This is a genomic window from Rhodoferax sp. LS1R11 (assembly GCF_056521395.1).
The window spans coordinates 115343-172827 of record NZ_JBWMAW010000006.1; the positions used below are offsets into that span (position 1 = coordinate 115343).

At 57.4% G+C, this 57485-nt stretch carries 54 protein-coding genes and 1 pseudogene (2 of these 55 running past the window's edge); 15 read left to right on the forward strand and 40 right to left on the reverse strand.

Going from position 1 to position 57485, the window contains the following annotated elements:
* The 4 genes in view from dapE to AC097N_RS09630 are tightly spaced (at most 10 nt apart) and all read left to right on the forward strand, a layout consistent with a single transcriptional unit that may run on beyond the window.
* Window positions 1–1132, forward strand: partial view of a succinyl-diaminopimelate desuccinylase gene (gene dapE, locus AC097N_RS09615; protein ID WP_479580734.1) — the 3' portion only. 44 nt of this gene lie to the left of the window's left edge; the window shows 1132 of its 1176 coding nt (coding positions 45–1176); the start codon falls outside the window, past its left edge; the stop codon is at window positions 1130–1132.
* Window positions 1129–2037: a 50S ribosomal protein L3 N(5)-glutamine methyltransferase gene (gene prmB / locus AC097N_RS09620; RefSeq protein ID WP_479580735.1), complete on the forward strand. Its 909-nt coding sequence runs from the start codon at window positions 1129–1131 to the stop codon at window positions 2035–2037. Before dapE ends, prmB begins: the two co-directional genes overlap by 4 nt.
* A 10-nt stretch (window positions 2038–2047) precedes the next feature.
* A complete protein-coding gene (locus AC097N_RS09625) occupies window positions 2048–2560 on the forward strand; it encodes a GNAT family N-acetyltransferase (protein ID WP_479580736.1) in 513 nt (170 codons plus the stop codon).
* Window positions 2557–4509: an ABC-F family ATP-binding cassette domain-containing protein gene (locus AC097N_RS09630; protein WP_479580737.1), complete on the forward strand. Its 1953-nt coding sequence runs from the start codon at window positions 2557–2559 to the stop codon at window positions 4507–4509. The genes AC097N_RS09625 and AC097N_RS09630 overlap by 4 nt, the downstream gene beginning before the upstream one ends.
* Window positions 4510–4544: 35 nt before the next feature.
* Here AC097N_RS09630 and AC097N_RS09635 read toward each other — a convergent pair whose 3' ends face one another.
* The 3 genes from AC097N_RS09635 to AC097N_RS09645 form a co-directional block, all read right to left on the reverse strand.
* Window positions 4545–5909 carry a right-handed parallel beta-helix repeat-containing protein gene (locus AC097N_RS09635; protein WP_479580738.1) on the reverse strand — a complete coding sequence of 455 codons (1365 nt, stop codon included), beginning with the start codon at window positions 5907–5909 and terminating at the stop codon, window positions 4545–4547.
* Window positions 5910–6084: 175 nt separating this feature from the next.
* Window positions 6085–6852 carry a 23S rRNA (guanosine(2251)-2'-O)-methyltransferase RlmB gene (rlmB, locus tag AC097N_RS09640; RefSeq protein ID WP_479580739.1) on the reverse strand — a complete coding sequence of 256 codons (768 nt, stop codon included), beginning with the start codon at window positions 6850–6852 and terminating at the stop codon, window positions 6085–6087.
* A gap of 74 nt (window positions 6853–6926) precedes the next feature.
* Window positions 6927–7622: an ABC transporter ATP-binding protein gene (locus AC097N_RS09645; protein WP_479580740.1), complete on the reverse strand. Its 696-nt coding sequence runs from the start codon at window positions 7620–7622 to the stop codon at window positions 6927–6929.
* Between AC097N_RS09645 and AC097N_RS09650 the strand changes: the two genes are divergently transcribed.
* Together AC097N_RS09650 and mnmH are read left to right on the forward strand one after the other, a co-directional pair.
* A complete protein-coding gene (locus AC097N_RS09650) occupies window positions 7621–8304 on the forward strand; it encodes an arylesterase (protein WP_479580741.1) in 684 nt (227 codons plus the stop codon). The two genes, AC097N_RS09645 and AC097N_RS09650, sit on opposite strands and share 2 nt — an antisense overlap.
* Window positions 8301–9389, forward strand: a complete 1089-nt coding sequence (gene mnmH, locus AC097N_RS09655) for a tRNA 2-selenouridine(34) synthase MnmH (protein ID WP_479580742.1) — start codon at window positions 8301–8303, stop codon at window positions 9387–9389. The genes AC097N_RS09650 and mnmH overlap by 4 nt, the downstream gene beginning before the upstream one ends.
* 3 nt (window positions 9390–9392) lie before the next feature.
* On the opposite strand, the gene AC097N_RS09660 is transcribed toward mnmH, so the two are convergent.
* From AC097N_RS09660 to AC097N_RS09770, 23 genes are all read right to left on the reverse strand, one after another.
* Window positions 9393–9569, reverse strand: coding sequence for a hypothetical protein (locus AC097N_RS09660; protein ID WP_479580743.1), 177 nt, complete (start codon window positions 9567–9569; stop codon window positions 9393–9395).
* 78 nt (window positions 9570–9647) lie between these two features.
* Window positions 9648–10505, reverse strand: coding sequence for a DUF2189 domain-containing protein (locus AC097N_RS09665; protein ID WP_479580744.1), 858 nt, complete (start codon window positions 10503–10505; stop codon window positions 9648–9650).
* Between the two features lie 53 nt (window positions 10506–10558).
* Window positions 10559–11767 (reverse strand): PLP-dependent transferase, encoded by a 1209-nt coding sequence (locus AC097N_RS09670; RefSeq protein ID WP_479580745.1) that lies wholly within the window; start codon window positions 11765–11767, stop codon window positions 10559–10561.
* A gap of 14 nt (window positions 11768–11781) precedes the next feature.
* Window positions 11782–12306, reverse strand: a complete 525-nt coding sequence (locus tag AC097N_RS09675; RefSeq protein ID WP_479580746.1) for a phosphoribosyltransferase — start codon at window positions 12304–12306, stop codon at window positions 11782–11784.
* An 86-nt stretch (window positions 12307–12392) separates the two neighbouring features.
* Window positions 12393–13769 (reverse strand): adenylosuccinate synthase, encoded by a 1377-nt coding sequence (locus tag AC097N_RS09680; protein WP_479580747.1) that lies wholly within the window; start codon window positions 13767–13769, stop codon window positions 12393–12395.
* 21 nt (window positions 13770–13790) lie between these two features.
* Entirely contained in the window at window positions 13791–14939 is a 1149-nt protein-coding gene (locus tag AC097N_RS09685; protein ID WP_479580748.1) for an ATP phosphoribosyltransferase regulatory subunit, read from the reverse strand.
* Window positions 14940–14998: 59 nt separating this feature from the next.
* Window positions 14999–15187 carry a DUF2065 domain-containing protein gene (locus AC097N_RS09690; protein ID WP_479580749.1) on the reverse strand — a complete coding sequence of 63 codons (189 nt, stop codon included), beginning with the start codon at window positions 15185–15187 and terminating at the stop codon, window positions 14999–15001.
* Window positions 15188–15189: 2 nt separating this feature from the next.
* Window positions 15190–16089: a protease modulator HflC gene (hflC, locus tag AC097N_RS09695; RefSeq protein WP_479580750.1), complete on the reverse strand. Its 900-nt coding sequence runs from the start codon at window positions 16087–16089 to the stop codon at window positions 15190–15192.
* Between the two features lie 9 nt (window positions 16090–16098).
* Entirely contained in the window at window positions 16099–17472 is a 1374-nt protein-coding gene (gene hflK, locus AC097N_RS09700) for an FtsH protease activity modulator HflK (protein WP_479580751.1), read from the reverse strand.
* Between the two features lie 39 nt (window positions 17473–17511).
* The gene (hflX, locus tag AC097N_RS09705) at window positions 17512–18690 is read right to left on the reverse strand and encodes a GTPase HflX (RefSeq protein WP_479580752.1); all 1179 of its coding nucleotides are present in this window, start codon (window positions 18688–18690) and stop codon (window positions 17512–17514) included.
* A complete protein-coding gene (gene hfq, locus AC097N_RS09710; protein WP_479580753.1) occupies window positions 18668–18916 on the reverse strand; it encodes an RNA chaperone Hfq in 249 nt (82 codons plus the stop codon). The genes hflX and hfq overlap by 23 nt, the downstream gene beginning before the upstream one ends.
* Before the next feature lie 117 nt (window positions 18917–19033).
* Window positions 19034–20380, reverse strand: coding sequence for a ribosome biogenesis GTPase Der (der, locus tag AC097N_RS09715; protein WP_479580754.1), 1347 nt, complete (start codon window positions 20378–20380; stop codon window positions 19034–19036).
* Between the two features lie 17 nt (window positions 20381–20397).
* Window positions 20398–21528 (reverse strand): outer membrane protein assembly factor BamB, encoded by a 1131-nt coding sequence (gene bamB, locus AC097N_RS09720; RefSeq protein ID WP_479580832.1) that lies wholly within the window; start codon window positions 21526–21528, stop codon window positions 20398–20400.
* 8 nt (window positions 21529–21536) lie between these two features.
* Window positions 21537–22265 (reverse strand): YfgM family protein, encoded by a 729-nt coding sequence (locus AC097N_RS09725; RefSeq protein ID WP_479580755.1) that lies wholly within the window; start codon window positions 22263–22265, stop codon window positions 21537–21539.
* 12 nt (window positions 22266–22277) lie between these two features.
* A complete protein-coding gene (gene hisS / locus AC097N_RS09730) occupies window positions 22278–23591 on the reverse strand; it encodes a histidine--tRNA ligase (protein WP_479580756.1) in 1314 nt (437 codons plus the stop codon).
* An 8-nt stretch (window positions 23592–23599) separates the two neighbouring features.
* The gene (ispG, locus tag AC097N_RS09735) at window positions 23600–24874 is read right to left on the reverse strand and encodes a flavodoxin-dependent (E)-4-hydroxy-3-methylbut-2-enyl-diphosphate synthase (RefSeq protein ID WP_479580757.1); all 1275 of its coding nucleotides are present in this window, start codon (window positions 24872–24874) and stop codon (window positions 23600–23602) included.
* Window positions 24874–25830, reverse strand: a complete 957-nt coding sequence (locus tag AC097N_RS09740; protein WP_479580758.1) for a helix-turn-helix domain-containing protein — start codon at window positions 25828–25830, stop codon at window positions 24874–24876. Before AC097N_RS09740 ends, ispG begins: the two co-directional genes overlap by 1 nt.
* A complete protein-coding gene (gene pilW, locus AC097N_RS09745; protein ID WP_479580759.1) occupies window positions 25790–26626 on the reverse strand; it encodes a type IV pilus biogenesis/stability protein PilW in 837 nt (278 codons plus the stop codon). Before pilW ends, AC097N_RS09740 begins: the two co-directional genes overlap by 41 nt.
* The gene (rlmN, locus tag AC097N_RS09750) at window positions 26623–27771 is read right to left on the reverse strand and encodes a dual-specificity RNA methyltransferase RlmN (protein ID WP_479580760.1); all 1149 of its coding nucleotides are present in this window, start codon (window positions 27769–27771) and stop codon (window positions 26623–26625) included. Before rlmN ends, pilW begins: the two co-directional genes overlap by 4 nt.
* An 8-nt stretch (window positions 27772–27779) precedes the next feature.
* Window positions 27780–28205 (reverse strand): nucleoside-diphosphate kinase, encoded by a 426-nt coding sequence (gene ndk, locus AC097N_RS09755; RefSeq protein WP_479580761.1) that lies wholly within the window; start codon window positions 28203–28205, stop codon window positions 27780–27782.
* A 139-nt stretch (window positions 28206–28344) separates the two neighbouring features.
* Window positions 28345–29742, reverse strand: a complete 1398-nt coding sequence (locus tag AC097N_RS09760) for a pseudouridine synthase (RefSeq protein WP_479580762.1) — start codon at window positions 29740–29742, stop codon at window positions 28345–28347.
* On the reverse strand, window positions 29739–30431 hold the full coding sequence (gene scpB, locus AC097N_RS09765; RefSeq protein WP_479580763.1) for an SMC-Scp complex subunit ScpB: 693 nt from the start codon (window positions 30429–30431) through the stop codon (window positions 29739–29741). Before scpB ends, AC097N_RS09760 begins: the two co-directional genes overlap by 4 nt.
* A 129-nt stretch (window positions 30432–30560) precedes the next feature.
* Window positions 30561–31571, reverse strand: coding sequence for an RluA family pseudouridine synthase (locus AC097N_RS09770; protein WP_479580764.1), 1011 nt, complete (start codon window positions 31569–31571; stop codon window positions 30561–30563).
* Between the two features lie 14 nt (window positions 31572–31585).
* Between AC097N_RS09770 and AC097N_RS09775 the strand changes: the two genes are divergently transcribed.
* A complete protein-coding gene (locus tag AC097N_RS09775; protein ID WP_479580765.1) occupies window positions 31586–32392 on the forward strand; it encodes an outer membrane protein assembly factor BamD in 807 nt (268 codons plus the stop codon).
* Here AC097N_RS09775 and AC097N_RS09780 read toward each other — a convergent pair.
* A complete protein-coding gene (locus AC097N_RS09780) occupies window positions 32355–34367 on the reverse strand; it encodes an ATP-dependent DNA helicase (RefSeq protein WP_479580766.1) in 2013 nt (670 codons plus the stop codon). The genes AC097N_RS09775 and AC097N_RS09780 overlap by 38 nt on opposite strands.
* A 3-nt stretch (window positions 34368–34370) precedes the next feature.
* Window positions 34371–34574, reverse strand: a complete 204-nt coding sequence (locus AC097N_RS09785; protein ID WP_479580767.1) for a YdcH family protein — start codon at window positions 34572–34574, stop codon at window positions 34371–34373.
* A gap of 112 nt (window positions 34575–34686) precedes the next feature.
* On the opposite strand from AC097N_RS09785, the gene AC097N_RS09790 reads away from it, so the two are divergent.
* A complete protein-coding gene (locus AC097N_RS09790) occupies window positions 34687–35448 on the forward strand; it encodes a PP2C family protein-serine/threonine phosphatase (protein WP_479580768.1) in 762 nt (253 codons plus the stop codon).
* A gap of 27 nt (window positions 35449–35475) precedes the next feature.
* Here the strand turns inward: AC097N_RS09790 and AC097N_RS09795 are convergent, their stop codons facing one another.
* From AC097N_RS09795 to acuI, 8 genes are all read right to left on the reverse strand, one after another.
* Window positions 35476–35823 (reverse strand): hypothetical protein, encoded by a 348-nt coding sequence (locus AC097N_RS09795; protein WP_479580769.1) that lies wholly within the window; start codon window positions 35821–35823, stop codon window positions 35476–35478.
* Window positions 35820–36917 (reverse strand): cell division protein ZapE, encoded by a 1098-nt coding sequence (zapE, locus tag AC097N_RS09800; RefSeq protein WP_479580770.1) that lies wholly within the window; start codon window positions 36915–36917, stop codon window positions 35820–35822. The genes AC097N_RS09795 and zapE overlap by 4 nt, the downstream gene beginning before the upstream one ends.
* A gap of 85 nt (window positions 36918–37002) precedes the next feature.
* Complete coding sequence (gene lpdA, locus AC097N_RS09805; RefSeq protein ID WP_479580771.1) at window positions 37003–38430, reverse strand: dihydrolipoyl dehydrogenase; 1428 nt, start codon at window positions 38428–38430, stop codon at window positions 37003–37005.
* A gap of 87 nt (window positions 38431–38517) precedes the next feature.
* The gene (gene odhB / locus AC097N_RS09810; protein WP_479580772.1) at window positions 38518–39765 is read right to left on the reverse strand and encodes a 2-oxoglutarate dehydrogenase complex dihydrolipoyllysine-residue succinyltransferase; all 1248 of its coding nucleotides are present in this window, start codon (window positions 39763–39765) and stop codon (window positions 38518–38520) included.
* Between the two features lie 84 nt (window positions 39766–39849).
* A complete protein-coding gene (locus AC097N_RS09815; RefSeq protein ID WP_479580773.1) occupies window positions 39850–42717 on the reverse strand; it encodes a 2-oxoglutarate dehydrogenase E1 component in 2868 nt (955 codons plus the stop codon).
* Between the two features lie 182 nt (window positions 42718–42899).
* The gene (locus AC097N_RS09820) at window positions 42900–44795 is read right to left on the reverse strand and encodes a propionate--CoA ligase (RefSeq protein ID WP_479580774.1); all 1896 of its coding nucleotides are present in this window, start codon (window positions 44793–44795) and stop codon (window positions 42900–42902) included.
* Window positions 44796–44893: 98 nt separating this feature from the next.
* Complete coding sequence (locus AC097N_RS09825; RefSeq protein WP_479580775.1) at window positions 44894–45493, reverse strand: isochorismatase family protein; 600 nt, start codon at window positions 45491–45493, stop codon at window positions 44894–44896.
* Window positions 45494–45537: 44 nt separating this feature from the next.
* Window positions 45538–46533: an acrylyl-CoA reductase (NADPH) gene (gene acuI / locus AC097N_RS09830; protein ID WP_479580776.1), complete on the reverse strand. Its 996-nt coding sequence runs from the start codon at window positions 46531–46533 to the stop codon at window positions 45538–45540.
* Between the two features lie 100 nt (window positions 46534–46633).
* Between acuI and AC097N_RS09835 the strand changes: the two genes are divergently transcribed.
* The 4 genes from AC097N_RS09835 to AC097N_RS09850 all read left to right on the forward strand — a co-directional run bounded on the left by AC097N_RS09835 (window position 46634) and on the right by AC097N_RS09850 (window position 49292).
* Window positions 46634–47212 (forward strand): C40 family peptidase, encoded by a 579-nt coding sequence (locus AC097N_RS09835; protein WP_479580777.1) that lies wholly within the window; start codon window positions 46634–46636, stop codon window positions 47210–47212.
* Between the two features lie 130 nt (window positions 47213–47342).
* Entirely contained in the window at window positions 47343–47930 is a 588-nt protein-coding gene (locus AC097N_RS09840; protein WP_479580778.1) for a hypothetical protein, read from the forward strand.
* A 2-nt stretch (window positions 47931–47932) separates the two neighbouring features.
* Window positions 47933–48532: a 3'-5' exonuclease gene (locus tag AC097N_RS09845; RefSeq protein WP_479580779.1), complete on the forward strand. Its 600-nt coding sequence runs from the start codon at window positions 47933–47935 to the stop codon at window positions 48530–48532.
* Between the two features lie 52 nt (window positions 48533–48584).
* Window positions 48585–49292 carry a VOC family protein gene (locus AC097N_RS09850; protein ID WP_479580780.1) on the forward strand — a complete coding sequence of 236 codons (708 nt, stop codon included), beginning with the start codon at window positions 48585–48587 and terminating at the stop codon, window positions 49290–49292.
* 44 nt (window positions 49293–49336) lie between these two features.
* Here AC097N_RS09850 and AC097N_RS09855 read toward each other — a convergent pair whose 3' ends face one another.
* Complete coding sequence (locus AC097N_RS09855) at window positions 49337–50965, reverse strand: outer membrane protein assembly factor BamB family protein (protein WP_479580781.1); 1629 nt, start codon at window positions 50963–50965, stop codon at window positions 49337–49339.
* Window positions 50966–51316: 351 nt separating this feature from the next.
* On the opposite strand from AC097N_RS09855, the gene AC097N_RS09860 reads away from it, so the two are divergent.
* Window positions 51317–52342: an adenosine kinase gene (locus AC097N_RS09860; protein WP_479580782.1), complete on the forward strand. Its 1026-nt coding sequence runs from the start codon at window positions 51317–51319 to the stop codon at window positions 52340–52342.
* Between the two features lies 1 nt (window position 52343).
* Here the strand turns inward: AC097N_RS09860 and AC097N_RS09865 are convergent, their stop codons facing one another.
* On the reverse strand, window positions 52344–54866 hold the full coding sequence (locus tag AC097N_RS09865; protein ID WP_479580783.1) for a N,N-dimethylformamidase beta subunit family domain-containing protein: 2523 nt from the start codon (window positions 54864–54866) through the stop codon (window positions 52344–52346).
* Window positions 54867–55155: 289 nt separating this feature from the next.
* A pseudogene (locus AC097N_RS09870) lies at window positions 55156–55731 on the reverse strand (FAD-dependent oxidoreductase); the annotation flags it as partial.
* Window positions 55732–55739: 8 nt separating this feature from the next.
* Here AC097N_RS09870 and AC097N_RS09875 point away from each other — a divergent pair.
* Window positions 55740–56243 carry a putative toxin-antitoxin system toxin component, PIN family gene (locus tag AC097N_RS09875; RefSeq protein ID WP_479580784.1) on the forward strand — a complete coding sequence of 168 codons (504 nt, stop codon included), beginning with the start codon at window positions 55740–55742 and terminating at the stop codon, window positions 56241–56243.
* A complete protein-coding gene (locus AC097N_RS09880) occupies window positions 56240–56482 on the forward strand; it encodes a hypothetical protein (protein ID WP_479580785.1) in 243 nt (80 codons plus the stop codon). The genes AC097N_RS09875 and AC097N_RS09880 overlap by 4 nt, the downstream gene beginning before the upstream one ends.
* Window positions 56483–56680: 198 nt before the next feature.
* On the opposite strand, the gene AC097N_RS09885 is transcribed toward AC097N_RS09880, so the two are convergent.
* Window positions 56681–57485 carry the 3' portion of a type I restriction-modification system subunit M gene (locus AC097N_RS09885; protein ID WP_479580786.1) on the reverse strand. The gene runs 803 nt beyond the window's last position, so only the last 805 of its 1608 coding nucleotides appear in the window; its start codon lies beyond the right edge, outside the window — the gene reads right to left on this strand; its stop codon occupies window positions 56681–56683.

Sequence of the window (57485 nt, forward strand, 5' to 3'; positions counted from 1 at the left end):
GTCCCTCACGCCCGATGACGCGGGCTGCCAGGACATCATCGCCGCACGTCTGGCGCCACTGGGTTTTGTGTGCGAGACGATCGTGAGCGGGCCTGACGACTTCCGCGTCACCAATTTATGGGCAAAAAGGGCTGGAGCCCCCGTATTACCTGCGGGAGTAGCTACTGAATTGATAGTATTCGCCGGCCACACCGATGTGGTCCCCACCGGCCCGCTGGACCAGTGGGACAGCGACCCCTTCACCCCCACGCACCGCGACGGCAAGTTGTACGGCCGTGGCGCCAGCGACATGAAGGCGTCCCTGGCGGCATTCGTCGTGGCCACCGAAGAATTTGTGGCAGCCCATGCCGACACCCCCTTGTCCATCGCCTTCCTGCTCACCAGCGACGAAGAAGGCCCGGCCAACGACGGCACCGTCATCGTCTGCAAGGCGCTGCAGGAACGCGGCGAGCGGATGGACTACTGCATCGTGGGCGAGCCCACCTCGGTCGAAAAAACCGGCGACATGATCAAGAACGGTCGCCGCGGCACCATGAGCGGGCGCCTGACCGTGAAGGGCGTGCAGGGCCACATTGCCTACCCGCACCTGGCCAAAAACCCCATTCACCTGCTCGCACCGGCACTCAATGAGCTGGTGGCCATCGAGTGGGACCGGGGCAACGCCTTCTTCCCACCCACCAGCTGGCAGGTCAGCAACATCCACGGCGGCACCGGTGCCAGCAACGTGATTCCCGGCAACGTGGTGGTGGATTTCAACTTCCGCTTTTGCACGGAATCCACGCCCGAAGACCTTCAGACCCGGTTGCAAGCCGTGTTGGTCAAGCACGGCCTGGAGTTTGACCTGACCTGGACCGTGGGCGGCCTGCCTTTTCTGACCACGCCCGGCACCCTGGTGGACGCCGTGTGCGCCGCCATCAAGTCCGAGACGGGCATCGACACCGTGCTGTCCACCACGGGCGGCACCAGCGACGGCCGCTTCATTGCCAAGGTCTGCCCGCAGGTGATTGAGCTGGGGCCGACCAATGCCACCATCCACAAGATCAACGAACACCTGCCCGTGGCCGACATCGAACCCCTTAAAAACATTTACCGCCGTGTGCTGGAAAACCTGAACGCACGGCTGAGCCCATGACCCTTCTTGAACTGATCACCACGAGCGCCAAAGAGCTCACGGACGCGGGCGTGGCGTTTGGCCACGGCACCACCAATGCTTTTGACGAAGCCGCCTGGCTGGTGCTGTGGCAGCTCGGCCTGCCGCTGGACACACCGCTTGAAGCCGAATCATCTGAGGCCAATACGGCTGTAGCCCCCGATCAGCGTGCGCAGGTAGATATGCTTTTAAGAGCACGCATCGACACCCGAAAACCGGCTGCCTACCTCACCAAAGAGGCCTGGCTACAAGGCGTGGCGTTTTACGTGGACGAACGCGTCATCGTGCCGCGCTCCTTCATTGCCGAGTTGCTGGTCGAAGGCGCCATTGACTACTGGCTGAGCGACGCCACCCACCGCGTGCTGGACCTGTGCACCGGCAACGGCAGCCTGGCCGTGATCGCGGCCATGGCCTACCCGGACGTCACCGTGGTGGCCTCGGATATCTCTGCCGACGCACTGGCCGTGGCCCGCATCAACGTGGACAAACATGGGTTGCAGGATCGCATCACGCTGATCCAATCCGACGGACTCGCCGCAGTGCAGGGTCCGTTCGACCTGATCCTGTGCAACCCACCCTACGTCAATGCCCAAAGCATGGCCGCCCTGCCTCCCGAATACCATGCCGAACCGGCGCTGGCGCTGGACGGCAACATCCACGGCGGCAGCGATGGCATGGACTTCATCCGCCAGCTCCTGCGGGATGCCCCGCAACACCTGAGCGACAAGGGCGTGCTGGTGCTGGAGATCGGCAACGAGCGCGAGCACTTCGAGGCCGCCTTCCCCCGGTTGGGCGCCATCTGGCTCGACACCAGTGCCGGCGAAGACCAGGTGCTGCTCTTGACGCACGACGCGCTGCGCACCCACCACGAGGCACGGCCGGCCTAGTCGCCCCACCATGCACGCCCCGCTCCAACTGACGCCCATTACCCACCCGGCAGACTACGAAATTTTCAAAGGTCTGCTGCTGGAGTACGCCCAGAGCGACCTCGACGACCCCAAAAACAGCACGATCTGGAAAGACATCGAGCAGTTGCCCGGACGTTACGCCGCACCGGGCGGCGGTGTGCTGCTGGCCTATCGGGGTGATGAACTGGCGGGTTGCGGTGCCTATGTCACCACACGGACGGCCGGTGTGGCAGAAATCAAGCGTGTCTACGTCCGGAAAAATTTTCGCCGCCAGGGACTGGCGCGCGCACTGACGCTGGGGCTGATTGCCCAGGCGCGAATCGGTGCGTACCAGACCGCAGGCATCTGCACCTGGGCGCACAACACGCAGGCGCTGGCCTTGTACAACGCCTTGGGCTTCGAGCCCATCCCCTCTTTTCGGGAGCCTGAAAAGGCTCACCTCATTTTTCTGGGTTTGCCTCTGGGCGAGCCCACCTCGAATACAAACTCCACTTCCCCATGATTACTCTTAAAAACGTCATACTGCGCCGCGGCGCCAAGGTGCTGCTTGACGGCGCCACGGTCACCATCAACCCGGGTGAAAAAGTCGGTCTGGTCGGACGCAACGGTGCGGGCAAGTCCTCGTTGTTTGCCCTGCTCAATGGCTCGCTGCACGAAGACGGCGGTGAATACTTCATCCCCAGCCAGTGGCGCATGGGCCAGGTGGCCCAGGACATGCCCGAGACCGACCAAGGTGCCACCGACTTCGTGGTCGACGGTGACGTCAACCTGCTGGCAGCACAAGAAGAAGTGACCGCCTCGGAGGCCACAGAAGACTACGAGCGCATGGCCAACGCTTACATGGCCTTGCAAGATGCGGGAGCCCATGATGCCCCGGCCCGTGCGCAAGCGCTGATTCTCGGCCTGGGCTTCAAAACCACCGAACTCAACAACCCGGTCGACAGCTTCTCGGGCGGCTGGCGCATGCGCCTACAGTTGGCCCGTGCGCTGATGTGCCCGTCTGACTTGCTGCTGCTGGACGAACCCACTAACCACTTGGACCTGGATGCACTGGTCTGGCTGGAGGCGTGGCTGAAGAAATACGAAGGCACGATGGTCGTCATCAGCCATGACCGCGAGTTTCTGGACGCGGTCACCGGAGTCACCATGCACATTGACATGGGCAAACTGGTGCGCTACGGCGGCAATTACAGCAAGTTCGAAGACATGCGCGCCGAACAGATGACCTTGCAGCAAAACGCTTTCTCCAAGCAGCAAGACAAAATTGCCCACCTGCAAAAGTTCATTGCCCGCTTCAAGGCACAGGCCAGCAAAGCCAAGCAGGCGCAAAGCCGGGTCAAGGCGCTGGACCGCATGGAAAAAGTCGCGCCGCTGCTCGCAGAGGCCGACTTCACCTTCGAATTCAAGGAACCGGCCAACCTGCCAAACCCCATGCTCTCCATGTCGGGCGTCAGCTTTGGTTACCCGCCCCCCGAAGGCTCCCCCGAGGGCACGCCGCCCACAATCATCGTCAACAACGTCAGCAAGTCTGTGCTGGCCGGTCAGCGCATTGGTATTTTGGGCGCCAACGGTCAGGGTAAATCAACCTTGGTGAAAACTGTGGCACGGGAACTGGCGGCCATTGGCGGTGAAGTGACCGAGGGCAAAGGCCTGAACATTGGTTACTTCGCCCAGCAAGAGCTGGACGTGCTGCGCCCCGCCGACAACCCGCTGGAGCACATGATCCGCTTGGTGCGCGAGATGACCGCCGCCGGCAAAATTGCCGGCCAGGCCACGCGCGAGCAAGACCTGCGCAGCTTCCTGGGCACCTTCAACTTTGGCGGCGACATGGTCAAGCAGGCCGTGGGCAGCATGAGCGGGGGTGAAAAAGCCCGCCTGGTGCTGTGCATGATCGTCTGGCAGCGTCCCAACCTCTTGCTGCTTGACGAACCTACCAATCACCTGGATCTGGCCACCCGCGAAGCACTCGCCATGGCGCTCAATGAGTTTGAAGGCACCGTCATGCTGGTCAGCCATGACCGCGCCTTGCTGCGCGCCGTGTGTGACGAGTTCTGGATGGTGTCGCGCGGTGGTGTGGCGCCGTTTGATGGCGATCTGGATGACTACCAGCGCTACCTGCTGGATGAAGCCAAGCGCCAGCGGGAAGCCATCAAGGAAGCCAGCAGTGCGGCAGCCAAAGCCGAGCGCAAAGCCCTGGCCGCAGCGCCTGCGCCCGCCAAAGCCAAGCCAGCCCCCGCCGGTTCACTCAAGCGCCAGCTCGAAGACATCGAAGCCCGCATGACGGTCCTCAATGGCGAAGGCGCCTCGCTCGAAGGGCATTTGAGCAAGGCCCATCACCCCACAGAAATTGCCGAGTTCGGCAAAGGCCTGAAACTCGTCAACGACGAGTTGCAAAACCTGGAAGAACAGTGGTTGACGGTGTCCAGCCAGCTGGAAGCCAAACCGGCCTGACTGGGCCAGGTATTTCAATCGTCAGGCCTGCAAGGTCAGGGTGATTCAAATGCACCTGCGGCCGCGGGGTTGCTCCGGGCGCGGTTGTCGAAATCATGCGTATTGACAAACGACGGCCGCGCCGCCTTGACTGCCGGACTGCCCGGCTGCAACTTGAAGTCCGCCGTTTTTCTCAAACTCTTGCCCCCCACGAGTTTGGGATCCGCTTTGAAGCGGTTCGCCACGAGGGCGGTGGACCGGGCGTAACGGTTGCCCGGGCCTTCAATCAACAGGGCGTCCCGCTGGGGTGCGGCCATGTCATAGAGAAAATTCCCTTCCCACTCGGTACCGGTGTTCTGGAACGTGCCGGTCACGCCCTCCACCATCGCGTTGCTGCGGGGGCTGCCGCCCGAATGAGACACTGCAATATTGTTGTGCCAGCGGTTGTTTTTTCCCTGGCTGTTTTGCAGCTCTCCGCGCCAGGTGCCCCGGTTCAGCGGGTCGGTGTTGTTCAGGGCGACGGAGTTGTGGCGCACCGTCACGTTGTCTGACTCGTAGACAGCGATACCTGCGCCACCGTTGTTAAAGACCACGTTATTCTCTACCAGGGAACTCGGTTTATAGGAGGCAGCCTTGGCTTCACCGGCAGTCGTCTGGCTGTTGTGAAAATCATCCAGGATGATGCCGTTGCCCTCCGAGGTTTCCACCCGACCGGTCGCAGATTCAATGTTGGAGTGCGACACGTTGCGCTGAATCACGATGTGATAACCCGCCACCTGATCGTAGGCGCGGGGCTGATACACCGAAATACCGCTGGTTTGGTAGGGGTTGGTTGACGCGTTGCGGTAGACCTGATTGGCCTCCACCAGGTAATAGTCGCCGCCCTGCAGGCTGATGCCGCTGCCGCCACTGTCATGCACCACATTGTTGACAAATTGAATATGGTGGCTGCCACCATCCGCCTCCAGTCCGTGCCCGTCGGCGGCTTTGACATCCAGCCCTTCCACGCGCACCCAGCCAGCTTTCAAGAGCAGAAACGCCGAGTAAGTGCCCGCAGGTCCCTGGATTTTGGCCAGGCCCGGATGCGCTGCACGAACCGTGATGTAGCGAAAGGCCGAGCCCGAGCGGGTCATGAGCACGTTCTCGGCATACGTGCCGTCCTGCAGAATGACGGTGTCCCCGGCATCCACCCTTTCGACAGCCGCTTGCACGGTTTTCAAGGGCGCAGCAAGCGAGCCTCTGGCCGCATCGTTTCCGTTGGGCGACACGTAAATGAACCGGCCACTGGTGTCCGCCACATACGACTGGTACCACTCCGTGCCGCCGCCACAGGCCACCAAACCGATGGTCACGACGCCGATCAGAAACAAAATCCGACGTCGTGCAGGTGCAGGAAACAGGCTGAAACCAGGGCTTTTCATGGTCAAAAGTGTTCTGGAGTGGATAAGCCGCTTAGCTTACCGCTGATACCCGCTACACAAACCTTCACACAGGCGCGAGACGTGACTGATTTGTAACCAGTTTTAACGGTGCCGTCCTTCATTAGAGACCGCGCAAACAGGGCGCTCAGTGCTTGAAGCGGCCCCTCATGGCGAATCAGGTGCGCTGGCGTACGGCCTCGTACAGGCAGACACCGCTGGCAACCGACACGTTCAGGCTTTCCACCGCGCCGCGCATGGGAATGCTCACCAATTCATCACAAGTCTTGGCGGTGAGCTGGCGCATGCCGTCGCCTTCGGCACCGAGAACCAAGGCCACCGGACCCTTGAGGTCGGCCTGGTAAATCGTCTTGGAGGCCACGTCGCTGGTGCCGATGACCCAGATGTTGCGCTCCTTGAGTTCGTTCAGGGTGCGCGCCAGGTTGGTCACCATGAAGTAGGGCACGGTCTCTGCCGCGCCGCTGGCCACTTTGGCCACCGTGGCATTGATGCCAGCGGCATGGTCCTTGGGGGCGATCACCGCGTGCACACCGGCTCCATCAGCCACCCGCAGGCAGGCGCCCAGGTTGTGTGGATCGGTCACGCCGTCCAGCACCAGAATCAGCGGTGATTCACGCTCGGCCAAGGGCTTGTCTGCCTGCGAAGCTTCCAGGTTTTCCAGCAACTCGTCCAGCGAATGCACCTGGGCCAACTCCTGTACCCGGGCAGCCACCCCCTGGTGGCCATGACCACCGCAGAGCTTGGCCAGCCGAATGCCGTCTGACTCAATCAGGCGGGCACCGACCTCGTTGGCTTTCTCAATAAACTGGCGCATGCGCGCATCGCGGCGCGTGGGCTCGAAATAAATTTCGATGATGGACTTGGGCGCCGTTTTGAGACGCACACCAACGGCGTGAAAGCCGAATAAAACTTTGTTTGAAGACATGCCCCAATTATCGCGGGTTGTATGTCACTATCAATTTAATAGCTGCTTATGCACGTCCTACCTGGGCTAGAGGCCTAAATGGCTTGAATATTGACATCTGCCTCAAGGACCTGGCCCGCTTCAATGGTGATGCAACGCGAACACCGCGCAGCAATCGCGCGATCGTGGGTGACCAGCACCAGCGTGGTCCCCAGCTCCCGGTTGAGGTCAAACATCAGTTCCATCACCTTTTCGCCGGTCGCAAAGTCCAGGCTGCCGGTCGGCTCATCCGCCAGCAAGACAGCAGGTTTAACGACGAAGGCACGCGCCAGCGCGACCCGCTGCTGCTCCCCGCCACTCAAGACCTTGGGATAACTGCCCAGTCGCTCTGAGAGGCCCACGCGGGCCAGCATCTCGGTGGCCGTCTTGCGGGCGTCCCGCCGGTCCGCCAGCTCCAGCGGCAACATGACGTTCTCCAGCGCCGTGAGGTTGCCCAGCAGCTGAAAGCTCTGAAACACAAAACCCACTTTTTGCGCCCGCAGGTGCGCACGCGCGTCTTCGTTGATGGCAAACAGGTCCTGCCCCGCCAGCCGCACAGTGCCGCGCGTGGGCGTGTCGAGCCCTGCGATGATGGAGAGCAAGGTGCTTTTGCCCGAGCCGGAGGCGCCAACGATGGCCACCGTCTCCTTGCGGTTCAGCACAAAATCAATATCGCGCAAAATGTCGAGCGTACCGGTGGAATCCGTCACCGACTTGAACACATGCTCGACGGAAATAATTGAATCAGACATGAGGCTTTCTTTGTATCGACGACACTTTATTCTGGCAGGTGTACTGGCTGCTTTTGTGGGGCTTTACACCACCCCGGTCACGGCCGCCGTCGTGAAGGCAAGCCCTGCCAAACCCGCCACCATTCTGGTCGTGGGAGACTCCCTCAGCGCCGAGTATGGCCTCAAACGCGGCAGCGGCTGGGTGGCACTGCTGGAGAAAAAACTCGCGGCGGAAAAAATATCCGCCACCGTTATCAATGCCAGCATCAGCGGCGACACCACGTCCGGTGGGCGTTCCCGGCTGGGCGCCTTGCTGAAACAGCACCAACCCACGCATGTGGTGATTGAACTCGGTGGCAACGACGCCCTGCGCGGTCTGCCCCTGCCCATGACGCAGGACAATCTGACCGTCATGACACAGGCCGCGCAGACAACGGGCGCCAAGGTGCTGCTGATCGGCATGCAGGTGCCGCCCAACTACGGGCAAGACTACGGTGCACGCTTTGCCGCCCTCTTTGCAGGCGTCGCCAAGGCCAACAAAGCCGCGCTGGTGCCATTCTTGCTCAAGGGCATTGCCGACACCCCCGCCACCGCAGCGGACGCGACACGGCTGTTTCAAGCCGATCGCATCCACCCCAAAGAAGAAGCCCACCCCACCCTGCTGGCCAATGTCTGGCCTGAACTGAAGAAAATCCTGAAATGAGCCTGACCCCCCTGCCCGCCTCGGAGGTCCTCGGGCGCCTGCATGAATTCGACACCATCATTGACGCGCGCAGCGAAGGCGAGTTTGACGAAGATCACCTGCCTGACGCCGTGAACTGGCCCACACTGAACAACGAAGAACGCCGGGACATCGGTACGCTGTACAAACAGGTCAATGCATTTGAGGCCAAGAAACGCGGCGCCGCCCTGGCGGCCCGCAATATTGCGGCACACATCGAGCGCGAAGTCATCGACAAACCCAAAGACTGGAAACCGCTCGCCTATTGCTGGCGCGGTGGCAAACGCAGTGGCTCGCTGTCACTGATCCTCTCCGAAATCGGATTTCGCGTGACACTGGTCGAAGGCGGCTACAAGGCCTTTCGGGCCGCCGTGGTGCAAGACATTCCCACTTGGGCAACAGGCATGAATTGGCGCGTCGTCTGCGGCACGACGGGCTCTGGCAAAACCCGTTTGCTGCAGGCGCTGGCCCGGCAAGGTGCGCAGGTGATTGACCTGGAAGCCCTGGCCAACCACCGCAGTTCGGTGCTCGGTGCGATCCCCGGCCTGCCGCAGCCCACCCAGAAACGGTTTGACACCCTGGTGTGGGATGCGTTGCGCAAGCTGGACCGGAGCCGCCCCGTGTTTATTGAGAGCGAAAGCAAAAAAGTGGGCAATGTGGCGGTGCCAGTCGCCTTGATCGAAGCCATGCGCGAAAGCCCTTGCCTGAACCTGGTGCTGCCTGATGCACAACGCGTCTCGCTGCTGATGGAAGACTACGATTTCTTCGTGCGTGACACCGAGCATTTTTGCAACCGGCTTCAGGTGCTGGCCGAGTTCCGCGGCAAGGCGGTTGTCGAAGCGTGGCAAGCGTCAGTGCGCGCTGGCAACATCGAGCCGGTGGTACAGGAACTGCTGACGGAACATTACGACCCGGTGTACCTGCAGTCGATGCGGCGCAACTTCAAGCAATTTGAAGCGGCAAAAACAATAGCCCCCGACGACCATTCGACGGGGGCTATGGAATATCTGGCCCAGCAGCTCATTGGAAGCCTAGACCCTCAAACAGAAGGCACGCTCCCGCAATAGCGGTCAGGCGGGTTCGGGCGTGTCAGAACCTGGTTCGGTCGACTCGGTGGTGCCATCTTCAATGGGGTTGCCATCTTCGCCTACTTTGCGCTCAGCTTTGTTTTTGAGCTTCTCTTCTTTTTTCTTCTTTTTCGCCAGTTCTTTCTGACGCTTTTCGTAGCCGTAATTGGGAGTTGCCAAGGTGTACTTTCAAGTTGTTAGGGCCACTTTAACATTTCATGGACCGGCGCCTGGACGCTGAACGCATTTTTTGTTCGTTTAAGCCGCTTCCGGCGCAGCGTTCTTGTCGAGCCAACGAACACTGCCCCGGTAAGCATGCCAGCTCGCATGCCCCAGCCAGGGCCCGACCACAAGCAACCCGGCGCCCCAAGGAACAAGCGCCACGAACACCAGGGCACTCAATAGTGCGCCCCAAAGCAGCATGACCATCACGTTAGAAAACACAACTTGCAGGCTGGTGATCGCGGCCGAAATGGCATCCGTATCGCGGTCAAGAATCATCGGAATGGACACCACCGACACGGCAAACACCAGTCCGGCAAAGACGCCGCCCACGACCAGGTAGACGGCAAGAAACTCCCAGTTTTCAGGGTTGAAAATGGCCTGGATCACGCCCGTGGTTGAAGGCATGCCGGTATTGAAAAATACGGCAAACACCACCAGCGAAGCCCTGCCCCACAACAACTCCAGAACAATCAACACCAGCACCAGCATGCCCATGCTACCCATGTGGGAGTCCCAACAGGTCACCGAGGCACCGAGTTCAGGGGCAATGCCCTGTTCGCGGCGGCGGCTCACTTCGTACAGGCCCATGGCCAAAAATGGCCCCACCAGCAGGCAGCCCGAAGCGATGGACATGGCGTACTCGGGCTTGCTGCGAAAAACGGCCCCCAGCACCGCCGCCATGATCCAGAAACAAACCCCATAAAACAGGCTGATGCCCTTGGCCGCCCACAAATCGAGCCAGCCGCGCGCGAGCCAGCGAAACGGTGCGGCAAAGCTCAAGGCAATGATTTCTTTCGCAGGTGCCTCAGACGGCGGAGGCACGTAGGGGGCAGGTCCCGAAGGCTGAGAAGAATGAAGGTCGCCGGATGCGGAGTCAGAGGGAAAAGACATGAGCACAAGCCTACCGGTGGCAGCCGTCCATGCCTATTCAGGTAAACACTGACTCAGTGAAAGGCCTTCTGTAATGCCTGTGCAAGGTCGGCCTGCAAATCAGCCGCGGCCTCCAACCCGACTGAAAATCGCACGAGGGGGCCTAGTTTCAAATGTGCAGGCCAGTTCGTGCGCATGAACTTGAGGTCATAAGGTACGACCAGACTCATGGGACCGCCCCAGCTGTAACCAATTTTGAACAGCTTGAGTGAATCGCAAAACACATCAATCTGTTGCGGGCTGTACCGCGGATGAAAGATCACGCTGAACAGTCCCGCTGCGCCGCCAAACCCTGGCTTGCACAGGTCGCGCCAATGCGCATGGCCAGGCGAATCTGCCAGCGCCGGGTGCAAGACCTGTGCAAACTCGGCACGACCCTGGCTCCAGATAGCCAATTCACGCGTAGCCTCGTCATGCGCCCGGTAACGCAGCGCCATACTGGGGAGGGAACGCAAGACGGCTTCGGCGTCATTGGCCCCTACGCCAATGCCCAGGCGCATGTGGGTCAACTTGAGCCTCATGTGCAGCGAGGCATCACGCGTGATGACGCTTCCCATCAGCACGTCACCACCGCCACTGGGGTACTTGGTCAATGCGTGAACCGACATGTCCACGCCCAGGCCGGGATGGGTACCCGGCATCAAATCAAACGGTGCAAAAGCCAGGCCGGCCCCCCAGGTGTTGTCCAGCGCCGTCCACACGCCGCGCTGTTGGCAGATGCGCACCATCTCGCACAGGTCGGGAAACTCCAGGGTGACCGAACCGGCCGCTTCCAGCCAGACCAGGCGGGTTTTCGCGCTGATCTTGTCAGCCAGGTCTTGCGGATTCATGGGGTCGTAGTAGCGGTGGGTAATCCCCCAGCTTTTCAACTCCCCTTCGGCCAGCACTTTATTTGGCCCGTAGGCATTGTCAGGAATGAGCACCTCATCGCCTGTGCACAGCAGCGACAGGGCGACATTAGCGATGGCGGCCAGTCCACTGGGAAGCAACAGACATTGCAGGCCCCCCTCCAGGGTGCACAACCGCTCTTCGAGCGTGTAGGTCGTGGGTGTGCCGTGCAAGCCGTAGGTGTAAGCGGTTTTGTCTTTCCATTCAAAGTCGCGCATGGCGGCGACATTGGGAAAGATCACCGTAGAAGCCTTGAAGACACCGGGTTGCGGTGCCGCAAAACCAGCGGGTGGCTCGTAAGGGTGATGAATCAGTGTGGTTGTCAGATCAGCCATGACTCACCCTGCCCTCAGACACTCCACTTTTGAATCAATTGTTCCGGTCGCAAGGCGTCATACCCTTCAAAAGGCTGATGAATCCAGGGATTGGTCGGCAAAAACTCCACAGAATAATCTGGCGTGAACGTGGACAAGGCCTTGGTCCAGATCACTGCGCTGCGCAGCTCGGTGATGGGCGCGTAGTTGCCCTTGAGCTGCTTCATGACCGCATTGAGCGTGTGACCGGAATCCGCCAGATCGTCGACCAACAACACCTTGCCGGCGATCTCGCCTTTGGGGGTGGTAATGAACCGGGCAATGTCAAGATGGCCTTGCACCGTGCCGGCATCCGAGCGGTAAGAACTGGTGGACATGATCGCCAGGGGCTTGTCAAATACGCGTGACAGGATGTCGCCTGGACGCAAGCCGCCCCGCGCAAGACACAAAATGGTATCGAAATCCCAACTGGACTGGTGGATCTTGATCGCCAGTTTCTCGATCAGGTTGTGGTACTCGTCATAGCTGACATACAAGTGTTTGCCGTCTTCGGTCAACATGGATTTGCTCCTGAATTAATAGCTGCCTGCGCACACGCTACGGGGGCTACAGGCATATTTCCCTTAAATCTCTTTGAGCCCGAGATTCAGTCAGCCAGGTAGGGGTGACGCATCATGATCGTGTGGTCACGGTCAGGACTGGTCGATACCATGTGGATGGGCACACCCGTCACCTGCTCAATGCGCTGCAGGTACAGACGGGCATTGGTGGGGAGCTTGTCGTACTGGGTCACGCCAACTGTGCTGTCCGTCCAACCTTCAATCGTTTCATAGACAGGCTTGCAACGTTCGATGTCATCAGCGCCCATGGGCAGGATGTCGATCAGTTCGCCGTCAAGTTCGTAACCCGTGCACAACATCAGCTCTTTCAAGCCGTCCAGCACATCCAGTTTGGTGATGCACAACCCGGTAAGACCATTGACTTGAGCAGAGCGCTTGAGCAACGCCGCATCAAACCAGCCGCAACGCCGGCTGCGACCTGTGGTCACACCTTTTTCAGCGCCGATGGTGCTCATGTGGTAGCCCGGTGTGCCTTCAACTTCCCAATCCAACTCGGTTGGGAACGGACCGCCACCCACGCGTGTGCAATAGGCTTTGGTGATACCCAGGATGTAGTGCAGCATGCCAGGGCCGACGCCCGAACCCGCAGCGGCGTTGCCGGCAACGCAATTGCTGGAAGTGACATAGGGATATGTGCCATGGTCCACATCCAGCAGCGTGCCTTGGGCGCCTTCAAACAACAAATTGGCACCCTTGAGGTGCGCTTCATTGAGTTCACGGGACACATCGGCCATCATGGGCTTGAGCAACTCGGCGTGGCGCATGGCCTCGTCGAAAACAGGCTGAAAAAGGACTTTTCCATCGGCCATATAGGGTGCCAGGGTCGGCCCGAAGTCAAACGCTACGGACCCGAGGTAGCTGGTCAGCACATGGTTGTGCAGGTCCAGCAGTTCACGCAATTTGTTGGCAAAACGCTCGGGGTATTTCAGATCCTGGACGCGAAGCGCACGGCGGGCAATCTTGTCCTCATAGGCCGGACCGATGCCACGACCGGTGGTGCCGATTTTGGCATTGCCTCCCTTTTCGCGGGCCGCCTCACGGGCCACGTCGAGTGCCGCATGGAAGGGCAAAATCAAGGGACAGGCTTCACTGATTCGCAAACGCGAACGGAGCTCAATGCCCACCTTTTCCAGGCCTTCGATTTCTTCAAATAATTTGGCAGCCGACAAGACCACGCCGTTGCCGATATAGCATTTCACGCCCGGGCGCATTATGCCACTGGGAATCAGGTGCAAGGCTGTTTTCACACCATTGATCACCAGCGTGTGACCCGCATTGTGGCCGCCCTGGAAGCGAACCACGCCCTGGGCACTTTCAGTCAGCCAATCGACCAACTTGCCTTTGCCTTCGTCGCCCCACTGGGTGCCAACGACGACGACATTACGACCTTTAGTTGCGTTCATTTTTTGCAATCACTTCAATTTTTAGACGGATTTCACGACCCACTGCCCCGCAACCTGAATCAGCTCGCGGTCGCAATGGAACTCATCAACTTCACTCTCATGCCCAGGCAGGACACACACCACCGTTTCACCGCGCGCGCGCAGTGCCGCGATGGCGGTACGCAAATCAGCCGCTTCATTCCAGGGCGCGCGGATGGCAACATGCAAGGGACGGGCTGCCAACACGGGCACGAGTGCCTTGACATCAAGACTGAAACCCGCCGCAGGCCGGTTACGCCCAAACACAGCCCCCACCTCGTCATAGCGTCCGCCACGCACCAGTGCGTCGTTCGCACCCGCGGTGTAGATAGAAAACCGTGCACCGGTGTAATAGGCATAACCACGCAAATCAGCCAGGTCAAAAGTCACATTACAACCATCCAGATGACTGGCGAGCCACTTCAGATTTGATAGCGCCTCTCGCACGGCGGCCATGGGCGGAAGCACTTTCTCCGCCTCCAGCAGTACCTTGCTGTCGCCATAAAGCTGAACCAGCGCGAGCAAGCCTTGGCGCGAAGCATCCGGAAAATCCCGTGTCAACAAACTGAGTTCGCTGCTGTCCTTGGCAGCCAGGGCCGCATGCACCTGGGCCAGCAAGTCGCCATCAAGCGTCACACCTTGAAGCAGGGACTTGACAATGCGCGCATCCGCCATATCGACAGTGGGCGACTTCACTTTGGCAACCTTAAGGCAATCGAGCGCCAGCAAGAGCGCTTCCAGATCAGCCTCAAGACCGGCGTGCCCATAGATTTCGGCTCCAAATTGGAGCGGTTCACGCGTTGCATGAGGACCGCCCGGGCGTGTATGCAACACAGGGCCGCAATAACACAGACGGGTGACACCCTGGCGATTCAGCAAGTGAGCATCAATGCGAGCGACCTGAGGCGTGCTGTCAGCCCGCAAGCCCATCATGCGGCCCGAGAGTTGATCCACGAGTTTGAAGGTTTGCAGATCAAGCGCCCCACCCGCACCGGTCAGCAAAGACTCCAGGTGCTCCAAAAGCGGCGGCATGACCAACTCGTAGCCATAGCAGCGCGCCATGTCCAGCAAGTCTCGACGAAGTTCTTCGATGTGCCGCGCTTCAGACGGCAAGACATCGGCAATGTGATCCGGCAGGACCCAAGCAGACATGAATATTATGGGGAGGCTGTTAAAACAGTGATTTTACCGGGCTTCACAGCCCGATTGACTCACTGAAGAAACCAAATCAACAATGCACCGACAGATATGCTGCACATTCCGAAAAACCGAAGTTGGCCGTCAGTCAGTTGAAGAATCTGCTGAAACATCTGACGCCAGCCTTTGGGCGAAAAAAATGGGAAAAGACCTTCGATCACGAGAACGAAGGCCATCGCCATCCAGAAAGTACCGCTGTCCAAGACTATTTCTTCACGGCGGCAGGCGCTGAACTCCCGCGAAACACCTTGAAGAATTCCGACGAAGAAGGGTCGACAACCATGACGTCGCTTTTCTTACCGAAACTCGCCTTGTAAGCATCCAGGCTGCGGTAGAACTGGGCAAACTGCGGGTCCCGCCCAAAGGCTTCAGCGTAAATCTGCGCGGCCTCGGCATCACCCTCGCCCTTGATTTTCTGCGCATCTCGGTAGGCATTGGCCACGGTCACTTCTCGCTGGCGGTCTGCGTCAGCACGAATTTTCTCACCCTCAGCGGCACCGGTCGAACGCAACTCGTTGGCCACGCGCTTGCGCTCTGCCTCCATACGCCGATAAACCGACTCGGTAATCGCGTCAACATAATCAGCGCGCGTAATGCGAACGTCGACGACGTCCACACCCCAAGGCTTGGCGCCCTTGACTTTGTCCAACACCTCGGCTTTGACGTCTGCAGTCAAGGCTTCACGCTTGGTAGACAACAATTCCTTGACCGTGCGCTTGTTGATTTCTTCCTGGAAAGCATTGCGCACTACTCGGTTGAGCTGATTGGCACCGTCTGCCTCGGTCAATCCAACGTTGCGGATGTACTCGGTGGGCTCCGAGATTCTCCAGCGCACGTACCAGTCAATCACGACACGCTGCTTTTCTGCGGTCAACATCGGCTCAGTGTCACTGGTTTCCAGCGTCAACAAGCGCTTGTCAATGTAAGAGACATTCTGAAAAGGTGGCGGCAATTTGAAGTTCAAACCGGGCTCGGTGATCACATCCTTGATTTGCCCCAGAGCATACACCACACCAAATTGCCGCTGATCAACCACAAACATCATCGAACTGGCGAGTGCCAGTACGACCAATAGCGACGAAAAAATAAATCCTAGCCTGTTCATTCTGGGCTCCTAGCGTGTGTCGCGATCACGTGAACGGGAAGCATCCCGCAAACGCGCATCGATGGTCGAATTGGTCGGCGTGTTCGCAGGCGCAGCGACAGGCGCCGTCACTGCTGTGGCATCGGCCCCCTGATTAGTCATCTGAACAATCTTGTCAAGAGGCAGATACAAGAGGTTTGAGCCTTGTTTGGAGTCGACCAGTACCTTGGTTACATTGCTGTAGATCTGCTGCATCGAATCCAGGTACATCCGGTCACGGGTGACCTGTGGTGCCTTCTGGTACTCCGCCAAGACTGATTTGAAGCGCTGCGCATCACCCTGGGCCTGGGCCACAATTTTGGCTTTGTAAGCGTCCGCCTCTTCTTTCAACCGGGACGCCGAACCAACAGCACGCGGAATGACATCATTCGCGTAAGCTTGAGCCTCATTCTTTGCTCGCTCACGCTCTTGACCGGCCTTCAGCACATCGTCAAAGGCGGCCTGCACTTGTTCGGGGGGGCGCACGCCGCCCTGCTGCAAATTGATGCCCACGACCTCGATACCGACCTTGTAACGATCCAGAATTTTCTGCATCAAGGCTCGCACCCGTGGTGCGATCTGATCACGCTCTTCCGACAAGGCGCTGTCCATGCGCATCTTGCCAACGACCTCGCGCACCGCAGTTTCCGCGGCTTGGACGACTGCCTCGCTGGGACTCTTGCTTTCAAACAAAAATGCGCGGGCATCACTGAGTCGGTACTGCACTGCAAACTTGATTTCAACGATATTCTCATCTTCGGTCAACATCGCCGATTCCCGCAAACCAGTGGCTTTGATGACCGAATCGCGCCCGACATCGACAGAACGGATCTGTGTCACAAAAATCAATTCATGCCGCTGAATGGGATACGGCAGACGCCAGTTGAATCCAGCACCCACAGACGATTTGTATTTGCCAAACTGGGTGATGACTGCCTGCTGGCCTTCCTGGACAATGAAAAAACCAGTGCCGAGCCAGATCAGCAGCACGACACCCGCAATCAATCCAGCGCCGATGCTGGCGCTTTTCATGTCAGGTTGAAAACCACCGCCTGAACCACCGCCGCCGGAGACTCCTTTGCCAGCATTTTTAACACCGCCAAACAAGCCACCTAATTTGCGGTTGAAGTCACGCCACAGCTCGTCAAGATCCGGTGGCCCCTGGTTGGGAGCGCGCTTCGGGCCCCGGTCGTTCGCCCCTTTGGGCTGCGAGTCTGGCGCATTGGAACCCTGTGAGGAATCCGACCCGTCGCCGTCAGCCGACTTGTCGTCGCCTCGGCCCCAGCGAGGGTCGTTCAAATTGAACATACCCTTGATCCGCTGCGGCAAAACAGCCCAGCGAAACGTGCGTAAATGAAGTTTCATCTCTTCGTCTCTTATGTATCGTTACCGAATTGTGCCCAATCAGGGAGCGGCCTCATGGTCTTCAGGGAAATAGTCACTGCCATCTGACGGTGAAGCACCCCCAACAACCACACGTGCCAGTAGTTGCCGCAAGGCCGGAACGCCTTCACCGTTCTTGGCACTTAAAAATATGCGTTGAGTTTCGGTACCGCCCAGATCAAACGTATCCTCAAGCTGCAGGGGACTGCGTTCGTTTTCAAGGGCATCAAGCTTGTTGAACACCAGAATCTGTGGGATATCAGCAGCGCCAATTTCTTTCAAAACGCGCTGAACCTCTGCGATCTGCTCTAAAAAATGGGGACTGGCGGCATCGACGACATGAAGCAGCAAATCAGCATCAACAGCCTCCTGCAACGTGGCCTGAAATGCATCAATCAAACCATGCGGCAAGTCTCGAATAAAACCCACCGTATCGGAGAGAGATACTGACCGACCGGCTTCTCCAAGATAGAGTTGGCGCGTAGTGGTATCCAAGGTTGCGAACAGTTGATCAGCAGCATAAGTCCGTGCCTTGACCAGCGCATTGAACAATGTCGATTTCCCGGCATTGGTGTAACCAACCAACGAGATATTGAATGCGTCACGACGCTCCCGCTGCCGCCGCTGGGTCTGGCGTTGCCGTTTGACCTTGACCAAACGCTCTTTGATCTTTTTAATATTGTCGCCAATCATCCGGCGATCAAGTTCGATCTGGCTTTCACCCGGGCCGCCCCGCATGCCAATACCGCCGCTTTGTCGCTCCAGGTGGGACCATCGGCGAACGAGTCGGGTGCTCAAATATTGCATCCTCGCGAGCTCGACCTGGAGTTTTCCTTCATGGCTTCGCGCGCGCTGCCCAAAGATTTCCAAAATAAGCAACGTCCGATCATTGACCGGCAGCTCAAGATGTCGCTCAAGGTTCCGTTGCTGCGCGGGACTCAAACTTTGATCAAAGAGAACCTCAACAGCGCCTAACTGGGCTGCAAGCAATTTAATTTCATCAGCCTTGCCGCTACCGACGAAGAGCGCCGCATCAGGTGCACGACGCTTGCAGGTCACCTTGGCAACCGGATTCAATCCGGCAGTCTGCGCTAGCAAACCGAGTTCTTCGAGTTCACTGTCGAAATTGGGAAGTCCAAAATCTACGCCGACCAGAATAGTCGGCGCAAACTGACGATCAGGCGGCGGCAGGCTGGTCACCCTCGCCGGTTGCAAAACTCACAGCGCGCCCAGGCACAATAGTCGAAATAGCATGCTTGTAGACCATCTGGGTCACGGTGTTGCGAAGCAATACGACATACTGATCAAAGGACTCAATCTGGCCTTGCAGCTTGATACCATTGACCAGGTAGATGGAGACCGGAACATGTTCCCGACGCAATGCGTTGAGAAATGGGTCCTGAAGTAGTTGGCCTTTATTGCTCACGATATTCTCCGTGTTCTGAAATTAAACAAGTATCAACGATAACACAGCAGACTGCCTTTTCCATGCGCCAAGGACTCTAACCCGTCAGACGATTGCGGTGAACCTCGACAAGTACTTTTACCGGGAAGAGTCCTTGTCCGCGTAGGGATTGGTCGACATCTTCATCTCGATTCGCATAGGCGTCCCCACCAGATCGAACTCCTTCCGAAAGCGCCCTTCCAGAAAGCGCTTATAGGCATCAGTCACGTGTTCCAGAGAATTCCCGTGAATGACGATAACAGGAGGATTCATTCCACCCTGGTGAGCGTAGCGCAACTTGGGACGGAACATGCCAGAACGTTTGGGGCTTTGAAATTGGACTGCCTCAAGCAACAAGCGAGTCAACACCGGCGTCGACATCTTGCAGTTGGCCGCCTTATACGCTTGTGCAATAGAACCCCACAACGGACCCAGGCCCTGCCGTTTGGTTGCAGATATCAGGTGCATCGCTGCAAACTTCAAAAATGGCAAACGGGTTTCAATTGATCGCTTCACCAGTTCTCGTTGGTACTCATCAATGGCATCCCATTTATTGACAGCCAATACCACAGCTCGGCCATTCTCGAGGATATAGCCCGCAATGTGAGCATCTTGGTCCGTCACACCCTGTGTCGCATCAATTAGCAGCAAGACAACGTTGGAGGATTCGATGGCCTGCAAGGTCTTAACGACTGAAAACTTTTCAATCGCTTCAAAAATCTTTCCTCTTCGTCGCAGGCCAGCCGTATCAACCAACTCAAATTTCTGACCATTGCGCTCGAAAGGAACAGAAATAGCATCGCGGGTGGTACCTGGCAAATCAAAAGCGACCAAGCGCTCCTCGCCCAGCCAAGTATTGATCAGCGTCGACTTGCCGACATTCGGACGGCCAGCAACCGCCAACTTGATGACACCAGGTTCGCGCTCACCATCGTCCTCATCAGGATCAGCCAGATTAAGGGGCGCTAGCGCCAGCTCCACCAAGGTATGAATGCCCTGTCCATGAGCGGCAGAAATGGCATGAACCTCACCCAAACCCAACTCAAAGAACTCCACCAGTTTCCCGCTAGCGGTCAAGCCTTCCGCCTTGTTGGCAGCCAGCAAACAGGGTTTGCCAAGACGCCGCAAATACTTGCCAATCTCATAATCCTGCGCTGAAATGCCTTCACGTGCATCCACCACAAAAATCACGACATCGGCCTCTGCTACAGCCTGACGGGTCTGCTTCGCCATTTCCTTAAAAATACCGCTTTCGGCATCGGGCTCGAACCCACCGGTGTCAATGACGATGTATTCGTGCTTTCCCTGCTTGCCATTGCCGTAATGCCGATCACGGGTCAAGCCCGCAAAATCGGCCACGATGGCATCACGTGATTTTGTGAGCCGATTAAATAGCGTCGATTTGCCGACATTTGGACGGCCTACAAGGGCCAAAACTGGTTTCATAAATTGCAATCCAACACTTACTCTGGCCTGAAGCCGAAAATGCCACCATTGCGGGTGACAACTACCAGCGTTCCAGCAGCCAAAACCGGCCCGGTAACAATAGCTGAACCATCGGTCGACACCCGTGTGAGTGCCGAACCGTCATCGCGCGAAAGCAAATGAACAATGCCACCCTCATCACCCACGGCAATTGAACGCCCAACCACCAAGGGGGCGGTTAAGGTCCGATAGCGGAGGCGCTCGGACACCCAGGCTTGCTGACCATCGGACCGCGACCAAGCGATGATTTTGGAGTCAATCTCAACACCAAAAACATATTTTTCGTCGCCGTGAACCCCAACAAACCCCACCGCAGGTTTTGTCCACAACACATTGCCGCGAGCGGTGTCAACACAACCCACAGAGGCCTGAAAAGCACGAGCACAGACCACATCACCCTGACGGCTGACTCTACCTACCAAATCAACAAGGCGTTCAATGTCGTTGGTTCCACGTGGCGCTGCAATGGGAGCATCCCAACGGATTGCACCATTGGATGGATTCAATCCAACAAGGCGCCCGGACAAGCCGGTCACCACAGTTTCGTTTACCGCTAACAGCACACCGGCCTGCCTCAGAACCAATGACTCGCCAGGTCTCTGCTGAGTCCAGAGCTTGCGACCTGAACCACCATCAAACGCGGTTACAGAACGATCAGCCGACAGGACAAAAACACGCCCGCCAGCAACCAATGGGGCAGTAAAAACCTGTGCCAACATTTTTTGACGCCAAATTTCCCGTCCTGCATTCAGCACGACCAGGTCATTGGAGTAAGTTACCACCGCAGACCATTCACCATCACTGCCTACCCCTGCAGCAATTGGGCCTCCAACATTGGTGCGCCACAACTCGGCACCGGTCTGGACGTCAAATGAGGCGATGACACCTTCAGAACTGGCCACCTGGACAGTGCTTCCATTGACTTTTACATCCAGAGGGAACGCAATCGAGCCAACTTTGGCGGACCAGGCCAACCGAACACCCAGCAGACCGGCGTTTGGGGCCAAATCTGCTGGCTTGGGCTTTTCAGGCGTACTTGAGCAACTGCTGACAAGAGCCAACAACAGAAGACCGGCAATGACTCGCTTGAACACTCGCCCTAGACTCATATTTATCTTCACTTCTTGACCTCTTGAACTGTTGGGGTGGCAGCAGGCGCGTCCCCAACGGCTTGAGCGATTGTGTTGGCAACAGTCGCACTCGGCTGAGGATCAATACCCAATGAATTCAGTTTGACTTCAACCAGACGTCGATACTCAACACGCTCTTCGAAACCTTTGAACGCTTTCAGGTATTCCACAATGGCTTCTTGTTTCTTTTGCTGAAGCAAGAACAGGTCACCTCTTCTATCTGCAACAAGTGGCAAAAAAGTCGATGGGAAAGCTCCATCCAATTGTTTCATAGCCTCATCAAAAGCCTTGGACTCCATCAAGACGCCTGCCAAACGGAGCTTCGCAATGGCTTGGTAGCCTGGATCTGATGACTTCTCAGCCACCCACACCAGCGCTGCTTTGGCGGCATCAAGGTTTCCGGTTTTAAAACTCTGTTGCGCAACCAGCAGGCCAGCTTGATGAGCGTACACGGTGGAGGCGAAACGGTCTTTCATATCGGCAAAGACGCGATCGATTTTGGCGGCATCACCAGCTTTCACGACGCGCTCAACTTCATCAAACAACGTAGCAGCCTGCTGAGACTGGTTTCGCTGATAGTAATGGTAGAAATTCCAGCTGGCAAATGCGCCCAACACCAGAATCAACGCCCAAGTTATCCAGTTCCCGTATTGCTTCCAAAAATGCTTGAGCTGGTCGAGTTGCTCTTGTTCTTCTAGATCTAAATGATTTGCCATGAGTATGTTCAGTTAAGTGCGCAATTGTAGGGTGGCGGCCCACTCGACGATGTTCGAGAGTGATTGGGTAACCTGCTCCCCGCTACCATCACGCAGCGATTTGACCGTTACCACATTTTGCGAGATTTCATCCGCACCAAATACCAGCGCAAAGCGTGCCCGACTGCCATCAGCTCGCTTGAATTGCGATTTCATGCTACCCATGCCTTCGCCGCCGCTGGTATGCATTTGCACGCTGACGCCTTCAGCCCTCAGGGCTTGAAGCGCTTGCAACACAGTCGGCAGCGCTGCGACATCAGTGACAATGGCGTAAGCGTCAAGGTCAGCCTCTACTGAGGCCAAACCTTGCTCCCGGACCAATTCGAGCACACGGTCAACACCAAGCGCCCATCCAACAGCTGGAGCAGGTTTACCACCCAGTTGTTCAACCAGATAGTCGTACCGACCACCCGCGCAAACTGTTCCCTGGGAGCCGAGTCGATCAGTCGTAAATTCGAACACAGTAAGGTTGTAGTAGTCCATTCCCCGAACCAATCGGGGATTGACCATATACGACACACCATTGGCGTCCAATATGGACTTGAGTGCGTTGAAATGAGCGAGTGAGGCCTCACCCAAATAATCGATCGGTCGCGGTGCTGACTCGACCACAGATTGCATCGCAGGGTTCTTGGAGTCGAGAATTCTGAGCGGATTGCTATACAGGCGTCGCTTGGCATCTTCATCAAGCACATCGAGATGCTGTTCAAAATGGGAAATCAATGCCTGCCGATGCTTTGAACGCTCTTCTGGCTGCCCCAAGCTGTTGAGCTCAAGCCGTACGTCGGCCAAACCTAGGTCTTTCCAAAGTGCGACAGCGAGCAAGATCAATTCTGCGTCAACTTCTGCACCCGAAAACCCCAATGCCTCCGCGCCAATCTGGTCAAACTGGCGATAACGCCCCCGCTGGGGCCTTTCATGCCGGAACATAGGACCGATGTAATACAAACGCTTCCCACCGTCATAAAGCATGGAGTGCTCTACAACCGCCCGGACCACTCCGGCCGTGCACTCCGGTCTCAGTGTGAGCGGGTCGCCATTCAAACGATCTTCAAAGGAATACATTTCCTTTTCAACAATATCTGTGACCTCCCCCAGCCCGCGAACGAACAACGGCGTACGTTCGACGATCGGCGTCCGGATATTTTTGTAGGCATAGCGCCCCATCAACGAACGCACTTTTCCCTCTAGCCACTCGACTGCCGCGGACTCTGGTGGCAAAACATCATTCATGCCCTTAACGCCAGTCAGCTTTCCCAACTTGACAACAGTGTTCTTTTCACTCATTTGCTTGTTCAGACGGAAATTGTGGCTTTCGCAGCCCCAAACCGATCTTCAATATAGTTTTCGACAATCTTCTGGAACTCTTGCGCAATGGTGTCGCCACGCAAAGTCAAACGCTTTTCGCCATCAATGAAAACAGGCGCAGCAGGGGCTTCGCCTGTTCCTGGCAAGCTGATGCCTATATCAGCATGTTTACTTTCTCCAGGGCCGTTAACAATGCACCCCATGACGGCGACTTTGAGCTTCTCAACACCTGGATACTTGTCACGCCAAACAGGCATTTGTGATCGCAGGAAATCCTCGATCTGCTTAGTCAGCTCCTGGAAGGTGGAACTGGTTGTTCGGCCACAACCAGGGCAAGCCGTGACGCTGGGCACAAATGAACGAAGCTCTAAAGCCTGCAAGATCTCACAGGCAATCACGACCTCTTGAGTCCTGGCCTCACCCGGTTGAGGTGTCAGCGAAACGCGAATCGTGTCGCCAATGCCTTCCTGCAACAAAATCGACAGCGCCGTCGCGGAGGCAACAGCACCCTTGGTGCCCATACCCGCTTCTGTCAAACCAAGATGCAAAGGAAAATCACAGCGCTTGGCCAACTCCCGGTACACGGAAACAAGATCCTGAACACCACTGACCTTGCAGGACAAAATAATCTGACTTGCGCTCATACCCATCTCTACAGCTCGGCTTGCCGATTCAATGGCAGATGTAATAAGGGCTTCGTACATGATCGGTTTGGCATCTGACGGCGTCGCGCGGCGACTGTTCTCGTCCATCAAGATGGCAAGCAGGTCTTGATCCAGACTGCCCCAATTGACCCCGATGCGGACCGGCTTATCCCATCGCATTGCGGCATCAATCATCAAACCAAACTGCTTGTCTCGCTTATCGCCTTTGCCGACATTGCCCGGATTGATCCGGTATTTGGACAAAGCCTGGGCACAAGCCGGAAAATCAGTGAGTAATCTGTGCCCGTTGTAATGAAAATCGCCAATCAACGGAACATCAATACCCATGCGATCAAGCTGCTCTCGAACATACGGAATAGCTTGCGCGGCCTCAGGCGTGTTCACGGTGAGCCGGACCATTTCAGACCCCGCCAACGCCAATTCTTTGACCTGAATAGCCGTGCCAATGACGTCAACCGTGTCAGTGTTGGTCATGGACTGGATACGCACGGGTGCATCCCCACCCACCGTGACGATCCTGCTACCCCACGCCACACGTGCCTGACGTGAATGGCGGGACTTGGGCCTTGCAGATTCAATTTGTGAAAACAACTCCATTACCGCACCTCAAATCGAGCAACATTTTCTTTTGCTAATTGTTTTAAATCCATCACTTGGCCGCGAACCTGAACTTCAATGGTGTCTACCCGCCCAACGACAACCGCCAGCGGCAGAGCCCCCGAGGCCTCCAGTGTCTCGCCATCCGCCATCGTCTTTCTAAGTTGTACCGTACCACTTGCATCAACTACTTCAACCCAAGAAACACCGTGCGCCTTGAAAACTACCAAGTTTTTTGACGCACCCGCGGCAGCATTGACCACGGGCAACTGTGTGTTTCCTGTTCCAATATTCAAAGACTCGGTCGGTCGCGATGCAACAGGCGGAGGAATCACTGGCTCAACCGAACCAACGAGAACAGAAGGACCTTGCTGAACAAACTCGGCACCCGATTGAGCCACCAGAGGCGATAGCCGAGCAGTACTCACAGCAGGGCTATTCAAATCAGCTACTTTGGCGACATCTGGTTTGTGCGGAAAAGGGGCAAAAACGAGAATCAACGCACCAATCAATAGAATTAAAACAGCCAACGAAAACGGCTTGGTCAGCTGCTCTCGCAGAGCAAATCCAGTGGTATGCCCTGCTGTACGAAACGGCGTATTGATTCCAGTCTCATCGGTTTTCAAACGAGGCCCAATCGTATGCGGCAACCGTTCCAAAATGGGCGCTGAATCGACCTTAAGAACTCGACAAACACTAGCCGCAAGCGCACGAACAAAAACAATATCGGGTAACAGATCGAGTTGATCCGCCTCCAGCGCCTCAAGCTTTTTGACAGGCACTTTGAGTGACACGGCAAGCGCAGCGATGTGTAAGCCAGCAGCTTCACGCGCTTGGCGCAACATTGTTCCGCCAGAAATTTGCAAAAGGGCGCCCGGTGCCACTGCCGGACTCTCAGAACTTGACACAACACTCTCACTCATCAAAAGCACCTCGCTGGTAGGCTGCAGCTTCACGTGATTGCGGATATCTCTTTTCCAATTGCCCTGCCAGCTGCATCAATGCATCCCGATTCTGCATTTTTCGCTCCACTTTGATACCCAGCCACAGTGACTCGGCATTTGCCAATTCACCATTGTTCAACCGCCTCACGTAGAACTGGGCCCGAACGAAATCACCGCGCTGCAACAGAAGCGTCGCCAAGTTGTAGGCCGTCACGGGATTGCCAGCGTCAAGCTCGTAGGATCGCAACAAGCTCTTTTCAGACTCCGCTCGAAGGCCCGCCCGCATCTCGCACAAACCTTGCGCTCTGAGGGTTTTAGCACGCTCGCCATACAAAGGATTGGCAAGCGCCTGAAAGAAAACCTGCAGGGATTCAGGGTACCTGGCTTGCTGACACATCAACCAACCCAGGTTGTGCATAACATTCGAGTCGCGTGGATTGATGATCAAGGCTCGTTTGAAGCTCTCTTCAGCAAATCTAAAGTCGTTGAGGCGCATGTAGATCAAACCACGCAGGTTGTAGCTTTCTCCATAATTTGGATCAGCCGCTATCGACTGCTTCAACTCGTCCAACGCAATGGTGGTCTGACCCTGCTCAAAATAGCCAACGGCCAGCTCCAGCCGAATACGAGCACGCTTTCGGGCATCCGGCTCGTCCGACTCGGTGACGATTTCTGATTGACTGCCCATAGGGCCCACCCCGTCCGATTTTGACGCACAGCCCTGTAAACCACCGAATCCAACAAACAAGAGGCAAGCACTCAACCAGAACGACTTGCAATGCAAAAGGCCAGATAAATGCATATTCATGATTCCTTCGTTTCCGAGGAGACACTTGCAACAGGCCTCAGCATGATGGTGCGCTGCCGCGCAATGCGGTCATTGATACCGGTTCGATCTTTGACATCACCCGCCAACTGCCCGCATGCAGCATCAATATCATCGCCGCGAGTTTTGCGAATGGTAGTCACAATGCCCGCGTCACTCAATATCTTGGCAAACACCTTGACCTGCTCCGGAGCCGATCGAAGCAAACCAGAAGCAGGGAAAGGATTGAATGGAATCAGGTTGAACTTACACCAGACGCCACCAGTGGAATGAGCACGCACCAACGCCACCAATTGATGGGCATGCTCGGTCTGATCATTGACACCATCGAGCATGCAATACTCAAACGTTATAAAGTCACGAGGAGCAAACGCCAGGTAACGATTGCAGGCTTCAAGTAATTCCTGAATCGGATATTTTTTATTCAGTGGCACCAAATTGTCACGCAAAGCGTCAACAGGGGCATGCAATGACACAGCAAGTGCAACCGGACAGTCTTGCGAAAGACGATCCATCATCGGAACAACACCTGAGGTCGAAACTGTCACACGTCGACGCGACAAACCGTACCCATGGTCATCCAGCATGACGCGCAGACCCGGCACCAATTCCGAATAATTTTGCAGCGGCTCACCCATCCCCATCATGACAACGTTGGAGATCACACGATCATCGCGCTTCAAATGACGACGCAAGAAATGCTCGGCAAACCACAACTGGGCGACGATCTCGCCAGTTTTCAAATTCCGACTAAATCCTTGATGTCCTGTGGAGCAAAAGCGGCATCCCACGGCACAACCGGCCTGAGATGAGATGCACAAGGTACCTCGATCATCCTCGGGAATAAATACAGCCTCCACCGCATCACCACCGCCCACATCAAACAACCACTTAATGGTTCCATCTGCCGACATATGCTGTGAAATGACATTCAATGCCTTCACATGAGCAACCCCCTTGAGCTTCTCCCGCAAAGACTTCGCAAGATCACTCATGTCATCAAAATTGGAGGCGCCTTTTTGATGAATCCAGCGAAAAAGTTGAACGGCTCGAAAGCGTTTTTCGCCCAGCCGCTCACAAAAAACGGCCAAGCCCTCGAGGTCGTAATCGAGCAGGTTGACCGTCATTACGTTACTTAACGTGAATAGACGTTCATGCCGGCGAAGAAGAAAGCCACCTCAACAGCGGCAGCCTCAACAGCGTCGGAACCGTGCACAGCGTTTGCATCAATGCTGTCAGCAAAGTCAGCACGAATGGTTCCAGGAGCTGCTTTCTTCGGATCAGTGGCACCCATCAGATCACGATGCTTCAAAACGGCGTTTTCGCCTTCCAGTGCTTGAATCATGACGGGACCGGAGACCATGAAGTCGACCAAATCCTTGAAGAAGCCGCGCTCTTTGTGCGCCGCATAAAAAGCCTCTGCCTCGCCACGCGACAAACGAACCATTTTGGACGCAATAACTTTAAGTCCTGCGGCTTCGAAACGCGCATAGATTTGACCGATCACGTTTTTTGCAACGGCGTCGGGTTTGATAATGGAGAGAGTACGTTCGATAGTCATGATGTTTCCTGAACTTGATTTTGAATTTTGCCCACTCGGCAAAGCTTTCTATTTTAACCTGAGCACACTACCCACGAAATACTCAATGGAATGGAGACCACGGGCAATGCACACGCGAATTTACACTTTATCGCAATGATCAACGGCCGCGCCGACGCTGGCCACCGCCGGTGCCACCGGATCCACTGCCACGACGCTGCCCTTGATCCTGCCTCTGGCGAGTGAAACTGTCAGCGCCGATGTAGCCAAAAGCAGTCTTCATCGGATCAGGCTGACTTGCACCAACATCGCGGTCACCTGAGCCGGGCCGAGCCTTGCGCGCCTGACCCGTTGAGAAACCTTGAGATCCGTCTTTATTGGCACCAGGGGGAATGCTACGCTGGCCAGTACCAGAGCTCCGCGGACCGCTTCCGCGCACACTGCCACCACGTTTATTCCTCGCCCCTGGATCCTGGCTTGCGCCCTCTCGCCGCGGGCGTTCGGCGCCGACAGGCCCGGCCTCATCGCCTTCGGCACGAGGTACGCGGACACCAACAACCTTCATCAATGACTTGATATCACCCTCATCCAACTCCATCCAGGCGCCACGTTTGAGACCGCGCGGCAGAACCATGGCGCCATAACGAATTCGAATCAGGCGACTCACTGCATGTCCAACCGCCTCAAACATCCGCCGGACCTCCCGGTTACGACCTTCCGAAATCGTGACGCGGTACCAACAATTGGATCCTTCACCGCCGCCTTCTTCGATTGAACCGAATTGAGCCATCCCGTCGTCAAGCTTGACGCCTTCCAGCAGCCTTTTCTTCTCTTCCTTGTTGAGCGCGCCGAGCACTCGAACAGCGTACTCACGCTCCAAGCCAAAACGGGGGTGCATCAAATTGTTGGCCAACTCACCTGAGCTTGTGAAAAGCAGCAGTCCCTCGGTATTCAAATCAAGACGGCCAACAGATTGCCACTTGCCCTGGTAAAGTTTGGGCAGACGACGAAACACCGTTGGGCGGTTTTGTGGGTCGTCATGGGTGACGACTTCTCCAACAGGCTTGTGGTAAGCAATGACACGTGCCGGTGGCGCCTCAATCCGAAATCGAATGGGTTTTCCATTGACCTTGACGTGGTCTCCAAACTGCACGCGCTGTCCAATGTGAGCAGGCTCATTATTGACCGTGATCCGGCCTTCCATGATCAACTGCTCCATCTCAAGCCGGGAACCCATGCCGGCCTGCGCCAAAACCTTGTGCAACTTGGGAGTTTCAGCCAACGGCGCCAACACCCGCTTGGATGGCACCAAATCAACGACCTCTTCATCTGCGTCGAATTGACCGGAGATCACATCTTCGAAACGATTGCCTGCAACGCCAGACGTGAGCACTTTGGAGCCCACCGGCTCAGACAAAGGAAGTGCCTGGCCGGGATCTGAGGACACCCCATCCGCAGCCTGAACAACCGGGTCAGAGCCCGCGCCCAGCGCGCCATCAACGGACTGAAGTGCGGCTGTTGTTGTTTCATCCGAGTTGTCGGCATTGTGTTCGGTCATGGTTGAATCCCCGTCAAGAAAAATAAATCGCCGCCAGAACTGCCGTTGTCAGTTGTGGCAGCGCTGGCTGTGGCTTCGTCACTTGGTGACTGCGGCACTACAGCGGATGAAATGTCCAGCTCTGGCTGCAATACGGAATCATCGGCGCCAAGCGCTTCCATGAAGCCCGCTCGCTGCGCCGGAGAGTCCAGCAAAGGCAATTGATCCAGTGACTCGAGCCCCAGATCATCCAAAAAATGCTTGGTCGTGGCAAACAGCGCCGGGCGGCCAATGGCCTCCCGGTGGCCAATGACCTCAACCCAGCCCCGATCCTCAAGCTGCTTGAGCAGCAAAGAGTTGACGGTCACACCACGAATATCCTCAATATCACCTCGAGTCACGGGCTGCCTATAGGCAATGATCGCGAGCGTTTCCAGAGTTGCCCGGGTGTAGCGCGGTGGTTTTTCTGGATGCAGCCGGTCAAGATACTCTCTCATTTCCGGGCGACTTTGAAAACGCCATCCGGTTGCCACGCTAACCAACTCGACACCTCGCTGAGCCCAATCCTGCTGCAACTCCTGCAACAACACCTTCAACGTGTCCAAGCCCAAGCCTTCGTCAAATAAAGCACGCATCTCGCGCAGCTGCAAAGGCTGCTGGGAGCAAATCAAGGCGGTTTCTAGTACGCGCTTGGCATCCGCCGTATTCATAGTCTGGCAATTCCGGGAAAGACACCGTCAAGGTGCAAAATCATTCAGATTCATGGCGCTCCAAGGGCAGATTGATGAATCCGCAGCGCGTCCCGGCAAATGCTTGCCAGGTGCTGGTTTATAAAACCGCTAAGCCCCATTGTAACTTAGGCCCCATTCTTTCATGGCAGCGGCCAGATCATCCGGTGGCAACGACTGGAAAACCAATGATTCTTGCGTAACTGGATGCGAAAAAGCAAGGCGACACGCGTGCAGCGCCTGCCTGAGAAGCCCCCCTGCCAGCGTACCGCCATAAAGTTCATCTGACACCAATGGATGGCCGATGGAGGCCATATGGACCCGAATTTGGTGGGTCCGCCCCGTGTGCAAGGTACACCGCACCAGGCTTCCCTGATCACACCCTTGAAGCAGCTGAATATCAGTCCGAGCCAATTTACCGGGGTGCTTCGCCATGTCAACCACCGCCATTCTCAAACGATTGCGTGGATCTCGACCAATGGGGGCATTGACCTCTCTAGCGCGGTTACCTACCCACGGACGATGGGCCAACGCCACATACTGTCGGCCAACCTCCCTTGCCGCAATGGCTTTGATAAGTGCATCCATCACTGGACGCGTTCTCGCAACAACCATTAAACCACTGGTATCTTTGTCCAGCCGATGAACGATACCAGCGCGTGGCAAATTTGAGGCTTGTGGATCGTGGGCCAACAAACCGTTCAACAGCGTGCCACTCCAGTTGCCCGGCGCAGGATGGACAACCAGACCGGCAGGTTTGTTGATCACCATCAAGTGTTCATCTTCGTAAACCAGATTGAGCGACATCAATTCAGGCTTGAAAGCCTGGCTTTGAGGTGTCGGCCGCAACTCAATGACACCCGAATCGGAGGCCTTGACACGGGTAGACGGCTTGCGAACGACCGCACCATTGATCCGGACGCCGTCCAGATCGATCAACTGCTGAAGGTAACTTCGCGAGAACTCTGGCACAAGCTCAACCAAAGCGCGGTCCAGACGCTGCCCGTGCTGAGCCTCGCCAAACACCAAATGCCGCAGTTCTGTGTCTGGCCCTGTATCGCCACGGTCGTCGGAGTCTTCGCCGTCGAGCCCGCTCGATATAATCAACTCGGAATTTTTCAAGAAAGTTTTACCTCATGTTTCGAGCCAAATTATCGGTTGTCTGCGCCTGGTCGCTGACAGGTGCAGCATTGCTGTTGACAGGGTGCTCGTCAGTCCCCGAGGATAAGACGGCATCCTGGAGCCCTAACAAGATCTACGCAGAAGCAAAAGATGAAATGAATTCCGGGGGCTACGACAAGGCTGTGTCGCTCTATGAAAAACTGGAAGGCCGCGCCGCCGGAACGCCTCTCGCCCAGCAGGCCCAACTCGACAAAGCCTACGCCCACTACAAATCCGGGGAAGCGGCACAGGCACTGGCAACGTTGGATCGATTCATGAAACTTCACCCTGCCAGTCCGGCGCTTGACTACGCGTTGTATCTGAAGGGCATCATCAACTTCAATGACGATCTGGGCTTGTTCTCGGCCGTCACCCGACAGGATTTGGCGGAACGAGATCAAAAAGCCGCTAAAGAGTCGTTTGAGTCATTCAAGGAATTGGTTGCACGATTTCCAACTTCCCGCTACGCGCCGGATGCGGGTCTGCGCATGACCTACATCGTGAACTCTCTGGCTCAGTACGAAGTGCACGTTGCGCGCTACTATTTTGCGCGCGGCGCTTTTGTGGCGTCTATTAACAGGGCGCAAATCGCTGTCTCCGACTATCCGGGCGTGCCAGCGGTGGAAGAGGCTCTTTTCATCATCTTCAAGTCTTATGATGCTTTGGGCATTGCCCCGTTGCGTGACGATGCAAAACGCGTTCTGGAAAAGAACTACCCTCAATCCGAGTACTTGAGCCGCGGGTTCAAGGGTAGTTCAGATCCTTGGTGGAAGGTCTGGTAAGCAGGTTCAAAGTCTCCATCAGCTCGTTTTCCGAGCTGATTTTTTTCATGGGGGGCAAGGAAGCCAGCAAGCGCTTTCCGTAGCCCATGGCAGCGAGGCGTGTATCACACACGACCAGAACCCCACGATCCGATTCCCGCCTGATCAATCGCCCCGCCCCTTGCCGAAGCGCAATAGCCGCTTCGGGCATAAAGTAACTATTGAAGACACTACGGCCCGTGGCTTCAAGCATTTTGGAGCGCGCGTCCACGACGGGATCACCCGGAGGCGGAAAAGGCAGCTTGTCAATGACGACCATTTGCAAGGCATCTCCCGGCACATCAACCCCCTCCCAAAAGGACGCAGAGGCCACCAGAATGCAGCCAGCCTGCCCCGTTTGACTGCCTCGCCGGAATCGCTCCAAAAGCTCCCGTTTTGTTTGCTGGCCCTGAACCAGTATCTCAAACGCCATGGAATGTCTGAAATGCAATTGAAGGGCTTCGCTGACTGCCTGCAAAGCACGCAGCGTAGTCGTCAGCACCAGGGTGCGCCCGCCAATGACCGTGGCCGCTTGGGCAACTAAAGATGCCACCTGTCTGCTGTGGTCCGGGTCATTGGGCTTGGGGAAACTCGATGGAATGTACAAAGATGCTTGTGTGGCGTAGTCAAACGGACTGCCAACTTTCAATACTTCGGCGCCACTCAGGCCACATCGCTCCGTAAACCAACTCAACTTGGCGTCATGACCCAGCGTTGCCGACGTGAAAATCAAGGACTTCCGGGAGCCCTCGACCGCCATGGGTGCGAGCAGCTTGCGCTGAAGTGCGTCTGCAATATCGAGCGGGGCGTGAACCAGTTTGAGTTGGGTTCCAACATCAAGCCATCGCACTGCATCATCACCCGCAGGACTGAAAAACGACTCAATCCGCGCAGCAAATTCGGTCACCCGTTCGTTTAGCCGGACAAACTCGGGCGCAATCTCGCTCACCGTCAACAACGCAACACTAGCGCGTGAGCAAGCCGCGTGCAGTGCGTTCAGCGACTCCGTCCATTGCACAACATCCACGCGTTCCGGCGCCGTATCGACCCAGCGCAATTTGGCACCGGGAGCCTGCTTGCCCACCACCAGACGCAGATCCCGCGCAGCGCACTCGGTATCAAACGCCAGTTGTTGCCAATCTGCCAATCCGCGCGCATGTTGCAACCCCTGCGTGAGCAGGTCACGCCCAAAATCGAGCAGCTGCCCCGTGGTCAATTGTTTGCCCAGAAACTGGACGCCCGTTTCGTTGAGTTGATGCGCTTCGTCGAAGACGATCGATTGCACGGTGGGCAACAGCTCTGCCATGCCAGACTCGCGCACCGCCAGATCCGCAAAAAAAAGATGGTGATTGATGACCACCACATCGGCTGCCAAGGCTTCTCTTCGCGCCAGGTTGACATGACAGAGGCGAATTTTCGGGCATTGCGATCCCAGACAGTTATCGCGAGACGACGTAACCAAGGGAATCACGGGCGAACGCTCATCCAGGCCGGGCAATTCTGCCAGGTCCCCCGCATGGGTCACCTGCGCCCATTGCTCCACTTTGGCCAGCGTTCGCAATGAAATCGAGTCAGAAAAACGATCGTTGTGGCGGGCCGTCTCCAATCGATGCAAACAAAGGTAACTGCTTCGCCCCTTGAGCAAGGCCAAACGCACCGGCACACCCAACGCGTCGATCAAGTGCGGCAAATCCCGGCCAAACAATTGATCCTGCAATGTCTTGGTGGCGGTGGAGATGAGCGCACGTTCGCCACTCAGCAAGACCGGGACCAGATAGGAAAAAGTCTTCCCGATGCCGGTTCCCGCCTCGACCACCAGCACGCCACCGTCATCAATGGTGCGGGCCACAGCCACGGCCATGGCCGTTTGGCCCTCGCGTGGCGTGAATGCCTCGACGGTGCGTGAGAGCAAGCCTTCGGGCGCAAAGGTCTCGCGGACAAGGTCCTGCAAACTCATTCTTCAGGCAGGCTGGTCTGGCGATATAAAACGCTCAATACGAGCCATCTCGTCGCGCAAACCCAGGCGGCGCTTTTTCAGCCGGCGCATCAACAATTCATCCAGGGGGCTTTGATCGCTGGCGCGGTCAATCATTGCGTCAAGATCGCCGTGTTCCATACGCAACTCGATCAGCCGCCGTTGAGGTGAATGCAGGTTAGAGTCCAAGTAAATCCGAAATGAAAACCCGTGGAAATTGGGTCAGGTGAAGCCGCCAGTTACCTTGATAATACAACTCAAAAAACCAATCACCGGGGTGATATCTTTTTAGCAGTACCACATGTCCAAAGGCTTTCGACTCACCGCATCAACGGGCATCCACAAGGGTGACCGTGACTACCAGCAGGACCAGGTCATCTTGCTGAGCCATGCGCGGGTCAGTGGCTGCGTGCTTGCCATCCTGGCGGACGGCATGGGCGGTCGAAGTGGCGGGCGCAAGGCATCGGACCAAGTCATGATGACAGCGCAACAACTGTTCGAGCGGTACTCGCCAGAGACAGACGACGCAGCGGCCACACTGAAGCAAGTGATCAACGAGGCTCACACCGTCATCAAATTGACGGCAATTTCGTCCGAGGAAGAACCGCACAGCACGGTCGCGGCTTTCCTGATCAACCCCGGCGGCGATTGCTACTGGGCGCATGCCGGCGACTCACGCATTTACCATTACCACGGTAATCAGTTAGTCAAGAGAACGCTGGATCACTCCTATGTGCAGGCACTGGTAGACCGGGGAGAAATAACGGAGGAACAAGCCATTGTTCATCCCCAGTCCAACATTCTCATGGGATGTCTGGGGACCGAGAACGATCCTTCAATCGACGTCCACTTCATCCCGAAACTTCGAGTCGGCGACGTTCTGATGGCCTGTAGCGACGGGGTTTGGCACTACTTCAATACAGCGGAGATTGGGTCCGTGCTATCGAGTCTCTCGGCACGTGAGGCCACCGAATTTCTGATAGAAAAAGCCAGGTCACGCAGCCATGGCGGTGGAGACAACCTGTCGCTGGTGATTGTGAAACTGGAGCAACTCGGCACCTAGCCAGGTCGCAAGGGCGTTCCGCCACGTTTATTGAGTCGCAGATTTTTGCCTGATTTGCTCGATCTGCTCTTGAGCCTTGCGTTTGCGCTCCAGGTCATTCAGCATTACTTCCTGGCGACGAAGGGCGTCAAGAGTGGTCCGCCGATGCTTGCGAATGTCATTCAAACAATCCGTCACGGCAAACCATTGATAGCACTCGACCTCGGCCTGCGCAAATGCGGCCTCTTCACGTGCCCTTGCTGACTGAATACTATTTCTCTGCGCCTCCATATCTTGCAGGGTGGAGCTTTGTCTGTCCGAACCAGCGGGCACCACTTGCGCCCAAGCCGAGGCGGCACCCACCATTACGGCAGCAAAAAAGAGGGTTGGCTTCATGTCAATCGGGTGTCCACGACACGGCGCTCCAGCGCCAGGAACTCACTGGACTGCATTTCGTTAAGCCTTGAAACCGTTCGTGGAAATTCATGGGCCAACGGCCCCTCGGTGTAGAGCAACTCAGCGGACACAGCAGCCGACATAATCAGCTTGACACGACGGTCATAAAGCACGTCCACCAGCCACGTAAAACGGCGAGCCTCGGAGGCCATGCGTACCGGCATATGGGGCACGTCACTCAATAACACCGTGTGGAACTGCGTCGCAATTTCAAGGTAATCGTTTTGAGAGCGAGGGCCACCGCACAAGGTCTTGAAATCAAACCACACCAGGCCGCCCGCCTTGCGGCGAGCATGGATTTCACGGGCCTCGATGTGCAACACAGGCTCTTCATCCTGCGTTTCCGCCAGGCGCTCGAAGGCATCACGCATGGCGGCATCAGCTGCGGCGCCCAGCGGCACGTGGTACAGCTGGATTTGTTCCAGCGTACGACGACGGTAGTCCGTGCCATTGTCAACATTGATGACTTCAAGCTTTTCGTTCAACAAGGCGATGGCGGGAAGGATTCGGTCCCGGTGCAGGCCGTTGGGATACAAATCATCGGGCTTGAAGTTGGACGTGGTGACAAAGCCTACGCCGTTGTCAAACAGCGCGGCCAGCAGCCGGTGAAGAATCATGGCGTCCGTGATGTCGGCGACATGAAATTCATCAAAACAAATCAGGCGGTATTTGCGGGCAATGCGTTTGGCCAGTTCATCCAGCGGATTTACCGTGCCTTGAAGGCCTGCCAGTTCACGGTGCACTTCGCGCATGAACTCATGAAAGTGAAGCCGCGTCTTGCGCTTGAGAGGGACCGCGCCAAAAAAGCAATCCATCAGAAAGCTCTTGCCCCGCCCCACCCCGCCAAACATGTATACGCCGCGCGGAATATCAGGCCGGTTGATCAGCTTCTTCAGCGAGTTGGAGCGTTTTTCCTTGTAGGCTGCCCACTCCTGCGCACAGCGCTCCAGCGCATCGACCGCATGCAATTGCGCGGGATCGGCGGTGTAGCCGCGGGCAACAAGCTCCGCTTCATAAGCTTCTTTAACTTTCACGCGAACAGCCCATGGTTGCTATAAAAAATATAGCTGCTTACGCGCGCAGGACGAGCGTAAGCAGCCTTTTTCATATAAATCAATATCAGAAATTCAGCGTGCGTTTGTCCACCGCCAACGCAGCTTCTTTGGTCGCTTCGCTCAGGGAGGGGTGTGCATGGCAAATGCGGGCAATGTCTTCACTGCTGGCCCGGAACTCCATGGCAACAACGCACTCGGCAATCAACTCGCTGGCCATGGGGCCGACGATGTGCACACCCAGAATTTCGTCGCTTGTTGCATCAGCCAGCATTTTGACCATGCCGGTCGTGTCGCCCAAAGCGCGCGCCCGGCCATTGGCCAGGAACGGGAAAGTACCCGCTTTGTAAGCCACGCCATCGGCCTTGAGTTGCTGCTCGGTGCGGCCCACCCAGGCAATCTCGGGGCTGGTGTAAATCACCCAGGGAATGGTGTTGAAATTGACGTGCCCGTGTTGGCCGGCAATGCGCTCGGCCACGGCAACGCCCTCTTCTTCTGCCTTGTGCGCCAGCATGGGGCCGCGCACCACATCGCCCACCGCCCAAACGCCGGGCAAGCTGGCACGGCAGTCGCCGTCCACCACAATGGCGCCACGCTCGTCAAGCGCCAGACCCACAGCCTCGGCGTTCAGGCCAATGGTGTTGGGCACGCGGCCGATCGAGACGATCAGCTTGTCAGCATCGAGCGTCTGGGCTTCGCCCTTGGCGTTGGTCCAGGCCACGCTCACGCCGGTCTTGCTCTTCTTGATCTCACCAACCTTGACGCCCAGTTCAATTTTCAAGCCCTGCTTGACGAACGCTTTGTGGGCTTCTTTGGCAATCTGTTCATCCACGGCGCCCAGGAATGTAGGCAAGCCTTCCAGAATGGTGACATCAGCACCGAGACGACGCCAGACGGAGCCCATCTCCAGACCGATCACACCCGAGCCAATCAAGGCCAGCTTTTTCGGCACCGCACCGATGCGCAAGGCGCCATCGTTGGAGAGGATGGTTTCCTCATCAAACGGCGTGCCGGGCAAGGCCCGTGCGTTCGAGCCTGTGGCGATGATGATTTGCTTGCCCACCAGCGTTTCTTCGGCCGCACCGGCCACCTTCATCTCATAGCCGCCTTCGACCGCTTTGACAAACGAACCGCGGCCGTGGAAGAACGCAACCTTGTTTTTCTTCAACAGGTACTGAATGCCATCGTTGTTCTGCTTGACCACGGTGTCCTTGCGGCCCACCATCTTGCCCACATCGAGGCTCAGGCCCGTCACGGCGATGCCATGGTCCGCGAAATGGTGACTCGCATGGTCATAGTGCTCCGACGACTGCAACAACGCCTTGGAGGGAATACAACCCACGTTGGTGCAAGTGCCACCGAGGGCGGGTCCGCCTTTGGCATTTTTCCATTCGTCGATACAGGCGACGTTCATACCCAGCTGGGCAGCGCGGATGGCCGCAATGTAGCCACCAGGGCCACCACCGATGACGATCACGTCAAATTGTTTGCTCATATTGATTCCAGTATTCAGGTAAAGAAAACCCACCGATGGGCAGGACCAGCAGTCCGGCCACATGGGTGGGTCAGTCAGGCTTGTGCTTTAGATGTCAAACAGCAGGCGGGCTGGGTCTTCCAGCGCTTCCTTCATCGCCACCAAGCCGAGCACGGCTTCGCGCCCGTCGATGATGCGGTGGTCATAGCTCATGGCCAGATAGTTGATGGGTTGCACCACCACTTGCCCGTTGACCACCATGGCACGGTCTTTGGTTGCGTGCACGCCCAAAATCGCGCTTTGTGGCGGGTTGATGATGGGTGTGGACAACATGGAGCCGAAGGTACCGCCATTGGAGATGGAGAACGTACCACCGGTCATTTCTTCCATGCTCATCTTGCCGTCCTTGGCCTTTTGACCAAACTCGGCAATCTTCTTCTCGATCTCGGCAAAGCTCATCTGGTCTGCATTGCGCAGAATGGGCACAACCAGACCACGGGGAGAACCCACCGCAATGCCGATGTCAAAGAAACCGTGGTAAACGATGTCATTGCCATCAACCGAGGCATTCAGCACGGGGAACTTCTTGAGGGCATGCACCGCCGCCTTGACGAAGAAGCTCATGAAGCCAATTTTCACACCGTGTTCTTTGGTGAAGGCGTCCTGAAACTTCTTGCGCATCTCCATCACCGGGCCCATGTTCACCTCGTTAAAGGTGGTCAAAATGGCATTCGTGGATTGGGACTGCAACAGACGCTCGGCCACGCGGGCACGCAGGCGGCTCATGGGCACACGTTGCTCAGGACGGTCACCCAAAGCCACTGCCGGCGCCGCGACTTGAGGCAACAAAGCGGCTGCAGCCTTCACGGGCATTGCGGGAGCAGCTACAACTTTAGGAGCAGCAACAGCACCCAACACATCCCCTTTGGTCACGCGGCCATCTTTGCCAGTGCCTGCCACCGAGCCTGCGGCCAACTGGTTGTCCGCCATCAATTTGGCTGCAGCGGGCATGGGCACGCCAGCCATGGAGTTTGCAGCGGCTGCAGCAGGTGCCGGTGTGGCGGCAACAGCCGCGGTAGCAGGGGCAGCAGCGGCGACAACCGCACCAGCCGAAGCTTCCGTGTCAATCCGGGCGATCAATTGATCAGCGGCCACCGTGGCGCCATCGCCCTGAAGCAGTTCAACCAAAACACCACCAGCAGGTGCAGGCACTTCGAGCACGACTTTGTCGGTTTCGATTTCAATCAGGATCTCATCAACAGCGACTGCGTCGCCGACCTTCTTTTTCCACTGCAGCATGGTGGCTTCAGCCACGGATTCAGAGAGCTGGGGAACTTTAACTTCTACGATAGCCATAACGATTCTTTCAATATTTTGTTTTTAGTCTTTGTGGGTGAGCTTTCGACTCGGTCCACAAAGAATCAGGAAGTCTGAACGACCTTATTTGGTGAGGAGAAAGCCTTTGAGCTTGGCAAACGCGCCGTCGACCAGCGCCTTTTGCTGCTCCTGGTGCAGGTGCGAATAACCCACGGCAGGAGAAGCTGAGGCCGCACGACCGGAGTAGCCCAGCTTTTGACCATCCATCATGTTTTCGTGGATGTAATGCTGGACAAAGAACCAGGCACCCTGGTTTTGTGGCTCGTCCTGCGTCCAGACAATCTCGGTGGCGTTCGGGTACTTCTTGAGTTCAGTACTGAAAGCCTTGTGCGGGAAGGGATAGAGCTGCTCAACGCGAATGATGGCCACGTCGTCGGCGCCTTTTTCCTCGCGCTTTTTAACCAAGTCGTAGTACACCTTACCCGAGCAAGCCAGAATGCGCTTGACCTTGTCGGCCTTGATGTCCTTCGTCTCGGGAATCACCGTCTGGAAGCTTCCTTTGGTGAACTCGCTGACCGGCGATGTCGCATCCTTGTTGCGCAACAAGGACTTGGGGGTCATGATGATCAACGGCTTACGCAGGTTGCGCACCATCTGACGACGCAACACGTGGAAGATCTGGCTGGCCGTGGTCGGCTGCACGATCTGCATGTTGGTGTCCGCGGCGAGCTGCATGAAACGCTCCAGGCGGGCTGAGCTGTGCTCAGGACCCTGACCTTCATAACCGTGCGGCAGCATCAGTGTCAGGCCATTGACACGACCCCACTTGACTTCGCCCGAGGCAATAAACTGGTCAATCACCACCTGAGCACCATTGGCGAAATCGCCAAACTGGGCTTCCCAGATCACCATGGTGTTGGGATCGTTCGAGGCGTAACCGTATTCGAAACCGAGGACAGCCTCTTCAGACAGGATCGAATCGATCACATTGAAGGGGGCCTGGTTTTCCGTCACATTTTGCAGCGCGACGTAAGTGCCGGTATCCCACTTTTCACGCTTTTGATCGTGAATCACGGCATGACGGTGCGTGAACGTGCCACGGCCACAGTCTTCACCCGACAAACGCACCGGGAAGCCACTGGCAACCAAGGAGGCAAACGCCATATGCTCGCCCATGCCCCAATCCACGGGGATGTCGCCACGGCCCATGGCCGCGCGGTCGTCGTAGACCTTCTTCACGAGCTGGTGGGGCGACACAGACGCAGGAATCGTTGTAATTCGCTCAGACAGACGCTTCCACTCGGACAGGGGAATGGCCGTGTCACCGGCATCGGTCCACTTCTTGCCGAGGAAAGGAGACCAGTCCACGGTGAACTTGGTCTTGAAATTGGTCAGCACCGCCTCGCCGGTATGCTTGCCCGCGTCCAGGGCGGCACGGTAAGCTTTGGCCATGTCGTCTCCCAACGTCTCACCCAAACCTTGGGTCGTCAACTTGTCGGCAAACAACTTACGGGTACCGGGATGGGTGCTGATTTTTTTGTACATCAACGGCTGAGTCAATGCCGGCGTATCTTGCTCGTTGTGGCCGAGTTTGCGGAAGCAAACGATATCCAGCACCACGTCTTTGCTGAACGCCATCCGGTATTCCAGCGCCAGCTGCGTCGCGAGCACCACCGCTTCTGGATCGTCACCGTTCACGTGCAGCACAGGTGCCTCAACCATCTTCACGATGTCCGTACAGAACACGCTGGAACGCATGTCGCGCGGGTCAGAGGTGGTGAAACCGATCTGGTTGTTGATGATGATGTGCACGGTGCCGCCCGTGGTGTAACCACGGGTTTGCGCCAGTGCCAATGTTTCCTGGTTCACACCTTGACCGCCGAAAGCAGAGTCACCATGGACCAGCACGGGCAGCACTTGCTTGCCCATCGGATCACCACGACGGTCCATACGGGCGCGCACCGAGCCTTCGACCACGGGGTTCACAATTTCGAGATGGGAAGGATTGAAGGCCAGCGACAAGTGAACGGGACCGCCCGAGGTGCTCACATCTGAACTAAAGCCTTGGTGATACTTCACGTCACCCGCGGGCAAATCTTCAGGCGCGGTGTGGTCAAACTCGGCAAACAGATCAGCGGGGAGCTTGCGCATGGTGTTGACCAGCACATTCAAGCGACCCCGGTGAGCCATGCCGATCACGATTTCCTGCACGCCCTGGGCGCCGGCCGACTGGATGAGCTCATCCATGGCGGCAATGAAGCTCTCGCCGCCTTCAAGGGAGAAACGCTTTTGCCCCACGTACTTGGTGTGCAGAAAACGCTCCAGGCCTTCGGCAGCAGTCAACTGCTCGAGAATTTGCTTTTTCTTCTCGGCATTGAAACTGGGCTTGCTGCGGATACTTTCCAGCTTTTGCTGCCACCAGCGCTTTTCAGCCTGGTCGGTGGTGTACATGTACTCGGCACCGAGCGTGCCGCAGTAGGTTTCGCGCAGTGCGTTGAGCAACTCGCGCAGGGGCATCCGGTCTTTGCCAAAAAACGTGTTGCTGGTGTCGAACACGGTTTCCTGGTCGGCATCAGCGAAACCATAAAAAGTTGGGTCGAGATCAGGAATCACAGGGCGTTCAGTCCGCTTGAGCGGATCAAGGTCAGCCCAACGCTGGCCCACGTTGCGGTAGGCTGCAATCAATTGTTGAACTGCCGTGCGTTTGCGGCCCATTTCCGCGTCGACGCTCGCCACCACCACTTTGGTGCCGCCCTGTTTGGCGCGCTCGGCAAAGGCATTGATGACTGGCTGATGGGGAACGTCTTTGGCGTTTGATCCGTCGACGGCAGGCACATGCTGCAACGCATCGAAGTAGTCACGCCAGTTGTCGGGCACGCTGCCTGGGTTGGCCAGGTAGTTTTCGTACATCTCTTCGACATACGGTGCATTGCCGCCAAACAAATAGGTGTTGGCTTGATAGGCCTGATAGACCTGGTTCGATTCACTCATTTTCCGCTGACCTCCGTTTCCCTGCAGGAAACATTAGCTGGTTAAAGCTGATTGTTTATTAACCTTCCGCGTCCCGGCTTAACCGTTTGGCGGATGCGACTGTGGCGTGGAAGGGCCTAGTAACTGCACTATTGTGCCATCAAAAAAGGCACACGCAGAAAGCGGGTGCCCGTTGAAACTACTTACACAGCAACCAGATCCTTGATCTGCTGCAGTGCGGACGGGTCGTCCATGGTGGTCAGATCACCAGGGTCGCGCCCCTCACACACGGCTTGCACCGCACGTCGCAGCAGCTTGCCGCTGCGTGTTTTCGGCAGCGTGCTGACAAAACGAACCCTCGCTGGTCGGGCCACGGCGCCCAAGTCCCGATCCACGAGCTTCATGATTTCACCTTCCAACTTGAGGCAGGCCGCGTCATCTGTGAGCACACTGGCGTCCTTGACCACGGCAAATGCCATGGCGACCTGCCCTTTGAGTTGATCCGCCACACCGACCACCGCGACTTCAGCGATATTCGGATGGGCGGAGATGCTTTCTTCAATCTCGCGGGTGCCCAGACGGTGCCCTGCCACATTGATCACATCGTCGGTCCGCCCAAGGATGAAGAAATAACCATCTGCATCGCGAATGCCCCAGTCAAAGGTGCTGTAGACCATCTTGCCCGGCACGCTGGACCAGTAGGTTTTGACAAACCGTTCGTCGTCACGCCAGATGGTTTGCAGGCAGCCGGGAGGCAATGGGCCTTCGATGGCGACCACGCCCTTTTGGTTGGGTCCGGTCAACTCTTCGCCCGTCTGGTCGTCGAGCAGTTTGACGTCATAGCCGTACACCGCCTTGCCCGGCGAGCCGAATTTGCTGTCCGCTTTTTCGACCCCATTGCAAAGAGACAGGATGGGCCAACCGGTTTCGGTCTGCCAGTAGTTGTCGATGATCGGCTTGCCCAGACTCTCGCTGATCCATTTGACCGTGGGTTGGTCCAGTGGCTCACCCGCCAAAAACAGGGCGCGCAGGCTGGACAGGTCGTACTTTGACAAAAAGGCGGGATCTTGCTTCTTCAGCACCCGCACCGCCGTCGGTGCGCTGAACATGACCGTGACCTTGTATTTCTCCACCAGGCTCCACCAAATACCCCCATCGGGACGAGTTGGCAAGCCTTCGTACATGATGGTCGCCATACCGGCTATCAGGGGACCGTAGATGATGTAGCTGTGTCCCACCACCCAGCCGATGTCGCTGGTCGAAAAATAGGTCTCACCCGCGTTGCCACCATAAATATGCTTCATGCTGGCGGCGAGTGCCACGGCGTAGCCGCCTGTGTCGCGCTGCACGCCTTTGGGCTTGCCTGTGGTTCCACTGGTGTAGAGCGTGTAGCTGGGATGGGTCGCCTCGACCCATTCGCACGCCACCACCGTATTCAGATGTTTTTGACGCAATGCGCCCCACAGATGGTCGCGTCCAGCTACCAAATTCATAGCACTCAAGCCACGATCAACCAGCAGCACGGCGTCGGGCTTGTAGCTGGAGAGACGGATGGCTTCGTCCAGCAACGGCTTATAGGCCACCGCCTTACCGCCACGAGAACCCGCGTCAGCGCTGATCACCAGCTTGGGCTCGGCATCTTCAATGCGTGACGCCAGGGAACCAGAAGCAAAGCCACCAAACACGACCGAATGAATTGCGCCAAGGCGGGCGCAAGCCAGCATGGCAAATGCCGCCTCGGCAATCATGGGCATGTAGATCAGTACCCGGTCACCTTTTTTGACGCCAAGCTCCCTGATGCAGGCTGCCATGCGCTGTACTTCGGCGTGCAACTCGCGGAAGGTGTAGGCCGTTTCCTCATTGGTTTCTGTCGAAACAAAAATCAACGCAGCCTGATCGGCACGATCCTCAAGATGCCGGTCAACGGCGTTGTGGCACAGGTTGGTGGTTCCGCCGACAAACCATTTGGCAAAAGGCGGATTGCTGTAGTCGCAAATCTGTTGCGGCGGCGTCTTCCAGTCGACAAGCTGGGCTTGCTCGCCCCAGAAGGCATCACGTTCAATGAGGGAACGTTGGTGGAAATCAGCGTAGGTTGTCATTATTTGTCTCCAGTCGGGTCGATAAACTGAATTCATAATTATGAGCAGGCAGCTTGCTGCAGCCTGACTGGCCCCACCTCATTGGGGCCGGCAACCCCTTATTTGATGAGCCCTTGCGCGGCCTTGAACGCAGGATGCTCTGCGGTGCGCAACCATTCAAACGCCACCATTTCAGTGGTGACCAACTCAGCTCCGGCGCCAGCCAGGCGGTCAAAGGCAGCATCCCGATTGCGTTCGGTGCGTGAACTGCACGCGTCGGTGACCACCCACACATCAAACTCGTCTTCCAACAAATCCAGCGCAGTTTGCAGCAAGCACACATGGGCTTCGCAACCGGCAATCACGATCATGTTTCGCTCAGAACCAGCAGCTGGTTTTTGCAGATGTTTGGGCAAACTGCGCGCGTTGCCAACCACGGGTTTGGCCGGCGGACGCAGCCACTCGCCCAGCCCCTCCTCCACGCCACTGAATTGCATCTTGCTCAGCGTCTGGGCGCACAGGGCTTTGACCTCGGCCGCGTTCTCACCCAGTTTGGAGGGGTTTTGCTCGGTGCCCCACACGGGTACGGCCATCAACTTCGCCAACTGCCCCAGACGCACGGCATTGGCAACCACCAGGGGCCCCTCGAAGATGACGGGCATCAGGAGGCTTTGGTAGTCAACGAGAACGAGTTGGGATTCAGCGGCATCTAGCAACATGGCAGGCTTTCAGGAAAAATGGAGCAAATTCAAATAATCCCTTATTAAACCGCAGCTGTCTTCACCACCACACGGCCACGTACTTTGCCGTCCATCAGGTCGTGCGCCTTGGCAATGGCGCCGTCGAGCGACACCTCGTCGATCATCGACTCCAGCAGCTGGGGGTCCAGGTCGTGCGCCAGCCGGTCCCACGCACGCTGGCGTTTGGCCAGCGGTGCCATGACCGAATCAATGCCGGCAAGCGTCACGCCCCTCAAGATAAAGGGCATGACCGAGGTGGGCAAGTCCATGCCCTGCGCCAAGCCGCACGCGGCCACCACGCCACCGTAGCGGGTCTGGGCCAGTGCATTGGCGAGTGTATGGGAACCCACCGCATCCACCACCGCAGCCCAACGCTCTTTTTGAAACGGTTTGCCCGGGGCTGAAAGCGTCGCACGCTCCACAATGCCCGTGGCACCCAATGACTTGAGGTAGGCCTCTTCCGAGGCTTTGCCCGTCGCTGCCACCACCGTGTAGCCCAGCTTGCCCAGCAAAGCAATGGCCACACTGCCCACACCGCCTGTGGCGCCTGTGACCAGAACCTCGCCCGCGTCGGGCTTGACGCCATGGTCCTCCAACGCCAGCACGCACAGCATGGCGGTGTAACCCGCCGTGCCAATGGCCATCGCCTGGCGGGGCGTGAAAACGGCAGGCAGCTTGACAAGCCAGTCGCCCTTGAGCCGCGCCTTTTCAGCCAGACAGCCCCAGTGCGTCTCCCCGATACCCCAGCCGTTGTGGACAAAGACATCCCCCGCTTTCCACGCCGGGTGACTGGAGTCAATCACGGTCCCCGCACCATCAATACCCGCCACCATCGGCCAATTGCGCACGACCGGACTCTTGTTGGTGATGGCCAGCCCGTCTTTGTAATTGAGGGAGGAATAGGACACGGCAACGGTCACACTGCCCTCGGCGCCCGCCAGTGGCAGACGCGACTCTTCAATGGATTGAACGGATGCCTTGAACCCATCCTGGTTCTCCAGGAGCAATGCCTTGAACATAAAAATCCTTGAAAATATATAAAAATCAACAAGTTACAAAAAACGCGGGAGGCGGCCCAAGCTTGACACGCCGCCTTCGCAACGGGTATGCTACCTCTTCATGCGAATTCCAGCCCTCTTCATTTCCCTCCTCTTAGCGGCCAGTGCGCATGCAGCCCCTCCCGCTGCAAACGACGACATGGACCAGTACCTGGCCAACAAAGGCCTGCTGGCCCGGATTGATCAGGTTCGCCATTCGGTAGGCGAGAAAGCGTCTGAGCTGGTCTTCACAGCGATTGGTTTTTTGGGTGTCCCCTATCGGCGTGGTGGCAATACCGCCGAGTCAGGCTTTGATTGCAGCGGTTTTGTCCGCGCCACCTACCAGCAAACCATTGGCTTGATACTGCCCCGCAAGGCAGAAGATCAGGCAGCGGCCACCAAAAAAATTGAACAAGGTGAGCTTCAGCCTGGCGACCTGGTATTTTTCAACACCATGCGCCGTGCGTTCAGCCATGTCGGCATCTATGTGGGCGATGGCAAGTTCATCCACTCGCCCAAGCCTGGCAGCCAGGTCCGGGTCGAGGACATGGGTATTTCGTATTGGCGGCAGCGCTTTGACGGCGCCCGCCGGGTGCTGACAGCAACACCCGATACCACTGCGCCCCAGGCAATCCCGGCAACGGAACCCGCAATGCGCTGATTTTTGGCGTTTAGCGCTATGCTTTAGATAGCATCTTGCGCGCATTCCGCCTGGGCTACAGCCCTAAAACGTCTAAATTTCGACCTATTTACCCCACTGTCTGCGCCCGTGTGGTCGCCTCGGGAACCCCATGAACGAACGCATTTCTCAAATACTGGCCCAAATGGCGGCACTGGAGGACGACTTGCGCACGGCCGTTCACGAACAGGAGCGCAAGATGTTCTTCCAGATCAAGGGCAAGCGGGTCGAGTTTGAAAGCTCGGTCAAGGCCGCACACGGCAAACTCAAAAAGAACTTCTTTCGCTGGCTGGTGACCGATCGGCCGCAAAACCTGATCACCGGCCCCATCATCTACGGCATGATCATTCCGCTGCTGATGCTTGATTTCTTTGTGAGCTTTTACCAATGGGCCTGCTTTCCGATCTATGGCGTGAAGAAGGTCCGGCGCTCCGACTACATCGTGTTTGACCGGCGTCAGCTTGGCTACCTGAATTTCATCGAGAAATTTCACTGCACCTATTGCGAGTATGGCAACGGACTCATGAGTTACATGGCCGAGATTCTGGCCCGAACCGAAGAATATTTTTGCCCCATCAAACACGCTCACAAGATTCTGGGCACGCACCGTCGCTACAACCGGTTTCTGGACTACGGCGATGCCGCAGACTATGAAGCCCGGCTGGAGGCGTTCCGGGTCGGCCTGGGCAAAACCAAATAAACATGCCACGTATCACCTCCCCCAGCAAAGACGACATCGCCCTCCTTGAACCACTGAACCGGCTCGGGCTGGACAGCATCGTGGTGGTTTCCACGCAAGCGCAGGCGGCCGAGGCCTTCCAGGTTCTGGATGCTTGCGCCGTGCTAGGCTTTGATACCGAGTCCAAGCCCACCTTTGTGCGGGAAGAAATCTCGTCCGGCCCCCACGTGGTGCAGTTTTCCACCCTGCACAAAGCCTATGTGTTTCAACTGCATGACGCGGCTTGCTGCGAGATCGTGGCCGCCCTGCTGATGTCCGAGCGCATCACCAAGGTCGGGTTCGGTCTGGCCGGAGACCATGTGCAAATCAAGCGCACGCTGGGCGTTCACCCCAGGAACGTACTTGACCTGAATGTGGTGTTCAGGGACCGGGGCTACATCAAGGAACTTGGCGTGCGCGGCGCCGTCGCCGTGGTGTTCAACCGGCGGTTCGTGAAGTCCAAAAAAGCAACTACCTCCAACTGGGCCAACCGACAGCTCACCGAGAGTCAGATTGTTTACTCGGCCAATGACGCCTGGGCTGCGATCAAGATTTTTGACGCGTTGGAACTGCGAACGGGTTAATTTTGCAAGGCACACGCGGCCAAGCGCGTGGAGCCAATGGTATGGTCAGGTGATGAAAACAAATATCGATCACCTCGTCGTCGTTGCGCACACCCTGGAACAAGGCGTGCAGTGGTGTGAAGCCACTTTAGGCATCACACCCGCCCCCGGCGGGGAACATGCGCAGTACGGCACACACAACCGCCTGTTCAAAATTGCAACCCCCGCCAACCCGCTGGCTTATTTTGAAATCATCGCCATCAATCCGGACGCCAAAGGGCCTGCCAACCCGCACGCCAAGCGCTGGTTTGACATGGACGACCCCGCCCTGCGCGCCGCCGTGGCCAAAGAACCGCGCTTGGTGCACTTTGTGGTCAACACCGACGAAATTCAGGCCGCCCGCATCGCACTCAAGGGCCTGAGCATCGAACGAGGCCCCGCCATGGCGGCAAGCCGCCACTCGCGCAAAGGCATCCTGCAATGGCAAATCACCGTGCGTGAGGACGGGCAACGCCTGTTCGACGGCGCGCTGCCCACGCTGATTCAATGGGGCAAACCCGACGCTGCCGAGCCCCTGCGCCTGCACCCCAGAAACAGCTTGCCGCGCTCAGGTGTCACGCTGCAGAGCATTGCCGTCACGCACCCGACTGCTGCCAAACTGCAAGCGGCTTACGAAGCAATTGGGCTCACGGGCATCACCGTAGAGGTCGGCCCGGCGAACATCATGGCCACCTTGCAAACCCCCAAAGGGGTGGTCACGCTTCAGAGCCAAGGGATTTAGGAGTTCCCGGGGCAGCCCGATTTGGACAGCCCGTCCCTGGGGAATTAAAGGCCAAATCCATACACCAGCTTCGGACCTGGCCCTGGGCCGAAAGTGCCGCTTCCCCAGAACACCATGCCGTCAACAATGGACGGACCGGCGTTGCATGGCCTGTTGGTGGCAAAGGACCACAGCGGTGCGCCGGTTTTGGCATTCAGCGCATACATCCGGCCAGCACCTGGCTCCAGATTGCATCCGAACATCACGTCGTTGGCCACACTGACAGCCGCCTCAGCACGGCTACCCATGGGGTCCTTGGTCTCCCAAATCACCTCCCCGTTCTTGGGGTTGAGGGCTGCCCACCCACCGGCCGTGGTGCTCGTGCCATCTTTCAACTTCCAGACTTCGGGGGTCACGCCGCCACCGGTCAACCCACTGTTGGCCACCGCCAAGTAAATGCGCTTGTCGTCCGTGGCCGAACCCCATTGCAGACCGCCGGTCAAACCGGGCGGTGCCACCTGCGTTACCCAGGCCAACTTGCCGGTGCTTGCATTGAAGGCCCAGAACTTGCCGCTCTTCTGCCCTGCACCGACCAATTTTCCGCCGCCATTCCCTTTTCCTTTCCCGTTACCACCCTCGCCGCCCGGCCCCGTGAACAGCATGGGCCCCTGCGCGAAGTCCCAGTCCGGGCCTTTAGGGTTGGGACAGTTGTCGTTCGGGGGAACGACAAGGCCCGGTACGTTGAGGCCACACCCGACATTCCAGGTGTCATATGGAAGTCCGCGCGCTGACCATTTGATGGCGCCTGTGCTGAGATCCAAAGCGATGATCGAGTCAAAGTGGTTGTCCGGGCTCATGCATACCGCCGGACTGCCGCCACTGTTGAGGCAATTCAGCACAGCATCCGGTACCCAATAATTGTTACCCGTGGCCATGTAAGCCAAATTGCGCTCCAGGTCGACTGCACCCGTGCTGCCCCAGACGGCACCACCATAGTAGCCCGGAGGAACGGTGTAACTCTTCCATCTGATGGCTCCCGTGGTGACATCGAGGGCTACCACGCTGCCGCGAAAGTTCCATTGCCAGTAGGCCTTGGGCACGAAACCGGCAACCAGTTCCTCGTTGGACGCGACACCTACCAGCGCCACGCCATTGGCGATCACCGCTGAATGCGTGACGAACGACAAGGCTGTCGTGTCGACTTCGGTGACCCAGAGCGGTGCGCCGGTATTTTTGTTCACCGCAAAAACCCGGGCCGACTGTGGCGCGGGCTGCCCGAAGGCCTGCAGAAATTTGCCGCTCTGGTTCCCCAAAATCAGCGCGTTGCCCGCAACAGCGGGTGTGGCGCGGGCGAAGTCACCCGCAATCCCGGTGTAGTCGGAGATCGGCTTCTTCCACACCACAGCGCCAGTATGCTTGTTCACTTTGTAGAGGAAGCCTGCCGAGTCGGGAAAGTACAGGGACTGCCCGTCGACCGCAGGATTGGCGGTCACGTCACCGTCGGTCGCCACAGTCCATTTCAACGTCAGGTTCGACACGGTTTTTACGCTGATCTCTTTTTCATCCCCCTGATAACGCGAGTTATGGAGGTCTTTGCCGGCGCTGGGCCAATCCGCCCCCCCGAACCCCGCCGTGCTGGCCACAAGACACATCGTAAAGACACCCGACTGCGCAATCCTGTTTTTCCTGGTCATGACAGATCTCCGGTTGAAAGGGTTTGATGGGGGGAATAAATTACACCTGTTTGCGCGAATGCACAATGACAAAACCAGCCCAACGAACAAGACCTGCTGAAACAGGAATCACATCCTGGCTGCCACACTTATATGCCAAACTGGCCTCTAGCCCAGATAGGACGTGTACAAGCAGCTATACATTTAATAGCAACAGGAAACTGTACCAGGGCTATTAGGGCTATTCCAACGCCGCGACAGTCGGCCCCTGGCCCGACCTCATCTCACGAGGTGGAGCGGCCAATCGACAGTAAACTGCACACCCCCGGCCAATCCCGCCCCCCCTTCTCCATTCCGCTCTATTCAGCCCCCATGAAAACCTACGATCTCTACGCCATCGGCAACGCCCTGGTGGACTCTGACTACGAAGTAACCGAGCCTCATCTGGCCGCCATGGGGGTGGCCAAGCGCCACATGACCCTGATCGACGCCGAGCGGCGCCAGACCCTGCTGGACCATGTGCAGGACTTGCCTTCACGCCGCAATGGCGGCGGTTCGGCGGGCAATACCGTCGTCGCCTTGTCGCAACTGGGGGGCAAGGCGTTTTACTCTTGCCGTGTGGGTGATGATGAATTGGGCGCGTTCTATCGGCAGGACTTGCTCAACAACGGCGTTGCCACCAACCTGACGCACGCCAAGCCCAACAGGGGTCAGACAGGCATGTGCATGGTCATGGTGACCCCTGACGCGGAGCGCAGCATGAGCACCTTTCTGGGCGCTACCGCCGAGTTGGACCACACCGCCTTGCACGAAGAAGACATTGCCAAATCGCAGGTCTATTACATGGAAGGCTACCTGTCAGCATCCCCCACGGGCCTGCATGCCGCGCTGGAGGGGCGCCGCATGGCGAAGCAGGCCGGTGTTCGCCTGGCGACCACCTTGAGCGACGTGACCATGATCAACTTCTGCCGCCCCGGACTGGAGGCCATCATTGCCCAAGACCTGGACTACCTGTTTTGCAACGAGGAAGAAGCGCAGGTGTGGTGCGGCACGACCGACCTGGAGTCCATCTGCCGCCAGGTAGGCCAACTGGCCCAAACCGTGTGCCTGACCCGCGGCCCGCTGGGATGCATCGTGCTGGAGGACGGCCAGCAACAAGCCGTACCCGCGGCCAGCGTGAAAGCCGTTGACTCCAACGGCGCGGGCGACATGTTTGCAGGCGCCTTTTTGTATGCCATCACGCACAGTTATGCAGCAGTAGACGCGGCCTGGCTCGCCAACCAGACCGCTGGCCAGGTTGTCAGCCAGTATGGCAACCGGCTCACCCATCAGACCATGGGTGACATCAAAACGCGCTTTGAGCAGCGCAAGGCTTTAATGCCAAGCGCGGCGGGTTGACTTACAGCACAGTCAGCGACACCGTGGTCTGCGCCGACAAGCTGCCGGATACGCCGCGAATCGTCAACTTAAAGAAGCCGCGTTGCGCACCCAGCAAGGACGATGATCGCAAGCTCAATGTGCTACTGCTGGTGGAGCTCGACGGCGAGAAGGTGCCATTCATGCCCGAGGGCAGCCCGGTGACCGAGAACGCCACGTTGCCACTGAATCCGTTTTTGCCAGTCACCGAGACATTGACGCTGGCGCCAAAGATTCCACCCAGCAGCATCAGTACCGACGACTTGTTGGAGTTGAGACTGAAGCTCTGCGGCGCAGAGACCACCAGCGTCAGCGTCGTGCTAACCGGGTTGGAGACACCCGGTGCCGTGCCGGTCACTGTAATGGGGTAGCTGCCAACGAGGGTGTTGGCCAGTGTTGTGATGGCCAACTTGGTGCCACCGGCGGACGTCGCCGGTTGCAGCACCACCGACACGCCAGCGGGCACGCCAGAGACCGAAAAGGTCACGCTGCCGCTAAAGCCGTTGAGCGGATTGACCACAATCATGTCGCTCAAGCCCGACTGGCCGGGGTTGAGGCTGATCGTGGCGACATTGGGCGTCAGCGTGAAGCCAACGCTCGGTGGCGCTGCCGTGGTGCCTTCAGTGGGCACATAAAACACCACCAGGCCTGCGCTGTAACCCGCTGGCGGCGTTGCCGAGAGGGAGTAGCACGCAACCCAGTTCTGAATTACGTTGTTGAAGGCGTAGTGTTCGTAGACGGCCACTGCATCGCTGCGCGGTGCCGCGTAAGCGTGGAAGGCGATGCCATCGACTGTCATCTGTTCCACGCCGCCACCGCCCGTGGCGTTCAGGCGCAGCAGGTAACGCCGTTGCGCCACAGCAGATGCTGAGCTGATATAGCGGTACACCGGCACGGTGCCTGCCTCAGCAGCCGCGTAGGCGCGAAAAACCAGGCCGTCCAACACCAGCCCACTGCCCGCCGGGGCTGCCGAACCGATGGCGTAGTAGTAGTTGGCCAGGGCGCCCAGCGTGCCACTGAACTGCCGCACATCTGCCGTTTCCGACCATGGGTTGGCAAGCCTGTTGATGACATTGAGCGTGATGCGGCTCAACGGTGTGGGCGTCTGTCCGTTCAGCTCGGGGATCAGACCATAGGCCCATTCCACGGTACCAGCGTTGAAAACTGTCCCCGCGCTGCCGCCACGGCTGAAGACCGAGATCATGGCGTAGCCGGACTGCTCACCGCCACCGCCTGCGGCCAACGAAAGAGTATTCCAGTTGCTGCCGTCGGCCATCGACAAGATGCGCAAGGTCGTCGGCGCACCGTCAGCGCTGGTTGGGTAGGGACGACGGTCGCTGCCCAAGGCGAAACGCGCGGAGTCGCACTCGTAGCCCACGTACTGGCCGCCGAAACTGCCGCCAGTGGCCAACCCGGTGCCCGCAAAGGCCCAGTGCTCAGCGCGCATCACAGTCCACGGTGTCACCGGGCGTGGCTGGGTGCCGGTCCAGCTGCAACCTGTCAGGTAGCCAAGGCCGGTGGTTTGATTCTCCGGGTTGGGTGGCACCAGTGAAACGAAGGTGGTGGTTTTCTGCGCCGGGTCTGCGATGGGGTCGGCTGCGGCGTCTTTGTAGCAAACGAGGGTGCGGTTTGCAACGCCGTTACCCGCCTCCAGGCGCGACTGGAACCACGAGGTGTTGGCGCCAAAATAAGCCGCATTGCCGCCGCGGGCGACAAAAGCATCCATCGTTTGGCGGCGACCCAATGTCCAGTACTCATCATGGCCGACGTCGACGAACAACTGGTAAGGGTCCAGGATCGAAGGGTTGGCAACAATGTCGATGTCGGTGCAGAAGTCGGCCGCGAGGTTGTTCTTGGCCATCCAGCGCACCAGGTACTGGCCATACACGTCAAAAAAACTGTTGAAGGACTCGCTGAACGGCCGGTCAAACGACACCTTGGGCGAGCGCACGCTGCCACTGGAGTTGTAGTCGTACAGGCTCTTGCCGCCGTAGTTGTTGTACGCCTGGATCGTTGAGACCTGAATCTGCACGATGGTTCGGACACCGGGTGTGGAAGACACCGCGCGCACCACGAAAGGTACCGTGCAGGCGTTGGCGCCACTGCCGATGAAGGCGTAGTAAAGGCCGCTGGGCCAGGTGTTGGGCACCGTGAGGCGGTAGTTGCGCGCCCAACGGCAGCCGTTTGCCACCACGTCGGATGGCACCACCTGGTTGCCGATGCTGACAGTGGTACTCATGATGAACACGTCCGGCGCACCGATGCGGGAGATGGTCACCGGGTAAGCCGTCGTGCCTGTGCCCAGCGCCTGCGGGTCACGCAGGAAGAAGTCGATCGTTCCGCCCACCGCCACGGACGTGGTTGACGCGTAGCCCTCCAGACTGGTGCCTGCGGCCTGGCTGATCGGCAGCAGAAGCGCACTGGTACCGATGGCGGCACCGGCCTGAATGAAGTGCCGGCGTGTCAAGCCATAGGCCATGGATGTGCCTTGCTGTGTATCGCTCATCGAAGAACCTCCCGTTTTTTAATCTTGAAGTAAGAATAGCATCTGCACTGATGGTGACTATTAAAAGAATTTAGCGGCTTTTTATGAAACCGCAATGACGCATCTCGCGGGTGGCCAACAAGCGCGTGCGGCGGCAAGCAGGTGCAGCGGCTCCGGCAAAGCAGGGGCAACCAGGTATGACCTTTCTGCACAGGTATGAATGGTTCAAAACAAAATTTGCAATAAAAAAGCCGCGCAGCCCTTATAGGTCGTGCGCGGCCAGCTATTGAATTAATAGCGTTTTAGCAGCTTACTTGCGTGCCGGCGGCAAGTCCGTGCAGCTACCGTGCGCCACTTCCGCCGCCATGCCGATGCTCTCGCCCAGCGTCGGGTGCGGATGAATCGTCTTGCCGATGTCGACCGCGTCAGCACCCATCTCGATGGCCAGCGCAATCTCGCCAATCATGTCGCCCGCGTGGGTGCCGACCAAGCCGCTACCCAGAATCTTGCCGTGGCCATGCGCTTCCGGCGAGTCATCAAACAGCAGTTTGGTGACGCCTTCGTCGCGGCCATTGGCAATGGCGCGGCCCGAGGCTGTCCAGGGGAACAGGCCTTTCTTGACCTTGATGCCCTGCGCCTTGGCCTGGTCTTCCGTCAAGCCCACCCAGGCCACTTCGGGGTCGGTGTAGGCCACGCTTGGAATCACGCCGGCGTTGAAGGCCGCAGCGGCCAACTCTTTGTTGCCTTGCAGTTCACCGGCAATGACTTCAGCCGCCACATGCGCCTCGTGCACGGCCTTGTGCGCCAGCATCGGCTGGCCGACGATGTCGCCAATGGCGAAGATGTGCGGCACGTTGGTGCGCATCTGGATGTCGACGTTGATGAAGCAAGAATTTGATTGACATTTACCAAACCCAACCCGATACTCATATCACCGATGATATGGAAAATACACCCAAACTGCTTGTCGATACCAACATCCTGGTGGCTGCCACACGCAATCGGTATGGGTCCTCGTTCGCACTGATGCAAATCATTCGACTCCAGCAGGTCACGATGTGTTGCAGCCCTGCGCTTTTTCTGGAATATGAGGATGTCCTCAAGCGTCCCAGTCAGTTGGCGACCTCTGGGCTCCTGGTCAGCGACATCGACGCTATTTTGAATGAGCTTGCAGGGATCATTGAGCCAGTCATTACGCATTACCAATGGAGACCGCAATTGCGTGACCCCTCCGACGAAATGGTTCTTGAAGCAGCTGCCAATGCGCAGGCCCATGCCATCGTGACTTACAACCTGCGCGACTTTGGTCCCGCGAGGCTTTTTGGTATCCCCGTACTCAATCCTGAACAAGCTTTTAAACACTTTGGCTTAGCCGTCACAAGGAGTTCCAAGTCATGAGCAGTTATGCCCTTCGCCTACCAGAATCGCTCAAGCAAGCCGCCAAGCGGATTGCCGCTGCCGATGACACCACCATGAACCAGTTTTTCGTGGTCGCTATTGCTGAGAAGATCAGCGCCATGGAGACCGCCAAGTTCTTTGAGCAACGGGCGGCGTTGGTTAGCGCGGGCGATGCGCAAGCGGCATGGGACAAGGTGGGTGCAAATGCTACGCTTGCAGACGACACCTGGACTAGTTAAAAAGCCGCGCAGCCCATACAGAACCTGCGCGGCTAGCTATTAAATTAATAGCGATTTAGCAGCTTACTTCCGCGCAGGCGGCAAGTCCGTGCAACGGCCATGCACCGCCTTGTGCGCCAGCATGGGCTGGCCCACGATGTCGCCGATGGCGAACTGAGGGACTTTGGCCATACGAGCACACCAGTTAGTCAGACCAGCTTATGGCAACTGACTTAACCCCAGCTCTTTCAGGAATTCGTTGTGCTTGTGCTTTGCCGTCGCAATGGCTTTCTCAATCTCAACCAACTCGCCATGCGTCGCTTCCAGACTAATCTCTGCCTCGCCCACCGCCGTGCTGATGTAGCGCGAGATGTTCAGGTTGTAGTCATTCTTCTCGATCTCGGCCATCTCCACCCGGCGTGAGTAACGCACCTCTTGATCGCGGAACTGGTAGGTCTTGATGATCTTGGCAATGTGTTCGTCCGTCATCAGGTTCTGGCGCTTGCCTTTGACAAAGTGCTCCGCCGCGTTGATGAACAACACGTCGTCCGGCTTCTTGCACTTCTTGAGCACCAGAATACAAACCGGAATGCCAGTGGAATAAAACAGGTTCGACGGCAGACCAATCACCGTGTCGATGTGCCCATCCTTGAGTAGCTTGGTGCGGATGCGTTCCTCCGCACCACCACGGAACAACACGCCGTGAGGCAGGATGATCGCCATCACACCCTCGTCTTTCAGGAAATGAAAGCCGTGCAGCAAAAAGGCAAAGTCGGCCGCTGATTTGGGGGCCAGGCCGTGGTTTTTGAAGCGCACGTCGTCGGCCAGCGCGTCGGTAGGCTCCCAACGGTAGCTAAACGGTGGGTTGGCCACAATGGCGTCAAACGTGGGCTTCTTGGCCGGGTTCATTTCCCGCAGGATGTCCCAGTCGTTGGTCAGCGTGTCGCCGTGGAAGATTTCAAACTCGGTGTCCTTCACCCCGTGCAGCAGCATGTTCATGCGGGCCAGGTTGTAGGTGGTGATG

Bases quoted from the DNA above. Each gene is read 5' to 3' on its own strand.
- prmB (WP_479580735.1), top strand. From the start codon at position 1,129: ATGACCCTTCTTGAACTGATCACCACGAGCGCCAAAGAGCTCACGGAC.
- AC097N_RS09625 (WP_479580736.1), top strand. From the start codon at position 2,048: ATGCACGCCCCGCTCCAACTGACGCCCATTACCCACCCGGCAGACTAC.
- AC097N_RS09630 (WP_479580737.1), top strand. From the start codon at position 2,557: ATGATTACTCTTAAAAACGTCATACTGCGCCGCGGCGCCAAGGTGCTG.
- AC097N_RS09635 (WP_479580738.1), bottom strand. From the start codon at position 5,909: ATGAAAAGCCCTGGTTTCAGCCTGTTTCCTGCACCTGCACGACGTCGG.
- rlmB (WP_479580739.1), bottom strand. From the start codon at position 6,852: ATGTCTTCAAACAAAGTTTTATTCGGCTTTCACGCCGTTGGTGTGCGT.
- AC097N_RS09650 (WP_479580741.1), top strand. From the start codon at position 7,621: ATGAGGCTTTCTTTGTATCGACGACACTTTATTCTGGCAGGTGTACTG.
- AC097N_RS09645 (WP_479580740.1), bottom strand. From the start codon at position 7,622: ATGTCTGATTCAATTATTTCCGTCGAGCATGTGTTCAAGTCGGTGACG.
- mnmH (WP_479580742.1), top strand. From the start codon at position 8,301: ATGAGCCTGACCCCCCTGCCCGCCTCGGAGGTCCTCGGGCGCCTGCAT.
- AC097N_RS09665 (WP_479580744.1), bottom strand. From the start codon at position 10,505: ATGTCTTTTCCCTCTGACTCCGCATCCGGCGACCTTCATTCTTCTCAG.
- AC097N_RS09670 (WP_479580745.1), bottom strand. From the start codon at position 11,767: ATGGCTGATCTGACAACCACACTGATTCATCACCCTTACGAGCCACCC.
- AC097N_RS09675 (WP_479580746.1), bottom strand. From the start codon at position 12,306: ATGTTGACCGAAGACGGCAAACACTTGTATGTCAGCTATGACGAGTAC.
- AC097N_RS09680 (WP_479580747.1), bottom strand. From the start codon at position 13,769: ATGAACGCAACTAAAGGTCGTAATGTCGTCGTCGTTGGCACCCAGTGG.
- AC097N_RS09685 (WP_479580748.1), bottom strand. From the start codon at position 14,939: ATGTCTGCTTGGGTCCTGCCGGATCACATTGCCGATGTCTTGCCGTCT.
- hflC (WP_479580750.1), bottom strand. From the start codon at position 16,089: ATGAACAGGCTAGGATTTATTTTTTCGTCGCTATTGGTCGTACTGGCA.
- hflK (WP_479580751.1), bottom strand. From the start codon at position 17,472: ATGAAACTTCATTTACGCACGTTTCGCTGGGCTGTTTTGCCGCAGCGG.
- der (WP_479580754.1), bottom strand. From the start codon at position 20,380: ATGAAACCAGTTTTGGCCCTTGTAGGCCGTCCAAATGTCGGCAAATCG.
- bamB (WP_479580832.1), bottom strand. From the start codon at position 21,528: ATGAGTCTAGGGCGAGTGTTCAAGCGAGTCATTGCCGGTCTTCTGTTG.
- AC097N_RS09725 (WP_479580755.1), bottom strand. From the start codon at position 22,265: ATGGCAAATCATTTAGATCTAGAAGAACAAGAGCAACTCGACCAGCTC.
- hisS (WP_479580756.1), bottom strand. From the start codon at position 23,591: ATGAGTGAAAAGAACACTGTTGTCAAGTTGGGAAAGCTGACTGGCGTT.
- ispG (WP_479580757.1), bottom strand. From the start codon at position 24,874: ATGGAGTTGTTTTCACAAATTGAATCTGCAAGGCCCAAGTCCCGCCAT.
- pilW (WP_479580759.1), bottom strand. From the start codon at position 26,626: ATGAATATGCATTTATCTGGCCTTTTGCATTGCAAGTCGTTCTGGTTG.
- rlmN (WP_479580760.1), bottom strand. From the start codon at position 27,771: ATGACGGTCAACCTGCTCGATTACGACCTCGAGGGCTTGGCCGTTTTT.
- ndk (WP_479580761.1), bottom strand. From the start codon at position 28,205: ATGACTATCGAACGTACTCTCTCCATTATCAAACCCGACGCCGTTGCA.
- AC097N_RS09760 (WP_479580762.1), bottom strand. From the start codon at position 29,742: ATGACCGAACACAATGCCGACAACTCGGATGAAACAACAACAGCCGCA.
- scpB (WP_479580763.1), bottom strand. From the start codon at position 30,431: ATGAATACGGCGGATGCCAAGCGCGTACTAGAAACCGCCTTGATTTGC.
- AC097N_RS09775 (WP_479580765.1), top strand. From the start codon at position 31,586: ATGTTTCGAGCCAAATTATCGGTTGTCTGCGCCTGGTCGCTGACAGGT.
- AC097N_RS09780 (WP_479580766.1), bottom strand. From the start codon at position 34,367: ATGAGTTTGCAGGACCTTGTCCGCGAGACCTTTGCGCCCGAAGGCTTG.
- AC097N_RS09790 (WP_479580768.1), top strand. From the start codon at position 34,687: ATGTCCAAAGGCTTTCGACTCACCGCATCAACGGGCATCCACAAGGGT.
- AC097N_RS09795 (WP_479580769.1), bottom strand. From the start codon at position 35,823: ATGAAGCCAACCCTCTTTTTTGCTGCCGTAATGGTGGGTGCCGCCTCG.
- lpdA (WP_479580771.1), bottom strand. From the start codon at position 38,430: ATGAGCAAACAATTTGACGTGATCGTCATCGGTGGTGGCCCTGGTGGC.
- odhB (WP_479580772.1), bottom strand. From the start codon at position 39,765: ATGGCTATCGTAGAAGTTAAAGTTCCCCAGCTCTCTGAATCCGTGGCT.
- AC097N_RS09815 (WP_479580773.1), bottom strand. From the start codon at position 42,717: ATGAGTGAATCGAACCAGGTCTATCAGGCCTATCAAGCCAACACCTAT.
- AC097N_RS09820 (WP_479580774.1), bottom strand. From the start codon at position 44,795: ATGACAACCTACGCTGATTTCCACCAACGTTCCCTCATTGAACGTGAT.
- AC097N_RS09825 (WP_479580775.1), bottom strand. From the start codon at position 45,493: ATGTTGCTAGATGCCGCTGAATCCCAACTCGTTCTCGTTGACTACCAA.
- acuI (WP_479580776.1), bottom strand. From the start codon at position 46,533: ATGTTCAAGGCATTGCTCCTGGAGAACCAGGATGGGTTCAAGGCATCC.
- AC097N_RS09835 (WP_479580777.1), top strand. From the start codon at position 46,634: ATGCGAATTCCAGCCCTCTTCATTTCCCTCCTCTTAGCGGCCAGTGCG.
- AC097N_RS09840 (WP_479580778.1), top strand. From the start codon at position 47,343: ATGAACGAACGCATTTCTCAAATACTGGCCCAAATGGCGGCACTGGAG.
- AC097N_RS09845 (WP_479580779.1), top strand. From the start codon at position 47,933: ATGCCACGTATCACCTCCCCCAGCAAAGACGACATCGCCCTCCTTGAA.
- AC097N_RS09850 (WP_479580780.1), top strand. From the start codon at position 48,585: ATGAAAACAAATATCGATCACCTCGTCGTCGTTGCGCACACCCTGGAA.
- AC097N_RS09855 (WP_479580781.1), bottom strand. From the start codon at position 50,965: ATGACCAGGAAAAACAGGATTGCGCAGTCGGGTGTCTTTACGATGTGT.
- AC097N_RS09860 (WP_479580782.1), top strand. From the start codon at position 51,317: ATGAAAACCTACGATCTCTACGCCATCGGCAACGCCCTGGTGGACTCT.
- AC097N_RS09865 (WP_479580783.1), bottom strand. From the start codon at position 54,866: ATGAGCGATACACAGCAAGGCACATCCATGGCCTATGGCTTGACACGC.
- AC097N_RS09880 (WP_479580785.1), top strand. From the start codon at position 56,240: ATGAGCAGTTATGCCCTTCGCCTACCAGAATCGCTCAAGCAAGCCGCC.